Source organism: Pediococcus acidilactici (genome assembly GCF_016127815.1).
Taxonomy (GTDB): Bacteria; Bacillota; Bacilli; order Lactobacillales; family Lactobacillaceae; genus Pediococcus; species Pediococcus acidilactici.
On sequence record NZ_CP066046.1, the window covers coordinates 115,343 to 173,013 of the forward strand.

A 57,671-nucleotide genomic window follows, 5' to 3' on the forward strand; every position below is an offset into this window, starting at 1 on the left:
ATCCGTAAGATCATGCATGAAGGTACCGCTCACTTTCAATGGTCCGTATTTAAAGATTTAGGAAAACGGTTCGTGGTGGAAGGAGGGCTAATTTGCCTGCTTTCGGCGATGATTATCCTGCTTCAGTTAGTGGATTCGTTTACCGTTAAAAATAATCTAGTGGCGGCGGGAATGTTACCTGACGCCGCAAAAGCTCTAAAAGGAGTTTACGACCGCGCCCAGCCATTAGTACAAGTCGGAACGGTAATCGCGACCGCGTTTGCGACCACGTTATTGCCTTCGTTGACCGAAGCTTTGCAAAAACGTGATTCCGGGGGCTTTTATCGCTCGGCAACTTCGCTAATCCGAGTGGCGGTGGCAATTTCATCGGCAGCTAGCGTGGGGATGATTGCTTTAATGCCGTTTATCAACCGGCTGCTCTTCGGTAGTTTCGCTGGTTCGGGCGCTTTGGCAATTTATAATCTCAGCGTAATTTTGGCGGCGTTGATTTTTGTTAATAATAGTGTTTTACAAAGCATGGGGCGCTTAAAGATGACGTTTTGGGCGATTGCGGCCGGTCTTTGCGTCAAGGTGATTTGCAATGGTTGGGCGGTCCGCCACTGGTCAATTACTGGCGCAAGTTGGATAACCGTCCTTAGTTTGGTAATCATTGCTGGCGCGATGAGTTGGGCGTTACCAGTGCGGCTGTTAAAGAGGGTTTACCTAGAAAACCACTTTTTACTAAAATTGTTAATTGGAAACGCGGTGATGTTTGGCGTTGTGCAACTAATCACCGGATTTTTACGAGTGTTGGTTTCAAGTGATAGTCGGGGAGCTGCTTTGCTAATTACGGCAGTGGCAGTGCTAATTGGTGCGTTAACTTGGCTAAGTTTCGTGCTAATTAATCGGGTCTTCACCCTCCGAGAGTGGTTGACGATCCCCTTTGGCAAAAAAATAATAAGAACAATACAGAGGATAGTTAAATGAGACTAGATAAATTTTTAAAAGTTTCGCGAATTATTAAACGGCGGGCGTTGGCAAAGGAAGTTGCTGACCAGGGCCGAATTTTAATCAATGATAAGGTAGCAAAGTCTTCATCAAACGTGGTTCCTAACGATCAAGTTGAAATCCGTTTTGGAAATAAAACGTTGGTGATCCGGGTGGAACAGCTGTTGGATACAACCAAAAAAGACGATGCGGAACGAATGTATACGATTATTTCTGAAAACTATCAACAAGATTTTAGAAAATAATTTAAAACTTGGTAAATATGCGTGGACAGGCTAGGTAAGCGTTGTTATAATCGGAAGTGATTAAGGGGATATAACAATGACAAATAATCAACATCATCAGAAAAAAAATCACAGCAAAATGAGTTACCGGACGGCAACCGGAGCACCGAATCCTTATGCACGGGCACGGAAAAAACGTGCTTTAGTTATCTTAGGAGTTTTTGCGGCGGTTGCGGCGGTCTTTTTGTTCCAAATAGTCCACGCAAAGGTGTCTCAAAATAGCGTGAATGCAAAACTTGCGGTGGAATCGGCACGCTACACAAAAATGAAGGATGAAAATGCCCAGTTAAAAGACAAGGTTAAGCAAATGAATGATGAAAATTATTTGGAAAAGTTAATCCGGGCTAAGTACTTCTACACTAAAAAAGGTGAAACGGTATATAACTTACCTAACGATGCCAAGTAATGGTAAAACCAGATTAAATTAATGAATTTTTGAAATTGAATAGTCGTTTTAAGAAGTGAAAAGCAGGGTTTTGAAAACCAATCCTGTTTTTCACTTTTTTCTGTTAAGCGACCCGTTTTCGAATGTATAATTTCTTAAAAATTTTCAACAACGTCCAATTTTTTTCATGACCGTTGAAAATAAATTTTTCCGGGTCGACAGCTCGCAAGCCACTAGTAAGAAATGGTATAATTAGACATTAAATTTTTTAGGAGGAACATACGGATTTATGTCAATTGAAGTTGGAACTAAGGTAGATGGGAAAGTTTCTGGAATCACTAATTTTGGAGCTTTTGTAGATTTAGGGGAGCATCGGTCTGGCTTAGTTCATATCAGTGAAGTTTCTGATAGTTTTGTTAAGGATATTCACAGCGTACTTAAGGTAGGCGATTCGGTTACGGTGAAGGTACTTTCGATTGCTGATGACGGTAAGATTGCTTTATCCATTCGCAAGGCGGTAGAGCGGCCGGCGCAAGCAGCACCGAAGAAGTCTCATGAATACCATCATTCACGAGACGACCGGCAATTCAATCATCAATCTAATCACCAAGCAAAACAGCATCATTCAAACGCAAACGAATCGTTTGACCAAATGCTATCGGGCTTTTTAAAGGACAGCGAATCCCGTCTTTCCATGCTTAAGAAAAATACGGATGGTAAACGCGGCGGACGCGGTGGACGGCGCAACTAATGATTAGTTTAAGGGCGCTGGGTGAAAAAATTGTTGACCATTATCAATTGAATCAAGCGCCGGTGGTCGTAGCGGTCTCGACAGGAGTGGACTCCACGGTATTAATCAACGCGCTTTTAGCAGCGTCTAATCTCGCTGAAAATCGGCTGGTTATTGCCCACGTTAACCACCAGCTACGTTCCCAAAGCGTGCAAGAAGAGGAATTTTTGCGACAATGGTGTGCAAAACGACGACTGACGTTTGTAAGTACTAAGTGGCCTAGAGAACTGCATCCCGATACGGGAGTGGAGGCTGCTGCTCGGCGGTTTAGGTATGATTTTTTTGCCAAGGTAATGCAACGGTATCACGCAAACACCCTCTTGACGGCTCATAACGCTACCGAACAGGCTGAAAGTTTCCTTATGCAAGTGGTGCGCGGAGGTTGGTTAAGCCAGTTACGCGGCACTCCCGAGGAGCGGTCTTTTGCGACCGGGCGTTTAGTGCGGCCATTTTTAAAAATTAGCAAGCCGACTTTAGTAGCGCTTGCGCAGGAAAATCACCTAACTTGGTTTGAAGATGAAACTAACCAACAGGATGATTATTTGCGTAACCGGGTGCGTAATCAGTTGCTGCCCGCCCTGCAAGCGGAAAATCCGCGCGTGGTGGAGCATATTGGACAATACCAAACCGAGATTACCGAACAAGACCAATTGATCAAAGAAATTAGTCGACAAAAACTAGCGCAGCTCCGGCAGGGGAGTCAATATCAGTTACCAAAGTTCAAAGCGGAGTCGCGGTTATGGCAAAAACAACTGTTAAAACAGTTGGTCAGCGAGTCTTGTCCCGCAGTGGCAATTGGACAAAATAAGCTGGATGAAGTTTTAGAATTTATTAATCAAACTAATTTAGCACAGGGCTCGATTGATTTAGGTAACGATTATGTACTGGAAATCACGTACGATTTATTACAAATAATCAAAAAAAAGACCGTAAAAAGTGAACAAGCTAAAAAGCATATGGTAACATTGAACAAGTGGTTAACTTTAGATGAGGGTACTCAATTTCGAATCAGCGACCGTTCCGTTGCTGGACCGGTTGCCGGAGCAATGGTGTTGAGTGACAATCAGCTTAAGCAACCGCTTTTTGTTCGTCAAGCAACCCCCCAAGATCGGTTACGGTTAAAAAACGGCAAGTATAAGACCGTTCGACGGGAATTAATCGATCAAAAGGTTCCTCGTGAACAGCGAGCGAATTTTTGGGCAGTTGTGGACGGCGACCAAAGGGTTTTGTGGGTACTCGGTTTAAGACAAGCATGGTTAGCCGAACCCTACTTAGCAACGCAAACACAATATATTTTGGAATATAGAACTGGAGGACGTCCCCATGGACAATGATATCGCCAAAGTTTTATACAGTGAGGCAGATATAAAAGAAGCTTGCCAACGTTTAGGTAAGCAATTGACGAAGGATTATGCTGGTAAACGCCCGTTGATTTTAAGCGTATTGACGGGGGCCATGTTTTTCACAACGGACGTGGTCCGCGAATTTGATGGTTATGCACAGATCGATTTTATTGACGTGTCTAGTTATAACGGCGGCACTCAATCAAGCGGAAAAGTTGAATTAATTACCGATATCTCCGAAGATGTTAGTGGCCGTGACGTGCTGATCATTGAAGACATTGTGGATACTGGACGTACTTTACGCTACGTAATGGATTTACTATATTCCCGTAACGCGAAGAGTGTTAAAATTTGCAGCTTCTTGGATAAGCCTGCCGGTCGCGATGTGGAAGCTACGGCAGACTACGTGGGCTTTACGGTTCCAAACGAATTTGTGGTCGGATACGGGCTAGATTACCAAGGTTATTACCGCAATTTACCGTACGTGGGTGTTTTAAAGCCGGAAATTTATAAGTAAAAACATTGGTCAAAGTTAGTCAAATGTGATATTATATCGACAACAGTCAAGATTAAAATTAATGCGTCTTGATGCCTTACAAGGAGGAACTACATGAAAAATAACAGAAATGGGCTGTTTAAAAATAGTCTTTTCTATATCGTAGTTTTTTTGAGTATTATGGGAATTATCGCTGCGGTAGTGGGCAAGGGTGGCAACAACCAAACTTCCACCATTTCGTCAAGCGAGTTTATTTCACAGCTTAAAAAAGACAACGTGAAAAGTTTTGATATTCAGCCATCAAATGGTGTGTATAAGATCACTGGTAAATATCGTTCTGCGCAAGAGGATGATACTGCCACAGGGTTATTCCCCGGAACAGTTTCATCTAGTAAGGTAACCGGGTTCCAAACTTCGGTACTACAGAATGACTCGACCGTCTCCCAAATCACCAAAACTGCATCATCTGATGGAGTAAAGGTAAGTACTAAGGAAGAAGAATCGAGTAGCTTCTGGGTTCAACTCCTCGTAACGGGATTGCCATTAATCTTCTTTATTTTCATTTTCTACATGATGATGGGTCAGGCTGGACAAGGCGGCGCTGGCAAAGGAGTAATGAACTTTGGTAAATCGAAGGTTAAACCCGCAGATAAGAGTGCCAATAAAGTTCGTTTCTCTGACGTAGCTGGAGAAGAAGAAGAAAAGCAAGAATTAGTGGAAGTAGTTGAATTCTTAAAAGATCCGCGGAAGTTCGTGCAATTAGGTGCTCGAATTCCAGCCGGGGTTCTGCTTGAGGGACCTCCCGGGACAGGTAAAACTTTACTAGCCAAAGCGGTAGCCGGTGAAGCCGGGGTTCCGTTCTACTCAATTTCTGGTTCAGACTTCGTAGAAATGTTTGTCGGGGTCGGTGCTAGCCGAGTTCGGGACTTGTTTGACCAAGCCAAGAAGAATGCCCCATCGATCATCTTTATTGATGAAATTGATGCGGTTGGACGGCGTCGGGGCAACGGCACTGGCGGCGGTCATGATGAACGTGAACAAACCTTGAACCAATTACTGGTTGAAATGGACGGATTTACCGGTAACGAAGGGGTAATCGTCATGGCGGCTACTAACCGTTCGGACGTATTGGATCCTGCGTTGCTTCGTCCAGGTCGTTTTGACCGGAAGATCTTGGTTGGTCGGCCAGACGTTAATGGTCGGGAAGCCATCTTACACGTCCATGCAAAAAACAAACCAATTGCTAGCGACGTTGACCTAGCTGAGATTGCTAAACAAACTCCTGGTTTTGTAGGGGCAGATTTGGAAAACTTGCTTAACGAGGCGGCGCTGTTAGCTGCCCGGCGTAATAAGAAGGTTATCGACGCAGCCGACTTAGACGAAGCCGAAGACCGGGTAATTGCTGGACCAGCGAAGAAGAACGCGGTGGTCAGCAAGAAGGAACGGCAAACGGTGGCTTACCACGAAGCAGGACATACCATTGTTGGGTTAGTTCTCAACGATGCCCGGGTCGTGCATAAAGTTACCATCGTTCCGCGGGGTCGTGCAGGTGGTTACGCGATTATGCTACCGCGTGAAGACCAAATGCTGATGTCTAAGAAAGACGCGATGGAACAGATTGCTGGTTTGATGGGTGGTCGTGCTGCTGAAGAAATTATTTTTAATCAACAATCTTCGGGAGCTTCAAATGACTTCGAACAAGCTACGCAAATTGCCCGCTCAATGGTTATGCAGTACGGGATGAGTGATAAGATCGGTCAAGTAGAATTGGCTGCACCTGGACAATCCTACTACGGCGAAAGCGGACCGGCATACTCTGAAAAGACTGCCGCAACCATTGACGAAGAAATTCGGCGCTTTACTACCGAAGGTTACGAACAAGCTCGCAAGATTATCCAAGAGCATCGTGAACAACACAAGATTATTGCGGAAGCTTTGCTTAAGTACGAAACCTTGGATGAAAAGCAAATTCTCAGTTTGTTCAAGACTGGTAAGATGCCGGAAAAGAAATCGGACACTGAATTTCCAAGCGAAAAAGCTGCAACGTTCGAAGAAGCTAAGCGTGAATTAGAACGCAAGGAAGCTGAACGCCACGAACAAGCGGCTAACTCCGTTAAGGAATCCAACGCTAAAGATAATGAAGACACGACCGTTTACTATCCTAATGACGAGGATCATGACGACGGTTCAACAAATTAATAGCCAAAGAATCGTGGGTTGCCCAATGCACTCACGATTTTTTTGCGAAAGGAGCATACTCAATGAGTGATTATTTAATAAAAAGTATTGTTAATGACGGGATGTTTCGGGCTTACGCAGTTAATACCACTAACTTGGTTCAAGAAGCCCAACAACGCCACGATTCGTGGAGCGCAGCTACGGCAGCATTAGGGCGTTCATTAACAGCGACCTTGTTACTGTCTTCATCCGTTTTAAAGGGTGAAGAAAAGCTTACGGTAAAAATTAATGGTGGCGGTCCGGTGGGCACCATCGTGGTGGATGGCAACGCCAAGGGAACGGTTAAGGGTTACCTTCAGCATCCGCACGTATCTTTGCCGCTGAAGGAAGACCACCATATTGACGTGGGCCAAGCAGTTGGTAACCAAGGGGTTATGGCAGTTACTAAGGATATGGGACTTGGCGACCCGTTTACCGGCCAAGTTGGGTTAGTTTCTGGTGAAATTGGCGACGACTTCACTTACTACCTTGCACAATCTGAGCAGATTCCTTCGGCGGTAGGAGTGTCAGTCTTTGTGAACCCGGACGAAACGGTTGGCGTAGCAGGGGGCTTCTTGATTCAAGTAATGCCAGACGCTACGGATGATGCAATTGATCGCTTGCAAGCGCGGTTAAAGGAAATTCCGTTGATTTCAGAAATGCTTCGTAACGGCAAGACCCCGGAAGAAATTTTAAACGACATTTTTAAGGACGATCAGGTTAAAATTTTAGATAAAATGGACGTTAAATTTGAATGCGATTGTTCTAAAGAACGCTTTGCACAATCATTAGCTTCCCTCCCTACGGAAGAGCTTCAAGAAATGATCGATAAAGATCAGGGAGCACAAGCAGTTTGCCGGTTCTGCGGCAACCAGTATCAATTCTCCGAAGCTGATTTGCAAAAAATTATTGATGAAAAGTAATTTGCCAAAATTTGTGTAATGAGGATCCGCGGTTCCTCCACAATCGCAATTTTGTGTGCTATCATATTCTGCATGCATAAAAAGTTTGATGAGGTGAAAAAATGGAATGGAAAATTGGGGATATAACGATCCCAAATCAATTAGTTGTTGCACCGATGGCTGGGGTGACTAACACGGCCTTTCGGGTGATCTGCAAGCAGTTTGGTGCCGGGCTGGTAGTTTGTGAAATGATTTCGGACCGGGGCATCATTTACGGTAACAAAAAAACGTTAAGTATGATGCAAGTTGACCCCAACGAACATCCAATGAGTATCCAGATTTTTGGCGGTACTAAGGAAACTTTGGTGGAAGCCGCTAAATTTGTGGATCAAAACACTGAAGCAGACATTATCGACATCAACATGGGTTGCCCAGTTAACAAAGTGGTTAATACGGATGCAGGGGCGCGTTGGTTGTTAGATCCTAATAAGGTTTACGAAATGGTTTCCTACGTTACCGACGCCGTTAAAAAGCCCGTAACCGTAAAAATGCGGACTGGCTGGGATGATAAACACATTTACGCGGTGGAAAATGCCCTGGCTGCACAACGAGCTGGAGCAGCTGCCTTAGCAATGCACGGTCGGACCCGGAAACAAATGTACACTGGTCATGCCGATTGGGACATCTTAAAAGAAGTTGCCAGTCAATTGCACATTCCGTTTATGGGTAATGGAGACGTAAGGACGCCCCAAGACGCTAAACGGATGTTAGATGAAGTGGGCGCCGACGCGGTAATGATTGGCCGGGCCGTTTTAGGTAATCCATGGGAGCTTCAAAAGGTGGCAGCCTACCTTAACGATGGAACGCTCATTGACGAACCTAGCCCAGCAGAAAAAATTAAGATTGCTAAGGAACATTTGCATGGCTTAGTTGAGTTGAAGGGTGAAAATATCGGACCGCGTGAATTCCGGGGTCAAGCGGCATATTACCTTAAAGGGGTGCCACACTCTGCACGAACCAAGGTAGCCTTAAATGCTGCCGAAACTGAACAAGAAATGATCGATATTTTTGACCGGTTTATTGAAAAGCTAGACTCTCGAATGAGTCGAGTTGCGAAATAAGGTTGCATTTTACCGTTTTAATAAGTAATAATTATATTTGAAAAATTAAAGAGGGGGATCACATAGTGGGCGAGAAGCAACAACCAAGTATGAATGACCAACTACGGGTACGTCGTGAAAAGATGCAAGAATTACGCGACAAGGGAATTGACCCGTTTGGCCATCGTTTTGAAAGAACACATTTAGCCGCACAATTACACGAAAAGTACGGTGACATGTCAAAAGAAGAAATTGAAGAACAGGGCGTTGTCGCAACCGTTGCTGGTCGGATGGTTTCAAAGCGCGGTAAGGGAAAGGTCGGTTTTGCTGACTTAAAGGACCGTTCTGGAAAGATTCAACTTTACGTACGTAAGGATGAATTAGGCGAAGACGTCTACAAAATCTTTAAACGTGCTGATTTAGGTGATTTCCTAGGAGTAACTGGGGACGTAATGAAGACGGACATGGGTGAATTAACTATCAAGGTTACGTCATTGACCTTCTTAAGTAAGGCACTGCGTCCGTTACCAGACAAGTTTCATGGTTTACAAAACGTTGAGCAAATTTACCGGCAACGTTATTTAGATTTGATTGCAAACGATGAAAGCATGGAACGCTTCCGTAAACGGACCAAGATTGTATCGGCAATTCGGCGCTACCTAGACGACCATGGATTCGCTGAAGTTGAAACGCCAGTTCTCCACACTCAAGCAGGTGGAGCAAGCGCACGGCCATTTATTACCCATCACAATGCGTTAGACATTGATTTATACTTACGAATTGCTTTGGAACTCCACTTGAAGCGATTAATTGTTGGTGGAATGGAACGCGTTTATGAAATTGGTCGAGTTTTCCGTAATGAAGGAATCGACACTCGTCATAACCCAGAATTCACCATGCTAGAAACTTACGTAGCTTACTACGACTTCCACGACGTAATGGACGAAACGGAAGGCATTTTAAAGGCGGCAGTTAACGCCGTTTCAGATGACGGCAAGATTACGTACCAAGGTACGGAGCTCGACTTGAACCAAGACTTTGAACGTTTACACATGGTTGATGCGATTAAGAAATATGCTGGAGTTGATTTCTGGCCAGAAATGTCTGTTGAAGAAGCCCGCAAATTGGCTGACGAACATGGCGTAAAATACGAATCATGGTGGACAGTTGGTCACATTATAAACGAATTCTTCGAAGATAAGGTGCAAGATCAATTGAAGCAACCAGTCTTCATCTATGGTCATCCAGTTGAAATCTCGCCGTTAGCAAAGAAGAATGCTGACGACCCACGCTTTACGGATCGTTTTGAATTATATATCTTAGGTAACGAATACGGAAACGCCTTTACCGAATTAAACGACCCAATTGACCAGCGGCAACGTTTTGAGGCTCAAGTTGCAGAACGGGAAGCTGGTAACGAAGAAGCAGAAGGAATTGACGAAGACTACATTGAAGCTTTGGAATACGGTATGCCACCAACTGGCGGTTTAGGAATCGGAATTGACCGCTTAGTAATGTTGCTAACCGATGCTCCTTCAATTCGTGACGTGCTTCTATTCCCAACGATGCGTCCAATTGATTAACAGATAAATAAGCAAAGATCACGCTATTTAGCGTGATCTTTTTTGTTTGCTTATGAAAGTAAAACTATTTTCATGAGTCACCTTAAACAAAAAGTCTGGGCAAAATTTGATAACGAAGGTGGCTGAGTAAAAGATTTTATAAAAGTTGATCAGTTGCAAGCGTTACCGAATCGCACAGTGTGGCCTTTTGGTGTGAAAGTGCCATTTTTTATAATGGTTTTCTTAAAAATGCTATTGACGAAGGATGGTAAAACTTGGTACTATATTTGAGTGCCAATGATACGCTATTTCGAAACGAGAAATAATGAGATATTCATTAAAAAAGTGTTGACAATCATTTTTCTCAATGATATAGTTAAATAGTTGTCAAAAGCGTTATAAACGTTGATACGACAACGCTGGTAGACCTTTGAAAACTGAACAAAATTTTGACAAACGATCGTGTGAGGACTCGCAAATCAAATTGATTTAGTGAGAACAAACATGCGAAGTCAATTCGCAAAAACAAACAATTAATGAGCTTGAAAAAGACTCATCATTTTAATATGAGAGTTTGATCTTGGCTCAGGATGAACGCTGGCGGCGTGCCTAATACATGCAAGTCGAACGAACTTCCGTTAATTGATTATGACGTGCTTGCACCGAATGAGATTTTAACACGAAGTGAGTGGCGGACGGGTGAGTAACACGTGGGTAACCTGCCCAGAAGCAGGGGATAACACCTGGAAACAGATGCTAATACCGTATAACAGAGAAAACCGCCTGGTTTTCTTTTAAAAGATGGCTCTGCTATCACTTCTGGATGGACCCGCGGCGCATTAGCTAGTTGGTGAGGTAACGGCTCACCAAGGCGATGATGCGTAGCCGACCTGAGAGGGTAATCGGCCACATTGGGACTGAGACACGGCCCAGACTCCTACGGGAGGCAGCAGTAGGGAATCTTCCACAATGGACGCAAGTCTGATGGAGCAACGCCGCGTGAGTGAAGAAGGGTTTCGGCTCGTAAAGCTCTGTTGTTAAAGAAGAACGTGGGTGAGAGTAACTGTTCACCCAGTGACGGTATTTAACCAGAAAGCCACGGCTAACTACGTGCCAGCAGCCGCGGTAATACGTAGGTGGCAAGCGTTATCCGGATTTATTGGGCGTAAAGCGAGCGCAGGCGGTCTTTTAAGTCTAATGTGAAAGCCTTCGGCTCAACCGAAGAAGTGCATTGGAAACTGGGAGACTTGAGTGCAGAAGAGGACAGTGGAACTCCATGTGTAGCGGTGAAATGCGTAGATATATGGAAGAACACCAGTGGCGAAGGCGGCTGTCTGGTCTGTAACTGACGCTGAGGCTCGAAAGCATGGGTAGCGAACAGGATTAGATACCCTGGTAGTCCATGCCGTAAACGATGATTACTAAGTGTTGGAGGGTTTCCGCCCTTCAGTGCTGCAGCTAACGCATTAAGTAATCCGCCTGGGGAGTACGACCGCAAGGTTGAAACTCAAAAGAATTGACGGGGGCCCGCACAAGCGGTGGAGCATGTGGTTTAATTCGAAGCTACGCGAAGAACCTTACCAGGTCTTGACATCTTCTGCCAACCTAAGAGATTAGGCGTTCCCTTCGGGGACAGAATGACAGGTGGTGCATGGTTGTCGTCAGCTCGTGTCGTGAGATGTTGGGTTAAGTCCCGCAACGAGCGCAACCCTTATTACTAGTTGCCAGCATTCAGTTGGGCACTCTAGTGAGACTGCCGGTGACAAACCGGAGGAAGGTGGGGACGACGTCAAATCATCATGCCCCTTATGACCTGGGCTACACACGTGCTACAATGGATGGTACAACGAGTCGCGAAACCGCGAGGTTTAGCTAATCTCTTAAAACCATTCTCAGTTCGGACTGTAGGCTGCAACTCGCCTACACGAAGTCGGAATCGCTAGTAATCGCGGATCAGCATGCCGCGGTGAATACGTTCCCGGGCCTTGTACACACCGCCCGTCACACCATGAGAGTTTGTAACACCCAAAGCCGGTGGGGTAACCTTTTAGGAGCTAGCCGTCTAAGGTGGGACAGATGATTAGGGTGAAGTCGTAACAAGGTAGCCGTAGGAGAACCTGCGGCTGGATCACCTCCTTTCTAAGGAATAATACGGAACCGCACACGAGTCAAAGTTTTGTTTAGTTTTGAGAGGTCTACTCTCAAAACACATGCGTATCGGGCCTATAGCTCAGCTGGTTAGAGCGCACGCCTGATAAGCGTGAGGTCGATGGTTCGAGTCCATTTAGGCCCATACATGGGGAATTAGCTCAGCTGGGAGAGCGCCTGCCTTGCACGCAGGAGGTCAGCGGTTCGATCCCGCTATTCTCCATTGAACAACGTTAGTTGTTCTGCTTTTGTTCTTTGAAAACTGAATAATATCTATAATTTTCTAATTTTAATTAATCATAATTAAACCGAGAGAAAACCGCGTAATTTTAAAGGGTTAAACAAGATTAGTTCAAAATAATCGCAATACTCAATTAATCGCTTTACCGTAGGTAAAGTTAGGTTAAGTTAGGAAGGGCGCATGGTGGATGCCTTGGTACTAGGAGCCGATGAAGGACGGGACTAACACCGATATGCCTCGGGGAGCTGTAAGTAAGCTTTGATCCGGGGATTTCCGAATGGGGCAACCCAATAGTTTTAATCGACTATTATCCGCATCTGAATTCATAGGATGTGTGAAGGTAAACGTGGGGAACTGAAACATCTCAGTACCCACAGGAACAGAAAGAAAATTCGATTCCCTGAGTAGCGGCGAGCGAAACGGGAACAGCCCAAACCAAGAAGCTTGCTTCTTGGGGTTGTAGGACTGAACATTTGAGTTACCAAAGAGCTTGATAGCTGAAGGGCCTGGGAAGGCCAGCCAGAGAGGGTGACAGCCCCGTAAGTTAAATCAAACTCCCTCAGTTCAGGATCCTGAGTACGGCGGAGCACGTGAAATTCCGTCGGAATCCGGGAGGACCATCTCCCAAGGCTAAATACTACCTAGTGACCGATAGTGAACCAGTACCGTGAGGGAAAGGTGAAAAGCACCCCGGAAGGGGAGTGAAATAGTTCTTGAAACCATGTGCCTACAAGAAGTCAGAGCCCGTTAATGGGTGATGGCGTGCCTTTTGTAGAATGAACCGGCGAGTTACGTTCGTATGCCAGGTTAAGTTGAAGAGACGGAGCCGAAGCGAAAGCGAGTCTGAAGAGGGCGAATTAGTATGCGGATGTAGACCCGAAACCAAGTGACCTACCCATGTCCAGGTTGAAGGTGCGGTAAAACGCACTGGAGGACCGAACTCGTGTACGTTGAAAAGTGCTGAGATGAGGTGTGGGTAGCGGTGAAATTCCAAACGAACTTGGAGATAGCTGGTTCTCTCCGAAATAGCTTTAGGGCTAGCCTCGGAATTAGGATCGTGGAGGTAGAGCCACTGTTTGGACTAGGGGCCCGTCATGGGTTACCGAATTCAGATAAACTCCGAATGCCATCGATTTATGTCCGGGAGTCAGACGGTGAGTGATAAGATCCATCGTCGAAAGGGGAACAGCCCAGACCACCAGTTAAGGTCCCTAAATATATGTTAAGTGGAAAAGGATGTGGAGTTGCATAGACAACTAGGATGTTGGCTCAGAAGCAGCCACCATTTAAAGAGTGCGTAATAGCTCACTAGTCGAGTGATCCTGCGCCGAAAATGTACCGGGGCTTAAACATATTACCGAGACTGTGGATGCCACCATTAGGTGGCGTGATAGGAGAGCGTTCTAAGGGCGACGAAGGCAGACCGTGAGGACTGTTGGAGCGCTTAGAAGTGAGAATGCCGGTATGAGTAGCGAAAGATAGGTGAGAATCCTATCCACCGTATGACTAAGGTTTCCTGGGGAAGGCTCGTCCTCCCAGGGTTAGTCGGGACCTAAGCCGAGGCCGAGAGGCGTAGGCGATGGATAACAGGTTGAGATTCCTGTACTAGTTAAACTTGTTTGAACAATGGAGGGACGCAGGAGGCTAAGGAATGCACCCGATTGGAAGTGGGTGTCCAAGCCGTAAGTCTGAAGTCGAGTCAAATGCTTGATTTCTTAAGGACAAGCGGTGATGGGGAGTGAAATTTAAGTAACGAAGTTCCTGACGTCACGCTGCCGAGAAAAGCTTCTAGTTAGAGTTTAACTACCCGTACCGCAAACCGACACAGGTAGTCGAGGAGAGTATCCTAAGGTGAGCGAGAGAACTCTCGTTAAGGAACTCGGCAAAATGACCCCGTAACTTCGGGAGAAGGGGTGCTGATCGCAAGATCAGCCGCAGTGAAAAGGCCCAGGCGACTGTTTATCAAAAACACAGGTTTCTGCAAAATCGTAAGATGACGTATAGGGGCTGACGCCTGCCCGGTGCTGGAAGGTTAAGGGATGAGTTAGCGTAAGCGAAGCTTTGAACTGAAGCCCCAGTAAACGGCGGCCGTAACTATAACGGTCCTAAGGTAGCGAAATTCCTTGTCGGGTAAGTTCCGACCCGCACGAAAGGCGTAACGATCTGGGCACTGTCTCAACGAGAGACTCGGTGAAATTATAATACCCGTGAAGATGCGGGTTACCCGCGACAGGACGGAAAGACCCCATGGAGCTTTACTGTAACTTGATATTGAGTGTTTGTACAGCTTGTACAGGATAGGTAGGAGCCGTAGAATCCGGAACGCTAGTTTCGGAGGAGGCGCAAGTGGGATACTACCCTCGTTGTATGAACCCTCTAACCCGCGCCACTAATCGTGGCGGGAGACAGTGTCTGGTGGGCAGTTTGACTGGGGCGGTCGCCTCCTAAAAGGTAACGGAGGCGCCCAAAGGTTCCCTCAGAATGGTTGGAAATCATTCGCAGAGTGTAAAGGCAGAAGGGAGCTTGACTGCGAGACAGACAGGTCGAGCAGGGACGAAAGTCGGGCTTAGTGATCCGGTGGTTCCGTATGGAAGGGCCATCGCTCAACGGATAAAAGCTACCCTGGGGATAACAGGCTTATCTCCCCCAAGAGTTCACATCGACGGGGAGGTTTGGCACCTCGATGTCGGCTCATCGCATCCTGGGGCTGTAGTCGGTCCCAAGGGTTGGGCTGTTCGCCCATTAAAGCGGTACGCGAGCTGGGTTCAGAACGTCGTGAGACAGTTCGGTCCCTATCCGTCGCGGGCGTAGGAAATTTGAGAGGAGCTGTCCTTAGTACGAGAGGACCGGGATGGACACACCGCTGGTGTACCAGTTGTTCCGCCAGGAGCATCGCTGGGTAGCTATGTGTGGATGAGATAAACGCTGAAAGCATCTAAGTGTGAAACTCGCCTCAAGATGAGATTTCCCATTGCCTTCGGGCAAGTAAGACCCCTGAGAGATGATCAGGTAGATAGGCTAGAAGTGGAAGTGTAGCGATACATGGAGCGGACTAGTACTAATCGGTCGAGGACTTAACCAAGTAGAACGTGGCAAGTAACTCGAAAGAAATGTAGATATTATTCAGTTTTGAGAGGACAAAAGTTTTCTCAAGTGATAACGCAAGTTAGCACAGAGTGTGGTGACGATAGTGAGAAGGATATACCTGTTCCCATGTCGAACACAGAAGTCAAGCTTCTTAACGCCAAGAGTAGTTGGGGGATCGCCCCCTGCGAGGGTAGGACGTTGCCATGCGATTATTCCGGCATAGCTCAGTTGGTAGAGCATCTGACTGTTAATCAGGGTGTCGACGGTTCGAGTCCGCCTGCCGGAGTTAGCTTTAAGGATGTTAACCGAGTTGTTAGCATCCTTTTATGCTATAAAGCCAAGCCAATGCCGGCTTAGCTCAGTTGGTAGAGCGGCGGTATCGTAAACCGTAGGTCAGGTGTTCGACTCACCTAGCCGGCATTATGGAATACGCCTTAATGTTAAAGTTAAGGCGTTTTTTCATATATAGTCCCAAGTTTATAGCCTTAAGTATTATTTTGATTAGGCGAGAATTATGGAGGAAATAAAAATTGAATACACAAGAAAAAGATACAGCTTTTCTTGGTCAACCGCGTGGTTTGATGACCCTGTTCTTCACAGAAATGTGGGAACGGTTCAGTTACTACGGGATGCGTGCGATATTAATTTATTACATGTATTACGCAGTTTCACAAGGTGGACTAGGTTTTAGCCAAGCTACTGCTGCTTCAGTTATGGCCATTTATGGGTCGTTAGTTTATTTAGCTAGTGTCGCTGGTGGTTTTATCAGTGATCGTATTTTAGGTAGTCGGAAGACCGTTTTCTATGGCGGGGTTTTAATCATGTTTGGGCACATTGCTCTTTCATTGCCATTCGGTAGCGCGGCATTACTTGTGTCAATTGCGCTAATCGTTATCGGTACAGGGATGTTGAAACCCAACGTTTCTGAAATGGTCGGTTCGCTTTACTCTGTAGAGGATACCAGACGGGACGCAGGTTTTAGTATTTTCGTTTTCGGTATTAATTTGGGCGCGTTGCTGGCTCCGCTAATTGTTTCGTGGGTTGGTTTCCAAATCAGTTTCCACGCAGGCTTCTCGTTGGCTGCAATTGGAATGTTCTTCGGACTGGTGCAATATTATCTTGATGGTAAAAAATACTTAAATAAGGATAGCCTCTATCCTTCAGATCCAATTCAACCAGAAGAAGTTAAGAAGTTTAGCTTACGCGTACTTATCGGCGTGGTAGTGCTCGCCTTAATCTTGTTGGTAATGTTCATTGCCAACGTGCTTACAATCGATAACGTTGTTTTATTAATTAGTATTGTGGCTATTATTACGCCAGTGGTTTACTTTATTTTAATGTTCACTAGCAACAAGGTTTCTAAAGGTGAACGTTCCCGTTTGTGGGCTTATGTACCACTCTTTATCGCCGCAACCTTATTCTGGGCAATTGAAGAACAAGGTTCAGTTGTATTGGCATTATTTGCTGCAGATCGTACCCAATTACATTATGGATGGATTAACATCACGCCAGCTAACTTCCAATCGTTGAACCCGTTGTTCATCATGTTATACACCCCGATCTTTGCTTGGCTATGGACTAAATTAGGTAAAAAACAACCTTCGTCACCGAAGAAGTTTACCTATGGGTTAGTATTTACCGGGATTTCATATCTCTTCATCGCGTTACCAGGCTTGATGTTTGGTACTGATGGAAAAGTTAACGCCCTTTGGCTAGTGGGTAGCTGGGCAATCGTTGAAATTGGGGAAATGTTGATTTCACCAATTGGATTATCCGTAACTACCAAATTAGCTCCCGCAGCGTTTGCTTCACAAATGATGAGTATGTGGTTCTTGGCAGATGCCGCTGGACAAGCGATTAACGCACAGCTGGTTAAACTTTATCCTGGTCACGAAGTTAGCTACTTCATTTGGACCGGAATCATTACGATTATCTTTGCGGTTGCTTTATGGTTACTTTCACCATGGATCAGCAAGAAGATGCAAGGGATTCGTTAATAAAATTTGAATTTACAAGATGAACTAGGTTATGCTTAGTTCATCTTTTTTATTTAGGATAAGTCAAACGAGTAGGGCGAACGTTTTGAGAGTAGCAATGACTAGTGACAATCATTTGGACATTAATAAGGTTGATATTGAGCAAACGTTGGCAACGCAAGCACAATACCTTAAAGACAATCACGTGGGAATTTATTTAATTGCGGGAGACTTATTTAATAAGTTCAACCGTAGTAAGGAATACGTGGAAAAATTACAGCGCCGCTTGCCACGGACCAAGGTGTTCTTTATTGCGGGAAATCATGATATGTTAAATGATATTGATTACGCTGGGTTAGAAAAGCTGCAACACCCGCAGTACTTGCACAACCAATTTTATGACGTTCCGGGAACCAAATGGCGCATCATTGGAAATAACGGCTGGTATGATTATAGTTTTGCGGATAACGTAGATAAAACTCCTGAACAATTTTGGCGGTGGAAAAAAACTTTTTGGGTAGATACTGCGATTGAGCAGCCAATCTCTGACATTGAACGGATGGATCGCGTACTGCAACAAACGGAACGACAACTTCAAGCAGCCCAATCTAAGTCAGTACTTTTTATGACCCATTTTGCAGTGCGCCACGAATACATTCGCTACACTGATGACTACCGCTTTTGGAACATGGCGAACGGGATGATGGGGAGCCGCCGAATGGAAAAGTTATTAGCAAAATACCAGCCAAAAATTATTTTATCCGGACACCTACATTTTCACTATAAACCTCTTGCAACAGCTGGCGGGATATATTATAATAATTCAGTCGGATATCATAAGAGACGAATCAACGAGTGGAATTCGGATAATTTTATTACTGAATGGACTCAGCGATTACTTATAATTGATCTTGAATAAATTTAAAAAAAGTTTCAAAAAAAGCTTGCAAAATTCTTCAAGATTAGTTATTATAATTAAGTCGGATAGATAAGACGACAACTTATATGGAAGGGTAGCGAAGTCTGGCTAAACGCGGCGGACTGTAAATCCGCTCCTTCGGGTTCGGTGGTTCGAATCCACTCCCTTCCACCATATTGGGCTATAGCCAAGTGGTAAGGCAACGGGTTTTGATCCCGTGATGCGCTGGTTCGAACCCAGCTAGCCCAATCAGTTAAACTCCATGTCGATGACGTGGAGTTTTTTTGTGCGTTCATTTATGGCTAAATTGTCTGTAAAAGTGGTTATCTAGTTGATAAGCATTCTTTAATTAGAAGACTAAGTAGTTATCGTAAATTTGATTTTTTTGCGGATCTTAGAAAACGCTTTCACAAAATACCCGTTAGTATTATAATGAAGGTGGAGCAACTAGTCTTTTAATGTAGTAAGGAGGCAATTAAAATGCGTGCAGCGGTAGTTAGGAATCAAAGTGATGGGTACGTTGATATTGTAGAAAAGCAATTACGACCGCTTAGGGATAATGAAGCCTTAGTTGACGTAGAATACTGTGGGGTATGCCATACGGACCTCCACGTGGCAAATGGTGACTTTGGCGAACAACCTGGACGGGTGATTGGTCACGAAGGAATTGGCATTGTTCGCGAAATTGGTGCTGACGTGCACAGCTTAAAGGTGGGAGATCGGGTTTCCATCGCCTGGTTCTTTGAAGGCTGCGGGCATTGCGAATATTGTACTACTGGACGAGAGACTTTCTGTCGGGAAGCTAAAAATGCCGGATACACGGTTGACGGAGCGATGGCTGAACAGGCAATCGTCGTGGCGGATTACGCGGTGAAAGTGCCGGACAATCTGGATCCGGTGGCGGCAAGTTCAATTACTTGTGACGGCGTAACTACTTATAAAGCAATCAAGGAATCTAAAATTCGTCCTGGAGAATGGTTGACGGTGTTTGGCGCTGGTGGATTAGGTAATCTGGCAATTCAGTACGCTAAGAACGTGTTTAACGCTAAATTAGCGGTGGTAGACATTAATGATGATAAATTGGCGCTGGCCCAAAAGCTGGGTGCGGATTTGGTAATCAATTCTAGCAAAGAAGATCCGGCGAAGGTAATTCAGGAACGGTGCGGCGGAGCACAGGCGGCGGTAGTGACCGCGGTAGCTAAGGCAGCCTTTAACGCAGCGGTCGATTGTCTAAAAGCAGGTGGCGTTTTAGTTGCCGTAGCTCTACCCGTAGACACGATGGATTTATCAATTCCGCGAGTTGTATTAGACGGTATTCAAGTAATTGGTTCCTTAGTCGGCACCCGGAATGACTTGGCGGAAGCCTTCCAGTTTGCAGCGGATGGCCAAGTTAAACCTATTGTTCAAACTCGGCGTTTGGATGAAGTGAACGACATCATCGATGAAATGCGGGCTGGACAAATCGAAGGTCGGATGGTTGTGGACATGCATAAATAAGGATGATGGACACGTAACTTTAAATGCGGGAGTGTCCCCCAAATGCCTGATAGACATTAAGCAGTGGTAAGACCAGCTTTTAAGGATCCGTAAGGATGAAAAATCAAGGCTGATTGAAAAAGTCGGCTAGTTTTTGAGGATTAACTGAAATTCGACCATTATGCCTGAATTTGGCATAACGGTCGTTTTTAGGTTGTGCGGAGCATAATGGCTTTGGACTTTATTAAAGCCGGCACCCAAAAATGATTTTTTTTCTCAGTTTCAGGCACATTTTTAACTGCATCATGATACTTTGGCAAGGGCGTTGGATTTGCTCGAGAAGTATTAAACCTTCATAAAATATTACATAATTCCCGGGGATTTAATGATAAAATTAAAATAATTAACAGAAAAGCGGGGGAATACAAATGAAACTTGGATTTATTGGCGTTGGAAACATGGCCAAGGCAATTATTAGCGGATTAGTAAAGAAAGATGTCGCTGGTAAGGATATTTTGGTCCACAGCGCTCACCCACAAAACTACGAAACTTTTGCAAAACAACACGGACTAACCGCAGTATCAGATAATACGGCGGTAGCCCAACAGGCAGACGTAATTATTTTGGCAGTTAAGCCCACGGTGATTAAGCGGGTTGCTGAAGAAATTCAACCGGTACTAACTGAAGAAAAGTTGGTGGTTTCAATTGCTTCTGGCGTTAGTTTAGCGGACTTACAAGCGGTTTTAGGCACTGCTCAACCGATTTTGCGAGTAATGCCAAACGTAAACGTTGAAATTGCGCAAGGAATGACAGCGGTCAAAGCCACGGGCGACCTTAACGCAGCTCCGTACCAAGCGGGAGTTGAGTTGTTTGCTCGGATCGGAAAAACCATGGAAGTTGCCGAAAATGACTTTCCGATTTTCGCGGCACTTGCGGGGAGCGCACCAGCATACGCTTACCTATTTATTGACGCGCTTTCCCGGGCGGGCGTTAAGTACGGATTGACTAAAGCTAACGCCACTAAGATTGCTGCGCAAATGGTACAAGGTAGTGCGCAAATGGTGCTCAATAGTGATGAAGTGCCTTACGCATTGATTGATAAAGTTTCTTCTCCAGGCGGGACAACCGTCGCAGGTTTATTAGCAATGGAAGAAGCCGGATTTAGCCCATCCGTAGTTAAGGGAATCGACGCAACCGTGGCAAAAGAAAACGGTTAAGGTAATCTTGTTTTTTGGTCTATACCGATATATAATGAAGCTAGATTAACTTAGAGGAGGAAAATTCATGAGTACAGTTTTACGACATGCGACAATTTATACGGGCCTCGAAAAGATTGAAGACGGCTACATTCGGTTTGGTAAGACCATCGAAGCAGTTGGGCCAATGAGTGAATATAAGGCACAGGGTGACGACGAAGTTTATTACGCAGGGGGCAAGATTATTGTTCCAGGGTTCATTGACGTACATACCCACGGTGGTTACGGTTTTGATGCGATGGATGGCGATCCAGAACAAATCAACGAAATGGTAAACCAAGCGGTAATCAACGAAGGAGTTACCAGCTTCTTTTGTACCACAATGACTCAATCCAACGAAAACATTGAAAAATCAATGCGCGGAGTGGCCAAGGCTGCGGAAGAAAATCCCGTTATCCAAGGGGTTCATTTGGAAGGTCCCTTCATTTCGGCGAAGTACAAGGGTGCTCAACCAGAAGAGTATATTAAGGACCCGGACGCAGCATTACTTGGCAAGTGGAACGAGCTTTCAGGCGGTCGAGTAAAATTAATTACGATTGCCCCTGAACACGCAGGCTCCGATGCATTTGAAGCATACTGCTTGGATCATGGAATTGTTCCTTCAGTAGGACATTCCAACGCTACCCGTGCACAATTGCTAAATAGCACGGTTACCCACGCAACTCACTTATACAACGCCCAACGTGAATTTAAGCATCGTGAACCAGGGGTTACCGGCCACGTAATGTTGGAAGACAACATCTATGCTGAATTAATTTGCGACGGTTTCCACATCGTTCCTGACATGCTCAAACTGGCTTATGAAGTTAAGGGACCAGAACGCATTGAATTGGTTACTGACTCAATGCGTGCCAAGGGAATTGCCGAAGGAGAAAGTGAACTTGGCGGACAAAAAGTTTACGTAAAGGACAAGCAAGCTCGTCTAGCTGACGGAACGCTAGCAGGTTCAGTACTATCCTTTGATGATGCTTTCCGGAACGCCATGAAGTTCTTTGGTTGCGGAATTGCGGAAGCTGTTCAAATGAGTTCGGTAAACCAAGCTCGTGAATTTGGCTTAGATTCTAAAGGAACCTTAGAAGTTGGCAAGGACGCTGATTTAAACGTCTTTGACGGCGACCTTAACAAGTTAGAAACTTACAGCTACGGCAAGAAGTTTGCTAAGGAAGATTAATAGTTAAAAACAAGTAGGAGTACAATCATGAATTCACCGGTATATATTCAGATTCATAATGAAATCAAAAAGGCAATTGAAGCAGGAAAATGGAAAGTTGGCGAGCGGATTCCCGCCGAACGGGAACTGTCAAACCATTTTAAAGTTAGCCGAATGACTTTACGCCAAGCGATTTCAACTTTGGTTGATGAAGGGATTTTAGAACGTAAGGTGGGTTCGGGGACGTACGTTGCTAGTCAAAAGGTCCAAGAAAAAGTTTCTGGAGTAACCAGCTTTACGGAATTGACGGAAGCCCAGGGTAAGAAACCATCGAGCAAGACAATTTCCTACCATACTAGTGAGCCATCGTTAAGTGAAATTGAAAAATTAAAGTTAGCGGATGGAGATTTAGTACTCCGAATGGAACGGATCCGGTATGCGGATGGGGTACCGATCTGTTACGAAACGGCGACCATCCCAGAAAAGTTAGTTACTAACTTTAGTAAATCCGAAGTAACCAAGTCGTTGTACAACACTTTGGAAGAGCGTGCGGGACTGGTAATTGGTCGTGCTGAGCAAACCGTATCGGCGATGTTAGCTTCCGAAAAGGTTGCCGAATACCTTGACGTTAAGCGGGGTGCGGCGATTTTACGCCTTCATCAGGTTTCATACGCCCAGGATGGTACGCCATTTGAATACGTACGAACGCAATACGTAGGAGAACGGTTTGAATTCTATTTAAATCGGTAAATAATTGGTGAGGAATTGAGAAGAGGGTTACCCTTAATTCCAAAGTCATAAAAACGAGGATTAGGTTCTTTTTAAGAACGCTAACCCTCGTTTTTTTGTGTTCATCGCTATTTGTGGTTGGCCCACCATGCTTTAATCATAAAGATTGGAAGCACGATTTGGCGTTTGATCCGGCGAGGATCGCTGATTAAACGGTATAGCCACTCTAGGTTATGCTTTTGCCAAAATTCGGGAGCACGTTTGACTTCTCCAGCAAAGACGTCAAAACTGCCCCCAATACCCATCCAAATTGCGGGAGAGAGGTGCCGATACTTTTGGATTAACTCCTCTTGTTTGGGGAAGCCGGTGGCTACAAAAACCATTTCCGGCTGGGTTTGCTCAATTTCAGTTTGGATGGGAGCAAAATCGGTAAAATACCCATCATGATGGCCAGCGACTTCCACGTGGGGATATTGGCGGTTAACTTTGGCAATCACTTGAGCAATCACGGCCGGTTTGCTTCCCAAAAAGTAGATTCGCGAATGGTGTGCGTCTCCCCAACGCAAAAGTTCTTCAAAAAGTTCGTAGCCGGTTACGCGTTCGGGCAGCGGATGGGCGGTATGCTGGGTTGCTTTCACGACGCCAATCCCATCGGCCACTAAATAATCGGCTTGGCGAATAATTTCAGCGTAAGCGGGATGTTTTTTAGCGTACATAATAATTTCTGGATTAGCGGTCACCACAAAGCGGTTTTGGTGGGCCGCTAAGTCGGTATGTAATCGTTCTAAGAATTGGGCCTTGGTCGTTTGTAAAAAATTGAATCCCAAGACGTTGGCAGTTGAAAACTTCATATATAAAGGTTCTCCTCACGATAAAATTGCGGTTTGGCGCAAAAATGATAAAATTAAAGCAATTGTATTTTATGTCCACCAGTAAAATTTATACTTTAAAAAATAAAGAGTAGGAGCATAATCATCATGGTACAAGAATATCCAGATGACACATTAACTTTACACACAGACGCTTATCAAATCAACATGATTCAAACTTATTGGCAAAAGGGAATTCACAATCAAAAGGCAATTTTTGAAGTTTTCTTCCGTAAAATGCCTTTTGACAATGGATACGCAGTTTTTGCCGGATTAGAACGGGTGATTGACTATATCGAAAACCTTCACTTTTCGGCGAGTGATATCGAATATCTTCGCGAAGTGGGCGGCTATCCGGATGATTTTCTGGAATTTTTAAAGAATTTTCATTTCCGGGGGACCATTCGCTCGGCAGTGGAAGGCGACCTAGTTTTTAATAACGAACCAATCTTACAAGTCGAAGGACCACTGGCCGATTGTCAACTGGTGGAAACGGCAATTTTAAACGTGGTCAATTACCAAACCTTAATTGCAACCAAGGCGGCGCGGATTAAATCCGTAGTTGGCTCAGACAAGCTTTTAGAATTCGGCACGCGCCGTGCCCAAGAATTTGACGCAGCAATTTGGGGAACCCGGGCGGCTTACATCGGCGGTTTTGACGCAACTAGTAACGTACGGGCTGGGAAGAAGTTTGGGATTCCAATTAGCGGAACCCACGCTCACGCAATGGTGCAATATTACATGAACGACTACGATGCGTTTAAGGCGTACGCAACCACTCATCACGATTGTGTCTTTTTGGTGGACACCTTTGACACACTCAAAAGCGGGGTGCCTAACGCAATTCGGGTGGCTAAAGAAATGGGCGACCGGATCAATTTCCTTGGGGTACGGATCGATAGTGGTGACATGGCTTACCTGTCTAAACGAGTTCGCGAACAGTTGGATGAAGCGGGTTATCCAAACGCTAAAATCTACGCTTCCAACGATTTGGACGAAAAGACCATCCAAAACTTAAAGATGCAGGGAGCTAAAATTGAAGTTTGGGGTGTGGGAACCAAATTAATTACCGCTTATGACCAACCGGCGTTAGGAGCCGTTTATAAGATGGTTTCCATTGAACGGGACGGAAAGATGGTCGACACCATCAAATTGTCTAACAATGCTGAAAAAGTTTCTACACCAGGCAAAAAGCAAGTTTGGCGAATTTCTCGGCGGGCAGATGGTAAATCAGAAGGAGATTACATTACGCTTTGGGATGAAGACCCTCGTGAAAAGGATTCGCTATACATGTTCCACCCCAACTATACGTACATCAATAAGACGGTGACCGATTTTGAAGCTCGACCGTTATTACAAACCATTTTTAAGAACGGCAAGTTAGTTTATGATCGCCCATCCTTAGCGGAAATCAAAGAATTTTCTCGGCAAAGTTTGGATTCCTTGTGGGATGAATACAAACGTGATTTAAATCCACAAGACTATCCGGTGGATCTTTCACAAGAATGTTACGATCACAAGGTATCCATCATTAAGCGGGTCCGGGATTACGTAAATCAGCTTAAATTTTAATCATTGGGGGGCGTAAAAAATGCGCAAAATGCAACAAGAAATTATTGAAGCTCTACGGGTTCAACCAACAATTGACCCAGAAAAAGAAATTCGACGCAGCGTTGATTTTATGAAACGCTACCTAAAAAGTGTTCCTAGTTTACGTTCGCTAGTCCTTGGGATTTCCGGCGGGCAAGATTCTACCTTAGCCGGAGCGTTGGCACAGATGGCAATTCGGGAACTTCGGGAAGAAACTGGCAATGCCGATTACCAATTTATTGCGGTCCGCCTACCTTACGGGGTTCAAGCTGACGAATCGGATGCGATGAAGGCAATTGAATTTATGCAAGCGGACCGGGTGGTACGAATTGACATCAAACCAGCCGCGGATGCCATGGTAGCCGCTATTGAAGCAACCGGAGTTCAGGTATCCGATTTTAACAAGGGAAACATTAAGGCCCGGCAACGAATGATTGCCCAATACGGCATCGCGGGTGAAACCGCGGGAATCGTGGTGGGAACCGACCACGCGGCCGAATCGGTGACCGGATTTTATACAAAATTCGGGGATGGCGGTGCGGACATCGTTCCGCTATGGCGCTTGAACAAGCGGCAGGGTAAGGCAATGCTTAAAGCGTTAAACGCGCCCGTTGAGCTTTACGAAAAGGTGCCCACGGCGGACTTAGAAGATGAACGACCAGCATTACCGGATGAGGTTGCGTTAGGCGTAACTTACCAAGACATTGATGATTATCTAGAAGGCAAGGAAGTTAGCGACGCAGCGGCCGAAAAAATTGAAGGTTGGTACCAACGGACCGCCCATAAACGTGCTTTGCCGTATACCGTTTTTGATAAATAAATTGTTAAGTTCAAGGCTCGTCACTTGTAAAGGAAAATTAATTTCCGGTATAATATGTTTAAACATGAGGGAGTAACTTGCAGCTTAGCTGTGGTAATGTCATCAGCAAGAAAAAATCTGGTATTACCTTAAATTAGTGAGACTCATGTGTGTCGAGAAGTAGTTTTCGACGCACATGGGTCTTTTTTTTAAACTTTAAGATCCCAATTAAATGGAGGAAAGAGAATGAAGGCAAGTAAGTTAAAGGATTGGCAGCGGACCGTTGAAGATACCGCTGCTAAGCAAGATACCCGGTTAGCTGGGCTCACGACTGCCGAAGCACAACGACGGTTGGAAAAATATGGCCATAATGAACTAGCAACTAAGGGTAAAACGACTTTGTTACAAAAGTTTTTGGCCCAGTTTAAAGATTTGATGATCATTGTGCTGCTCGTGGCCGCCTTAATCTCAGTGTTTGTGGGCGAAGGAGTCGACGCCTTGATTATCTTGCTGGTGGTGGTGTTAAACGCAATCTTTGGCGTTTTTCAGGAATCTAAGGCAGAAGAAGCTATTGATGCATTAAAAAGTTTGGCAGCTCCGCAAGCCAAGGTCGAACGGGACGGCCAAATTCAGCAAATCCAGAGTACCGAATTGGTGCCAGGAGACGTGGTCATTTTAGAAGCTGGAGACGTGGTGCCGGCCGATTTACGGCTGGTAGAGTCAGCGTCGATGCAAATTGAAGAGTCGGCGTTAACGGGGGAATCGGTCCCGGTGAATAAACAAACGGCGGCCCTAGATGACGAACAGCTTCCCCTAGGCGACCGCACCAACCTCGCCTTTATGAATAGTAACGTTACTTTTGGTCGCGGAAAGGGAATTGTCATTCATACGGGAATGGCGACCGAAGTAGGGAAAATTGCCCGGTTAATTAACGACGCTGATGAAACCATTACTCCTTTACAACGTAATTTAACCAAGCTAAGTAAAACGTTGACTTGGTTAATTTTGGCCATTGCGGTGGTGGTGTTTGCGGTCGGTATGTTACGGGGCCAAGAAAGCTTAATCGACATGTTGTTAACCGCAATTTCGCTTGCGGTGGCGGCCATCCCGGAAGGTTTACCGGCAATCGTTACGATTACCCTAGCCTTGGGAACCCAGCGGATGGTTAAACGTCACGCAATTATTCGAAAACTCCCGGCGGTGGAAACCTTAGGGAGTACGCAAATCATTGCTTCGGATAAAACGGGAACCCTTACCCAAAATAAAATGACGGTTGAAAAACTTTTTGTGGATAACCAGCTAATGGATGCCGCAGCGGTCACTCCTGATTTTCAATCCAAGTTATTTGACCTGATGATTTTAAACAACGACACGAAAAAAATTGACGAGGAGTTGGTGGGGGATCCTACCGAAACGGCCTTGATTGCGTTTAATGACCAACGGGGATACTCTAGTGCTGCGGTAATTGACCAGTACCAACGGGTCGCTGAAGTACCGTTTGATTCGGAACGAAAGCTAATGTCCACGGTCAATGCGTTACCGGACGGGAAGTATTTGATTACCGTTAAGGGAGCACCAGATGAACTTTTGAAACGAACTACCAAGTACGTAATGCCAGGTGCCGAATTACCAATGGACGAGGCTGAAGAACGCCGGATTCAGGCCGTGAACCATGATTTAGCGTTGCAAGCAATCCGAGTCTTGGGCTTTGCGTACCGGATCGTTGATGCGGTTCCTGAAGAGCTGACTAGTGCGGTAGTGGAAAACGACTTGATTTTTGCGGGATTAGTAGGGATGATTGACCCGGAACGGCCCGAAGTGGCACAAGCCATTCAAGAAGCCCACGACGCGGGTATTCAAACCCTGATGATTACTGGTGACCACCGCGATACTGCGGGAGCAATTGCTAAACGACTAGGGATGATTACCGATGCCGAAGTGGACACGGCGGTGGTGACTGGTGCAGAACTCGATCAGCAAACTGATGAACAACTAGCGGATCACGTAGCAAATTACCGAGTTTACGCCCGGGTGGCTCCTGAACATAAGGTCCGGATTGTCGACGCTTGGCAAAAGAAGGGGAAAGTGGTGGCGATGACCGGGGACGGTGTAAATGACGCCCCCTCCTTAAAACAAGCGGATATTGGAGTGGCAATGGGAATTACCGGAACCGAAGTTTCTAAGGGTGCTAGTGACATGGTGCTGGCCGACGATAACTTTGCTACCATCGTGGACGCGGTTGAAGAAGGACGTAAAGTATTTGCCAACATTCAAAAGGCGATTCAGTACCTCTTATCAGCTAACCTTGGGGAAGTTTTAACCCTTTTCGTGATGACGATGATGGGCTGGCAAATTTTGGCACCGGTGCACATCCTGTGGATAAACTTGGTGACCGACACTTTGCCTGCCATTGCCTTGGGACTTGAACCTGCAGAAAAAAACGTGATGCAACAGCCACCACGTGATAAAAAATCTAGCTTCTTATCGGGAGGCGTCGCGGGTAACGTAATCTACCAGGGAATTTTGGAAGGGGCCATCACCCTATTTGTTTACGCAATGGCGTTAGCTTTCCCTGACCATTCCGGGAGCGCACAGATTCATGCCGATGCCTTAACCATGGCCTTTGCAACGTTAGGTTTAATCCAGCTTTTCCACGCCTTTAATTCGAAGTCGATTCACGGATCAATTTTCCAAGCAACCACTTGGAAAAATAAATTCTTTAATTGGGCGATCCTCATCGCGTTTGCTTTATTAGCAATTACGATTGTGGTGCCGGGCTTTAACGACCTTTTCCACGTTAGCCACCTAAACTTACACCAGTGGTTAATCGTAATTGGAGCATCTTTATCGATGATTGTAATCGTAGAAGTGGTAAAATTAATTCAACGAACTTTAAAGAAATCACGAGGAAATTAAGATGAAGGTAAGTATTCAAGCGTACGCGAACACCATTTCAAGATTGACTGAGAAATTAGAAGAAATTGGTTCTAGCGTGGATCCGTTTTTTCAAGAATTAAAGAAGGCGGGTCAATTAGGTACGGTGGACGAAATGGATCAAAGCCGGTTAAAAGAAATTAAAAAACAATTTCAAGTGGCAACCGACCAGTACCGGGCGCTAGAAAAGATGGTCTGGAATGCTAAGGTGCCAGCTAAATTAATTGGTAAACATCAGTTATTGAAACGTTACCTAAGGGAATATGCTAATCAATGCCAAAAAATGGTTGATGCAGTAGATGACCAAACCAAAAAGCTGGATGAGGTAGCCTTTCAAGAGTCCGAACATGCCCAGGAAGCTGCAATGGGCCAAATGACCAAAGCGTTGACTAAAATTATGAGCAGTTTGATGGGATAGATCATTACTTCTCACGCTGACCATTTAGTTAGTGGAATCGGAGAGGTTTAAAAGGAGGCTGGGAAAAATTTCCTAGCCTCTTATCTTGTACAAAAAGTTTTAACAAAGTGGGGTTTAAATTTGGAAGCAGAGATTTTAGCTTTAGTGGAAAAACAATTGACCGCTTACCGACCGCAACAAATTCGCGCGACGTTGGAGATGCTCGATGAGGGAAATACGGTGCCGTTCATTGCACGCTATCGTAAGGAACGCACCCACAGTCTTGACGAAGTACAAATTCGCGAAATCCAGGCGGCGTACCACCAAACGGAAACGTTAGAAAAGCGGAAGACAGAAGTTTTAAAGCAGATTGAAGAACAAGGCAAATTAACTACTGGATTAAAACAGCAAATCAAGCAGGCAACCACCTTAACTGCGGTGGAAGATTTATATTTGCCGTACAAGCAAAAGCGGCGCACAAAAGCGACGATTGCCAAAGAAGCGGGACTAGAACCGTTAGCGGCGTGGGTTTTAACTTTCCCCCAACAAGGACTACGAGAACGCTTGGCGGCTGCCGTTAATCCCGAAGTGAAGTTAAATACTATCGAAGACGTAGAGTCCGGGGTTCACGAAATTTTGGCCGAAGCCTTTGGCGAACAGGCGGAAATCCGGGCGTGGATTCGTAAATACACCCAGCATAATGGCGCGTTAGTTAGCGAAGTTAAACGGCAGGGCAAGGAACTAGATGAAAACGGCGTTTACGCGATTTACTATGATTTCCAAGCGCCACTTGCTCAGTTAGCAGCTCACCAAGTGTTGGCAATTAACCGGGGAGAAAAGGAAAAGGTCCTCCGGGCTAAGGTTGCGGTGGAAGAAGCGGGCATTGAGCGCTATTTAAACTTTCGTTTGGTACAAAAGCATCGGGGGCCGGCGGTGGCGCTGGTACAAGCAGCCTATCGGGACGCCTATAAACGGTTTATTGGGCCAGCAATTGAACGAGAAATGCGTGCGGAATTGACTTCCATGGCGGAGCAACGCGCAATTAAAGTTTTTGGAGAAAATTTATACCATTTGCTGATGCAAGCACCGCTCAAGGGCAAAGTGGTCCTCGGTTTTGACCCTGCTTACCGTACCGGTTGTAAACTAGCCGTAATTGATGAAAACGGGAAGTTCTTAGATAAACTGGTGATTTATCCGCACCGTCCGGCTCCTCAAGCAAAGCGAGCCGCGGCTGCTAAGCAATTAAAGGACTTCATTGGAAAATACCATGTGGAAATGATTGCGATTGGAAACGGGACCGCTAGCCGGGAATCCGAAGAATTTGTGGCTCAAGTCATCAAAACAATTGCGCGACCAGTTTACTACGTGATCGTCAACGAGGCCGGAGCTTCCGTATACTCAGCTAGTCCGGCTGCTCGGGCAGCGTTTCCTGATTTACAAGTGGAAGAGCGTAGCGCAATTAGCATTGGCCGGCGTTTACAAGATCCGTTAGCAGAGTTGATCAAAATCGATCCCCAAGCGGTGGGAGTCGGCCAATACCAACACGACGTTGCCCAAAAAGATTTGCGGGAACAGTTGGACCACGTGGTGGAAACCGCGGTTAACCAGGTGGGGGTCAATTTAAATACCGCCAGTCCAGAGCTACTGACCCACATTTCGGGGCTAACTAAAACGACGGCGCAAAACATCGTTAAGTTTCGGGAAGTCAACGGAAGCTACCGAACTCGCCAAGCAATTAAATCAGTGCCGCGACTAGGGCCTAAAGCATACGAACAGTCGATTGGATTTTTACGAATTGTGGATGGAGACGATGAGCTTGATAATACGGGAATTCATCCAGAAAGTTACCCGGTGGTTAAAGCCCTAATGAAGGAGCTGGGATTAAACCTGCATGACTTAGGAACCCCCGCTTTTAACCAAACGTTGCAACAGGTTAAGGTCGCACAATTGGCAGCTCAGCTGCAGGTCGGAGAAGAAACGCTTCACGACATTCTCGAAGAATTGCAAAAACCGGGGCGGGATTTGCGGGATGAAATGCCTGCACCATTATTACGCTCCGACGTCTTAACTTTAGAGGACCTCCAACCAGGGATGCAACTGCAAGGCACCGTCCGGAACGTCATCGATTTTGGCGCGTTTGTCGATATCGGCGTTAAACAAGACGGTTTGGTACACATTTCTAAGCTAAAAAAAGGCTTTGTCAAACATCCTAGTGACGTAGTGGCGGTGGGGGACATCGTTACCGTTTGGGTGGAAAGCGTGGATACCAAGCGAAATCGGATCCAGCTCACCATGATTCCGGCTGAGGAACAATGACTGACTTAGAGCTAACTCAGTTAACGCGTCGACTGGCTAAACAATTCTTTAACCAAGCTTATCCTTACGAAGCGCGGTTTAACCGCCGCTTAAGAACGACGGGCGGTCGCTATTTTTTAGGGGACCATCACATTGAAATCAACCCGCTTATGCTAAGCGAGTTTGACGAAGAAACCTTAGTAGGCGTAATTAAACACGAACTAGTCCACTACTGGTTGCACGTGCATCATGAAAAACCAGATCACCGCAACCCGCATTTTAAGGAGTTGCTGCAGCGGACCGGTGGTTTACGCTACGCACCGGTGACGTCTAAGCGCCGGACTACTACATCGGGGCGATTAGTATACCAGTGTAAAAAATGTGATCAGCTTTACCATCGTCAACGCCGCATCAACGTGCGACGCTACGTTTGTGGACGTTGCGGGGGTCGCTTGGGGTTAAAACACTAATAAAAATATTTTTATAAAAAACACTTGCTAGCTAATGGTGGTTTTGCTATTATTATCTAGTAAGGTTTTTTGCGGCCATGGCGGAATTGGCAGACGCGCAGGATTAAGGATCCTGTCCGAATTTACTCGGGTGGAGGTTCGAACCCTCTTGGCCGCATTACTCTTCGGTTAAAGAGCTGTGATTCAACTTAACTTGGATCACAGCTCTTTTTTTGTCAAAAAATGACCAGATTTCCGGGGAGTTAATAATACACTTGATACACTAAGTGATACAGTATAGTGTATCAAAATAGTGTATTAACAAAAATGCTTGAATTCGCTTACGTTAAGCTTAGTGTATTTTGGCACGGTATTTGCTTATATACTCAGTGGAAGCTAAACATACTGTGTTAGCGGTATGTTGGTCCTACTGATTACCATTCGGTGGCGGTAGATCGACAGCTGGCCACAATTTTATTACAAAATTAACTTTTTTGGGGCGTTGTGAAAACGCTTTTGGGATGGTTAAGAAGTTTTGGGATTGAAAAGGCTGTCAAGAATTTATTTTAACTAGTTGCAGGTTTAGAACTTATTTTATTTTTTTCAACTGTAACAAATAGAAAATGGGAGGTATACAGACAAATGGTAGGAATTATCATTGCTAGTCATGGTGAATTCGCCAAAGGCATTTTGCAATCCGGTTCAATGATCTTCGGTGAACAAGAAGACGTTAAGGCCGTAACCTTAATGCCTAGCGAAGGCCCTGACGATCTCAGAGCAAAACTTCAAGAAGCAATTGCTTCTTTTAGTAACCAAGACCAAGTATTATTCTTAGTCGACCTATGGGGAGGCACTCCATTCAATCAAGTTAACAACTTGTTTGAAGAACATAAGGACAAATGGGCAATCGTTGCTGGTTTGAACTTGCCAATGTTAATTGAAGCATATGCTTCTCGTCTATCGATGGAATCAGCACAAGAAATTGCTGCACACATCATTGACACAGCAAAAGAAGGGGTTAAGGTTCGTCCTGAAGAACTTCAACCTAAGGAAGCTCCAAAGGCTGCTGAAGCAGCTGCACCAGTTAATACTGGTAAACCAGGTCACTTTGATTACGTGTTAGCACGAATCGATACTCGTTTACTTCATGGTCAAGTTGCTACTTCATGGACGAAGACTACTAACCCGGATCGGATCATCGTTGTTTCTGATAACGTTGCTAAAGACAAGTTACGTTCATCAATGATTAAACAAGCTGCTCCAGCAGGCGTTAAAGCCCACGTTGTTCCAATCGAACAAATGATTAAGTTGGCTAAGGACGACAAACACTTCGGTGGTACCCGGGCAATGCTTTTGTTTGAAACCCCTCAAGATGCTTTGAAAGCCATCGAAGGCGGTGTTCCAATTAAGACTTTGAACGTTGGTTCAATGGCTCATTCAGCTGGAAAAGTTCAACCAAATACCGTATTGGCGTTTGACCAAAATGATATTGACACTTACAAGAAGTTGGAAGACATGGGCGTTCGAATGGACGTACGGAAGGTTCCTTCTGATTCAAAGGATAATTTAGACGCAATTATGAAGAAGGCTCAAGATGAGCTTAATAAACAAAAAAATAACTAAAAAAACGGAGGATTAATAATCATGGCATTGAATGCAATTCAAATGATTTTAGTCGTTATCGTGTCATTCTTAGCTGGTATGGAAGGTATTTTGGACCAATTCCACTTCCATCAACCAGTAATTGCATGTACGTTAATCGGCTTAGTAACTGGTAATTTAGTACCTTGCCTTATTTTAGGTGGTTCACTACAAATGATCGCTTTAGGTTGGTCTAACGTTGGGGCTGCGGTTGCTCCTGACGCTGCTTTAGCTTCTGTGGCTTCTGCTATTATTTTAGTTTTAGGTGGTCAAGGTAAAGCAGGTGTTTCATCAGCGATTGCCCTTGCAATTCCGCTAGCTGTAGCTGGTCTTTTGCTTACCATCATTGCTCGTACATTGGCAACCTTGATTGTTCACATCATGGACGCGGCTGCTAAGGAAGGTAGCTTTGCTAAATTGGAAATGTGGCACTACATTGCGATCATCATGCAAGGTTTGCGGATTGCAATCCCTGCAGCATTGATCTTGGCAATCGGCGCTGCTCCCGTACGTGGTTTACTTTCTGCTATGCCAGCTTGGCTAACTGATGGTTTGTCAATCGGTGGTGGAATGGTTGTTGCCGTAGGTTACGCGATGGTTATCAACATGATGGCTACTAAAGAAGTTTGGCCATTCTTCGCACTTGGCTTTGTTTTAGCAACTGTTCAAGATTTAACATTGATCGCTTTAGGTACAATCGGTATCTCACTTGCTTTGATTTACTTAACCCTTTCTAAGATGGGCGGTTCAAGCAACGGTGGTAATTCAGGTACTGGTGACCCACTCGGCGACATTATCGATAAATACTAGAAGGAGGCCAACATAAAATGCAAGAAAAAGTTCAATTAACTAAAAAAGATCGTATTCACGTTTGGTTACGTTCCACATTCCTGCAAGGTTCATGGAACTACGAACGGATGCAAAATGGTGGTTGGGCATACACATTGATCCCAGCCCTCAAGAAGTTATACAAGACTAAAGAAGACCGTGCCGCAGCTTTGACTCGTCACTTGGAATTCTTTAACACTCACCCATATTTAGCTGCTCCAATCCTTGGGGTTACAATGTCACTTGAAGAAGAACGTGCTAATGGTGCACCAATTGATGACGTTGCTATCCAAGGTGTTAAAGTTGGTATGATGGGACCCCTCGCTGGGGTTGGTGACCCGGTATTCTGGTTCACCGTTAAGCCAATTTTAGGTGCTTTGGCTGCTTCACTAGCAATGGGTGGCAGTATCTTAGGACCAATCCTTTACTTCGTATTGTGGAACGCAATTCGGATGGGCTTCACTTGGTATACTCAAGAATTCGGCTACAAAGCTGGTTCAAAGATTACTGAAGATATGTCTGGTGGTTTACTCCAAGACGTTACTAAGGGTGCTTCAATCCTCGGTATGTTCATCTTAGGTTCATTGATTAACCGTTGGGTTGTGGTTAAGTTCACACCGGTTGTTTCAACTGTAAAACAAAGTAAGGGTGCTTACATTGACTGGGCAAACTTGCCAAGTGGTGCAAAGGGTATCCAAAAGGCCCTTATCGAACAATCGAATGGTTTGTCACTCACTCGTGAAAAGGTTACTACTTTGCAAGATAACTTGGATCAATTAATTCCAGGTTTAGCAGGATTACTGCTTACATTACTTTGCATGTGGTTGCTTAAGAAGGGTGTTTCACCAATCATCGTTATCTTTGGTCTATTCATTCTTGGTGTTGTACTTCACTTACTACACGTTATGTAATGCAATGATTCCAATAAAGTCTGGGCAATGGCCTGGGCTTTTTTTGTTAAGAGTTTTTGCGGTTAACTCGACCGCGCATTATAATGGAAACAGCAAATATAAAGAATGGAGCAAATTGAATGGTACAATCGATTAACACCAAGGTCGACCAGGTTACGGACGCAACCTCATTTCTTGGGATGGGGGATTACGGCAAAATAATGATTGGCGACCGCGGTTTTGAATTTTTTGATAACCGCAACGTAAAAAACTACATTCAAATTCCGTGGAAGGAAGTTGACAAGGTAATTGCGTCGTTAATGTTTGGGGGAAGATGGATTCCCCGGTTTGCAATTAAAACGAAGCATAGCGGAACTTTCAGCTTTGCGGCAAGGCATCCCCACGAATTGTTGAGAGGAATTCGCAAGTACGTGGATGAGGAAAGAATGGTCCGCTCGCTAGGAGTGGTAGACGTAGTAAAGCGCGGATTAAAAGAAGTGTGGCGAAGGATCCGAAAATAGAGAGCGGAAGCCCCTTGGGCAGCTTGTGAGGATTAACGGAATATAAGGACTAACCGCGGGTTGGGCGGTTGGTCCTTATATTTGGTTAACCGGAAGAAGCTAGGGGCTGGAGCTCATTTTGACATGGCAGCAGTAGGAGAGCAGGATTAATTGAAACCCCCATTAATCGCAGTTTAGGCGATTGATGGGGGATTTGATTAACCGGAAAGAGCTGGGGTTCGGAGCCCGTTTTGACACGGCGGCAGTAGGAGAGCAGGATTAACGGAATATAAGGACTAACCGCGGGTTGGGCGGTTGGTCCTTATATTTGGTTAACCGGAAGAAGCTAGGGGCTGGAGCTCATTTTGACATGGCAGCAGTAGGAGAGCAGGATTAATTGAAACCCCCATTAATCGCGGTTTAGGCGATTGATGGGGGATTTGATTAACCGGAAAGAGCTGGGGTACGGAGCTCATTTCGACACGGCAGCAGTAGGACAGCCTCCAGAACCACTGCACTAAAGCAGAATAACCAAGTTAAGGCACTGCCCGTTTTGCTGACGGTTGGTGCCTTAATTAGTTATTCGGGAATTCAAACCCGTGTGCCCTAGGTAATCCGCCTTGAAAACGCTTTGGCGAAAGTGTGATAAACTGTAGTGTATCAATACAGACAGTGTTTAATACAGTTAACGTGGTGAGGCTAAATGAAACGACAAGAAAGAATATATCAATACGTTTTAGAACATACGGAGCCAGCTTCGGCGGACGAAGCCAACCGGCAAAATGGCTTAACAACTTCAACGATTGCGGACGCGTTAAAAATTGCGCGTAGCAACGTTAGTAAAGAATTAAATGATTTGGTTCGGCAACGAAAATTGTTTAAAATTTCTGGCCGCCCAGTTCGTTATTGTCAACTAGCCCTAAATGAAGATGATCCGTTGGCGCAGGACCCTTCAGAGTACCATATTGAAGATGGGATTAGCGGTATGGAACTGGGGAAAAAGAAGCTGGCAGGGAAGCTCGATAAGCCGACAGCTGCTAAACAGCTTAGTGTGCATAAAGATATCTTTGATCGAATGATTGGTAAGGATCAAAGTATGAAAAACCAAATTGAACAGGCCAAGGCGGCCATGTTGTATCCGCCACGCGGGTTAAATACGTTGATTATCGGACCAACGGGGTCAGGGAAAACGTACTTTGCCAACGCAATGTTTGATTTTGCACAGGCCCGCAACCTACTCAGTAAGGATCAACAATTGGTAACCTTTAACTGTGCGGATTACGCCCATAACCCAGAATTGCTGATGTCCCATTTGTTTGGTTACGTGAAGGGGGCCTTTACTGGCGCAGACGACGAACAAGACGGGTTAATTCAAGAAGCGGATGGTGGAATGCTGTTCCTTGACGAAGTTCATCGCCTTCCCCCAGAAGGGCAGGAAATGATTTTTTACTTCATGGATCACGGGACCTACAGTCGGTTAGGAGAAACTGCTAAGACCCACCATGCCAACGTTCGACTAGTGTGTGCGACAACCGAAGATCCCGAAAGTACCTTGTTGCAAACCTTTGTACGGCGGATTCCAATTACGATCCAGCTTCCGCCATTCAATAAACGGAGCCCGGAGGAACGAATTGAACTATTGCGTTCGTTAGTTACGATTGAGGCCAACCGGACGAACAAGGAAATCACTTTAACCGAAGACGTGGTTCAAGCTTTGCTTGGTAGCGTTACTTACGGAAACGTCGGTCAGTTGAAGTCCAACATCCAGCTGGTGTGTGCGAAAGGGTTCCTTAATAACATTGGTAACGAAGGAAAAATCATGATTACTTCCGATGATTTGCCTAGCAATATCAAGGACGGGTTGTTAAACTTGGCGTCTAACCGGCAGGAACTCGGGGCGATTTCCAAACTTTTGGAACCGTATATGGTGGTTAAACCTGGAGCTAGTTACGCCACCCCGGTTACCCGCAAAGATAGTTACGAACTGCCCTACAATTTGTACGAAATCATTGGGGATAAAGCGATGATGCTTCGCGAAGAGGGGCTCGACCAAGAAAATATCAATAATTTCATCACTACCGACATTAATCTTCATTTAAAATCATTTTATAAAAACGACCTGGACACGGTGAACGCGGAAAGTAAGCTAGCGGAAATCGTGGACAAGGGAATTATTAACTTTACCAAGCAAATTCAGCCCAAGGTGGAAAACCGGCTTAACTACCGGTTCAAAGACAACTTTATTTACGCGATGAGTTTGCACATTAGTTCCTTCATCAAACGAATCCAATCGGGAAAGCCGATGCGGTTAATGGGCAACGACTTAGTGGCAATGGTTAAGGATTATCCAGAAGAGCTCGAAGTCGCTAAATCGATCAAAGAGTCGCTAGAACAACGTTACGGGTTGCCAATCCCAGAATCGGAAAGCTACTACCTGGCCGTGCTCCTAATTTCACTTAAAACGGTGCCCACTAGTACCGGTAAGGTTGGAATCGTGGTGGCCGCGCACGGTAGTAACACGGCTAGTTCAATGGCACAAGTGGTATCACAATTGTTGTCGGATAATTCGATCCAAGCCTTTGACATGCCATTAGATATGAATCCGCAGGTAGCTTATAAGGGAATTGTCGACCGGGTTCGCGCGGCAGATCAGGGGGAAGGGGTGCTGCTTCTTGTAGATATGGGCTCTCTAAGCACTTTTGGTCCTAAGATTACCGAAGAAACTCAAATTCCGGTCAAGGTGATTGACATGGTAACCACCGCAATGGTTTTGGAAGCTACCCGAAAGGCGTCCTTCATTGATAGTAATTTAGATGAAATTTACGCCGAACTTCGCGAATTTCACGGCTACTCCCGGGTGGCAATTACTGACGAAGGCCAGTCTATGGAAGACGACCAGGCGGTAGCAATGCTTTCGGGAAAACCAAAGGCGGTAATTGCGGTTTGTTCAACGGGTGAGGGCACCGCCCAAAAAATCAAGGGAATTCTTGACCAGTTGCTATTGCAAAATTTAATTGAAGATATTAAGGTGTTCCCAATTTCAATCGTAAACATGCACCAAGCAATTGAGGAAATTAACCAAAAATACACCATCGTTGCCACAACCGGGGTAATGGATCCGGAAGTGGGAGTTCCCTTCATGCCTTTACAATCCTTATTGCAGGGGGGCGGCGAAAAGTTCGTTCGTCAACTGGCAGAACGAAGCGAGCTTTCCTGGGTCTTTGATGAAAAGGACGCTAAACTGACCCGGAGCGTTTGTCGACAATACTTGTCGAAGTACTTTGTGTTTTTGAATGCTGACAAATTTGCCGATATTCTATGGAATTACGTTGATTACCTTGCGCAAAGCCGGCAGGTCGAATTTAGCGAGTCCTTCCGGATTAATTTGATAATGCACGTAGCGGGCGCGGTAGAACGTCAACTAACGAATAATCCCATGCAAGTCAACGCAGCTGAACTTGCGGAAGTTCAAGAACAGCCTTGGTTTAAGGCGGTTCAGGAAGCTGATGACCAATTCCTTCAACGGATTCAAATTAAAATGACCCTAGGTGAAGAATTTTATATTTACAAATTGTTAGAAACCTGGCAGGAAAAAAATGATACAATCCTAAATGAGATGGAGAAGAATCAATAGTTTTTGGAGGAAATTAGAATATGACAATGGAAATATTGCTCGCACGGGTAGACAGTCGGCTTTTGCATGGGCAAGTTGCCACCGCGTGGGCTAAGAAAGTGAAGCCTAACCGGATTTTGGTGGTTTCTGACAGTGTGGCAGAAGATACATTGCGTAAAACACTGATTACCCAGGCTGCTCCTCCGGGAGTGTTTGTGAACGTGATTACGGTCGACAAGATGATCAAAATTTATCACGATCCCCAATTTGATTCGTTTAAAGTGTTGCTGCTAACGGAAACAATTCAAGACATGTTGAAATTAGTCGAGGGCGGCATTGACATCAGTAATTTAGGAGTTGACGTGGGTAGCCTTGCCTACGCGGTAGACATGACCATGTTGACGGATGCTATCGCAGTCGGTAAGGAAGAGGTCGCGGCGATTAGAGCATTGGCCGCCCACGGGTTAACGGTGTACGCCCAAAAAATTCCGAACGATAGCCGCAAGGATTTGATTAAAATGTTGGATAAAAATGGTTTGTAAATTGGAAATGAATTATGGCTAAAAAATAGCGTGGGACAAAAGTTTCTAAATAAAAAACGGTTCTTGAGGTGAAATTTCCTCATGAACCGTTTTTATTTTGGCGTTTTGACTTCAATAGCGCCAAAACGTGGGACAAAAGTCAGTTTGTTCCGCGCTTCTTTTATTGCATGGTGGATAACCATTAGTAAGCCGCAGAGATTACAGCTCTTCGAGAACTTGGTTATCCTTAATTTGTGGTTCTGGCTTAGTTTGCCGATTTTTTATTTCTTGGGCAATCTGTAAAAGAACGTCCTTTTGAAAAGCGACTGCATCCAGATTGACGGTTCCCTGGGTGGTGGTAAGCACTAAACGCGCCTTGAAACCTGCCCCGCCAAGGATGATGCCGATGATGATTGCCAAAATTCCCAAGGCAACTCCGTCGTTCATCGTACTTAAAATCCCTAACACAATTAAAACGATCCCTAGTAGCAAGGGGAAGATTTGGTTTTTGCTTTTGACCTCGGTAGCCTTAATATCGGCTAGGTTAACGTCTTTAGCAACCATCCCATATGGAAAAATCCAAATTAATAACCGCGGGATCCGGCTCCGCACGGATTGATTATCGACTTCCACGCGGCCCTTCATCCAAAAGATTAACCAACTAATTGAAAAATTAAACATTCAGCATACCTCCATTAAAATACGGTGCTTGTTAACTTTAAGGATAAATATTAATCCAACAAAAGGCAAGTAGTCGATTTCTTAAGAGAAAAATAAGAATTAACCTTTAAGAAGCTTTTGGCGAATAAATCGATTAAAGTGGTTAGATGGACTAGTGAGATGGTTTTCACAACCAATCGTTTACTGATAAAATAAAATGATAAATAAAAGTAAGGAAGAGTTGGCGAAATGAGTTTAGAAATTTTAGCGACCGCCCATTACGTTCCAAAACGGGTGGTGGATAATGATGAATTAGCACAAATTATGGATACGAGCGACGAATGGATTCAATCTCATACGGGTATTAAAACTCGCCACTATGCGTTAGGTGCCGAGAACACGTCGGACCTAGCGGCGAAGGTGGGCCGACAGCTGTTGAAAAAAAGTGGTTTAGCGGCGGATCAAATTGATTTAATCATTTTATCAACGATTACGCCGGACTCCTTAACTCCGGCGACCGCAGCTTTAGTACAGGATAAAATCGGTGCCCATAATGCCTTTGCTTTTGACATTTCAGCCGCTTGTGCGGGATTTGTGTTTGGGCTAAGCACCGCCGAGAAGTTTCTTCGGGCTGGGCGTTACCAAAATGCCATGGTGATTAGTGCGGAAACTAACTCCAAGATGATGGACTTCCAAGATCGTACCTCGGCCGTCTTTTTTGGTGACGGAGCCGGAGGAGCTATCTTAAGTCAATCGACGAAGGCCGACGACTTTTTTGTGGATGAAGAATTGGCTACGTTAGCTGAAAAAAATGAGTACATTCACAGTGGACGGATTCCAGCTATTACCGATGTAAAAGCAAGTAATTATCCGCAAATCGACGCATTTTACCAAAGCGGACGGGACGTGTTTAGTTTTGCGACGGGGGCGGTTCCTCCGCAAATGCAAACAATTTTGCAACGTAACGACCTGCATGACACCATCGATTACGTAATTTGTCACCAGGCTAATTTACGAATTATTGAAAAAATTGCGGAAGAAACGCAAATTCCGTTTGAAAAATTTGTTACCAACGTCCAGGATTACGGCAACACGTCTTCTGCCGGAATTCCGATGGCGCTGGATCAGTTGCAAAGTCGGGATCCCAGTGCTAAAACAGTCTTGTTGACTGGTTTTGGCGCCGGTTTAGATTATGGTAGTTTAATTATTAAATTGTAGGTAGAAAAAATGAAAATTGACAAAGTCTATGATATTTTAAATCGCCTAAAAGATTACCCGTACCAAGAAATCAGCATTGAAATGGAAGGCTTAAAGCTGCACGTCAAAAAGGCGGATGCCGTTCCGACAGCTCCTCCAACCCCGGCGCAAGTTACGGATCCGCAACCAGCGGGGATGGTAGTGAAAAGTCCCATGGTGGGCATTGTGCACTTTAACCAGGAACTTACCCCGGGACAACTGGTGGAAAAGGGTCAGGTGATCGCACAAATTGAAAGTATGAAATTATTTAACGACATCAAGGCCCCCCAAGCGGGGACGGTACAACGACTTTTAGTCGAGGATGGCGAAGGAGTTGCTTACGACCAACCCCTCGTGGAATTGGTGGGGAAATAAAATGTTTAAAAAGGTTTTGGTTGCTAACCGCGGCGAAATTGCCGTCCGAATTATTGCAGCTTGTCGCCAGCTAGCAATTTCAACGGTCGTGGTGTATTCAACCGCTGATGAGCAGGCCCAATTCGTTCAAATGGCCGACGAAGCAATTTGCGTGGGGCCGGCGAGTGCACAGGAATCCTACTTGAATCGGGAAGCAATTTTAATGGCGGCCCAGATTACCGGTAGTGATGCAATTCATCCGGGGTATGGTTTTTTATCGGAAGATCCGCTATTTGCGACCATGGTTGCCGAGTGTGGGTTGACCTGGATTGGGCCCAGTCCCGACCAAATTCAACGCTACGCGGATAAAGAACGTTCTCGTGAACTAGCGCAAAAACGAGGGGTGCTCACCATCCCTGGTAGCGGGCTGATTACTGACGACCGACAAATTAAACCCGCAGCTGAAGAGCTAGGCTTCCCCGTTTTATTAAAGGCTAGTTTTGGGGGCGGAGGCAAAGGGATCCGGGTTGCTCACGATGAACAGGAATTATCCCAAATCATTGCGGTAGTTCGCCAAGAATCTGGTGCGTCCTTTGGAAGTTCACCATTGTATCTGGAACGGGACCTCCAAAATGCTCGCCATATTGAAGTTCAGGTGCTGGGGCTTAACGAACAAATCATTATTTTAGGCGACCGGAATTGTAGTATTCAGTTGCACCGCCAAAAAGTAGTGGAAGAAAGTCCTGCTAACTTGACGATTGAACAACGCGAGCGGCTGTATCAAGCGGTTCACCGTTTGTTGGATCAAAGTGGCTATGAAAGCTTGGGCACCGTGGAATTTTTGCAAGTGGGGGAAGAATTTTATTTTTTGGAAATGAACACCCGCTTACAGGTTGAACACGGGGTGACCGAAGAAACAACCGGAATTGACATTGTGCAGACCCAAATTGTAGTAGCGGCCGGCCAACCAGAGCTGGTAAAGGTGGGGGACGCCCAAGTTCATGCAATTGAGGCGCGGATTAATGCCACCGCTCCAGGGCAACTTGTTGAATTGGAATGGCCCGCTACTCGAATTGAAACTGGGTATGCTGCGGGCAACCAAATTGCACCGTATTACGATGCGTTGGTAGGAAAAATTATCGTTACAGCTTCTACACGAGCACAAGCGGTACAAAAATTACGACAAGCTTTAAAACAAACTAAAATTACCGGAGTGCCAACGAACTTGGCCGCGGTAGAGCAATTAGTCGCAAGTCCCGCGTTTATTCAAGGAACTTATGACATTCGAACTTATCAAAATCTTTTGGATGGGTGTTAGTGATGCAAAAGCAAAATCGTTGGTCAAAATGCTCAAAATGTGGCAAACACGTACATGAATTACAATGGGGAACGTTTCGGCGTTGCCCTTTTTGTCGTTGTCCACAACGTTTAACGGTGGAAGAACGAATTGCGATTACTTTTGACGAAGGTAAGTTTAACCAGCTTACCGTGCCGGTGGAAACGCAAAATCAATTAAATTTTCCCAATTACGACCAAAAGTTAGCCAAGAGTAGGCAACAAAGCGGACACGGCGAAGCAGTCACCATTGGCTGGGGGACCATCGCGGGAAATCCGGTAGCTGCGGGAATTATGGATAACCGATTTATGATGGGAACTTTGAGCACGGTAACTGGGACGGCGTTGCGGCAAATTATGCGTTGGGCGCGGCACCAAGGTTACCCGTTGATTTTGTTTACAGCTTCGGGTGGCGCGCGGATGCAAGAAGGAATTTATGCGCTGCTTCAAATGAATACGATTTTAGCTGAACAACGCCGGTTGCGGGAAGCTGGTGGATTAAGCATTAACGTGTTAACCGACCCGACGATGGGCGGGGTGTCAGCTAGTTTTGCCTTCAAAAGTGATTACGTAATTGCGGAAGATCATGCGCAGATTGGCTTTTCAGGAAAACGGGTAATTCAGCAAGCCACTGGAGAAGACTTGCCCGCTGGTTTTCAAACGGCCGAATACTTATTGCAGCATGGGCAATTAGATTCCGTAGTGCAGCGAGAAGAGTTGCGCGGTTACTTGCAACGGTTACTAAGATTACATGGGTACGGTGGTTAACATGGATAAGGAATTAAGCGTGCGGTTAAATAAGGTTCGTTCCGCGCAACGGATTACGGGCCGGCAAATTATTCAACAGCTATTTACGGAAATTGTGGAAATGCATGGTGACCGGGTGAATAGCGATGATCCGGCGGTATGGGCGGGAATCGGCCTTTTTGAAGAACAACCGGTGACTTTTTTAAGCGTGGATCGGGGGCAGGACCTTACCGAGCGGTTAGCGAAAAATGGTGGCGCAGTCCGGGCGGGCGGTTATCGCAAGGCGTTACGGAACGTGGAGTTAGCCCAACGGTTTGACCGCCCCGTGGTCAGTTTCCTAAACATGCCGGGCGCCGATGCTAGCGTTGACTCCGAAAATGAAGGTCAAAGCTTAATGATTGCCAACCTGATGGAAACCATGGGTGCGCTCCGGGTTCCTAACTTAGCGGTCATCGTTGGCGAAGGCCATAGCGGAGGAGCGCTAGCCTTTGCCAACGCTAACCAATTATGGATGTTAGAAAATGGTCTGTTTTCCGTCGCGGCTCCGGAGGCCATGGCGGCAATATTACGTGATGACCGTGCATTGGCTCGCGTGCCAATGACTGCTAGCCAATTACAACAAATTGGAATTGCGGACCAAGTTTTCAAGGAAGGTCCCCAATTAACTGAAAATTTAAGGAAAGCTTTGCGGCAATGGCTTGCAACGAGCCGGAAAATGGATGAAAATGAATTAGTGATGCAACGTGAGCAAAAATTTCAGCAAGTTTTACGGGATTGGTTTGCCGATTAATTGCTGAAATAGGGGAGAAAGTAATGGCTAAATTAGTTTTGATTCGACATGGTGAAAGTACGGCTAACCGGGATAACGTTTATACGGGATGGTCTGACGTCCCGTTGACGGAACGCGGCATCCAACAGGCCCATGAAGCGGGGAAATTGTTGGCAAAGGCGGGAATTAATTTTACCGCGGTGCACACCTCGATGTTGCAACGGGCGATCGTCACGGCCAATATTGTGGTTGACGAACTTGGTCAAAGTTGGTTACCAATTACCAAAACGTGGCGGTTAAACGAACGACATTACGGTGCGCTGCGAGGACAGAATAAGGATGTGACTCGCCAAATTTATGGTAAACATCAGGTAGCCTTATGGCGGCGAAGTTTTGATGCAGTTCCTCCTTTACTAAACCAGGCCGACCACGACCGACGCTATCGGATGTACGGGATCCTTCACGAACCGTTAGGAGAAAGTTTGCATATGGCGTATGACCGGTTACTACCTTACTGGGTTGACCAGATTGCGCCACGGCTGATTCAAGGAGAAAATCAGTTGGTGGTTGCCCACGGCAGTTCTTTACGAGCCCTAATCAAGTATCTTGAACAGATTTCGGACCAGGGAATTGACGGGGTCGAAGTGGAAAATGGCGAGCCAATCGTTTATGAAATGGATCACCGTTTAAACATTGTGGAAAAAACTAAAATGTAAATTTTTAATACTAAAAAAGCTGAGACAAGGACGTTGATCCTAATCTCAGCTTTTTTTAGATGGTGGTAGAACGACGTTTCACTGTAACGTAGTCGAAATGAGCTCCAGCCACCAAGTTTTTCCGGTTAACCAAATTTAGGGTTTAATCGCCTAACCCGCAATTAAATCCTAAATTCTGTTAGTTCTCATAAGCTACCCAGGGGCTTTGTTCTCTAATCCTTGTACGCCAACGATCCCATCGGATCCCATGGCTTCAACACCGTTGGGTCTTCTGCTTGGGCCTTACGTTGGGCTTCCGTTAAGTATTGTTTTTCAACAACAACTTGGTAGCAGTATTCGTCCATCCACGCGTCTGACATTACCAAGTAGCCCTTTTCGCCGACTTTCTTTCCCCAACTATTTTCGACTTTCCACTTCGTTGGTTGACCATCGACGAGGTCGACCCCGGTTAATACCATTGCGTGGGTCATCAAACTTTCCTTGTAATCTAGGCGTTCAGCCTTGGTCATGGAAAGGTCAATATCAAATAGTTCATCTTCCGCAAAGGCGTCAAGGTCGAGCAGTCCCTTTTCACGAGCTTCCGAATGTTGGTTAACGTCGCAACCAAACCAAACTGATTTACCAGCTTTTAATTGGTTAATCGCTGCTTGCTTGAAGTCCTTCATGGTAAGGTTCAAGTGTTTAACAGGCCGACCATTGACCACGTTACCTAACATTTCAATTGTGTACGTCTTGTTAAATGGCTTATCCGCAGTTGGTGCATTAATGATTGAAACGTAGTCATCAAGGTTCCAACCCACGTACTTGTCATAAAATTCTTTAGGAGTAATTCCAGCTTCCCGATGGTAAACTTGATCGCTATCCCGGAATTCCCAATCAAATTTAACTGGCGGTTCACCAAAGCTGTAAGCAGCCATCCGGTAAACTTCGCTAAGCATTTTTTCCTTCCGACTTTGGATTTCATCTTCACTAGCTTGGTCCCGGACCATCTTACGGAGGGTGATCGCATCTTTACGAAGTTTTTCGTTTAATAGGGTGTCGAATTCACGAGATTTAGAACTATTGTACGTTTCTGGGTAAACGGATTGTGGTACCACGCCATATTTTTCAATTAGGGCGCACAACATATCCCATTGGCCACCGTCACCTTGGGGCTCGTTAAGTAGGAAGGCCACTTTGCGGTCGTCTGGTTCAAGATCGGCGGTTTTAATGATGTTTTCGTAGAACCAGTTTGATTTTTCAAACTTATCCCAGAAGAAGGTGTAATTTTGGGAAAGTTCGAAGTTTCCTGGCACCTTAAACTGATTTTTCATGTCATGACGCATGGTGTTTAAAGCGGCAAACATCCAGCAGCGCCCGCTTTGTTTTTGGTTGGCCACGTCACCGGTGTCCAAATCAATGGAGAAAACTGGGGTACTTTGGATATCGGCAGCTAAGTTACGACTGGCGTTCAAGATTCCATTCTTCGTAACCGTCCGTTCCAGTACCTTAGCTTCTTTGCGGTCGTGATATTCTTGATTAAATTGGTTAATCAATTCGTTAGAAATTTCTTTACTCAAATAAATCAGCTCCAATTCTTTTAAAAAACTTTGCTTATTAAATAATTAAGGACGTGCTTGAAGAACTTCGGGACCGTCTTGCCGACCCACGATAACCGTGTTGACCATATCTAAGAAGAGGCCTTGTTCGACAATTCCAACCTGTTTGATTAGGTAATCTGCTAAAGCATGCGGATCGTCAATTTCGTGTAAATGCAAGTCGATTACGTAATTTTTAGAGTCGGTTAAAACGTGATTACCGTTTTCATCCATGCGAAACTCAGGGTTGAATCCCTTGGCTTCTAATTTCTTGAAGACTTGCTTGCTACCATAAGGAATTACTTCAAGCGGGAGTGGGAAAGCGCCCAACTTGTCGACCATTTTAGATTCATCAACAATCCACATGTTCTTGCTGGAATTGGTCGCCACAATTTTTTCGAAGAGGTGGGCAGCTCCGCCACCCTTAATGCCTTGGAAATCGCTACTGATTTCGTCGGCACCGTCAATGGTCAAGTCGATGTGGTCAACCTCGTCAACCGACTTAACGGTAATTCCTAAATCGCGAGCTTGTTTAGCAGTGCGGTCGGAAGTCGGAACCCCCACGATGTTTAAATTTTCTTCCTTGACGCGCTTACCCAAGGCGTCAACCATAAATTTAACCGTCGAGCCGGTTCCTAAGCCAACGGTCATGCCGTCTTCAATAAATTTAACGGCTTCGTTACCTACCAGTTTTTTTAGTTCATTTTGATCCATAATTATCTACTCACTTTCGGTTGGTTAGATTTTTAACTTTTTCAGCAGTGATTTGCTCGTGCATATTCATGCCGGCAAGTTCGGGATGGTTTTGAAAGTACTTGAGGGCAAACGGGCAAAGCGGATAAATCTTTTGTTCCCGTTCCTTAGCAAATTCCACAAAATCAGCCATGATTTTGCCACCGATTCCGCGGCCACGAAACTGGGGATTCACCAGAACTTCTTCACAGATCAAGGTTGCATGATCTGGCATTGGGGAATATAAAATTTGTCCGACCTGGTCGTTAGCGTCGTTTGTCCAAAATAGGCGATTTTCATCAAGGTTACGCTTCATTTTCCAAGCCTCCTTACCCTATTAATTGTCGTAAAGAAAGCGGATAAAGTCAATTGATTACCGAGATTTACGTTTACAAATTTTTGGATACAACGGATAATGAAATAAACATCATTGATTGGGAGGAACGATATGAAACGAGGATTTGAGATTGTAAGCAGTTACGAAGGACAAGGATTGCATTTGCCACAACGGCAGACTAAGGCAGCCGCGGGGTATGATTTTGAAGCAGCCCGTGATTTTACGTTGCCAAGTATTTGGAAGATGGACTTCATTAAAGTTTTGTGGGCAGTTCGCCACCAAGAAGAAGTTTCTCCCGCGCAGCAACAATTGGCCCAAGCGGCTTTAAAACCTTACTTAGTGCCAACGGGAATTAAGGCTTACATGGCAGATGATGAATATTTAATGTTAGCTAACCGTTCCAGCAACCCGCTAAAACGAGGATTAATTTTACCTAATGGGGTGGGAATTGTTGACGCTGATTACTACAATAATTCCGGTAATGAAGGAGAAATTTTCTTCCAATTAATTAACTATGGAATTACGGACATCACCATTAAGAAGGGTGAACGGATTGGTCAAGGAATTTTCATGAACTACCTGACTGCGGATGGTGAAACGGGTAACCTCCAAACGCGGACGGGGGGCTTTGGTTCAACCAAACGATAATTAAAAATCAATAAAGGTCAAACAAATCACTAATAAATCTAGGTGATCCATGCTATTCTATAAGGTGATCACACGGATTGAGAGGACGGGAGAATGGCAAAAGTTAAGACCCAGTTTGTATGCAATAATTGCGGATACGCCTCCCCTAAATTTTTAGGACGCTGTCCCAATTGTGGTAAGTGGAACACTTTAGTTGAAGAACGGATGAGCGATCCAAAGGCTGAACGAAAAAGTCGGGTGAGCTTTGACGGCAAACATACGCAACCACAGCTGATTTCGGACGTCGCGATGCACGAAGAACCCCGGGTAAAAACCGGGATGGAAGAACTTAACCGCGTGCTTGGTGGCGGGGTGGTTGACGGCTCCCTAGTCTTAATTGGTGGGGATCCTGGAATCGGAAAATCAACCCTGTTGTTACAGCTATCAGGACAGTTGGCAGAGACGCAACGCAAGGTACTTTACGTTTCTGGTGAAGAAAGTGCTTCCCAGATTAAGATGCGTGCCGAACGATTGAAAGTCAATAGTGAACGCTTCTATTTGTATCCAGAGACCGATATGTCTAGCGTGCGGGCGGTGATTGAGGAGTTACACCCCGAATACGTGATCATTGATTCGGTTCAGACCATGCAGGAACCGGATATTGAATCGGCGGTGGGGAGCGTTTCTCAAATTCGAGAAATTACCGCAGAATTAATGCAAATCGCGAAAACCAATAACATTACCATCTTCATCGTTGGTCACGTGACCAAGGGCGGCGCAATTGCGGGGCCGAAGATTTTGGAACACATGGTGGATACGGTGCTTTACTTTGAAGGTGATCTGCACCACACTTACCGGATCCTGCGAGCGGTGAAGAACCGGTTTGGTTCCACGAACGAATTAGGAATCTTTGAGATGCGCGAAGAAGGGTTACGCGAGGTGGCTAACCCGTCAGAAATTTTCTTAGAAGAGCGGCTAAAAGATGCTTCAGGATCGGCAATTGTAGTTTCAATGGAAGGAACTCGGCCGATTTTAGTTGAAATACAAGCCTTGATCACGCCCACCATCTTCGGCAATGCGCAGCGCACGGCGAGCGGGTTGGACCGCAACCGGGTTTCGCTGATCATGGCGGTGCTCGAAAAACGGGCAAAGCTTACTTTGCAAAACCAAGACGCCTATTTAAAGGCGGCGGGTGGCGTTAAGCTTGACGAACCCGCAATTGACTTAGCGTTGGCGATTAGTATTGTTTCAAGTTTTAAAAATCAGGGAACCCGGCCGACCGATAGTTTTGTTGGTGAAATCGGCTTAACTGGTGAAATTCGGCGGGTTAACCGAATTGAACAACGGGTCGCTGAAGCACAAAAGCTTGGTTTTAAGCGGATTTTGATTCCGAAGAATAATTTGAAGGGGTGGCAGCCCCCCGAAGGAATTGAAGTTGTAGGGGTAGCTACGATTGCCGACGCGATTCGGCGGGCATTTAATTAACGGTGCCGGTAACTAGAGCAAAGGCATTAAAAAGATAATTGATTGTTTGACGTACGAGTGTAGTTGGAAAGGTAACTTTTCGACTTGAATTTATTTAACACGAGGGGGAAAGAGAATGAAAGACATCAAGAAACGGATCGTCCAAGCGGTCTTCGCTTTGGCCGGTGGGGCGCTAGGAATGGCGTACCTACCGTTGATCTGGTTGATCTTCAAGATCAACACGATTGTTTTATTAAATAACCGGGTGACTAACTTTTTAATTGGGGCGGTTATTTTTTGGATTCTTTCCATTTTCTTGACGAGTTACGTCTTGAAAATGATGAAACGAATCGAAAAGGCGTTAATTGATACGTCGCCGCTATATTTAATTACCGGAAGCATTGGAACGGTATTGGGGCTAGTAATTGCAATTTTAATTTCGACCTTATTCTATCGGTCCCACGTTTTCTTTGTGAATACGGTAATTCCGCTGATTTTAATGTTAATGCTGGGTTATTTGGGTTACCGATTAGGAACGACCCGGTTTAACGAGTGGAAGAAGTTGTTCCAGACCCGGAAGCGCGATGGAAATAACCAAGTGCTTGACCGCCGGGCTGGTGAAAATTACCACCACTACAAAATTTTGGACACCAACATTTTGATTGATGGCCGGATTTACGATTTGGTGAAGACTGGATTGCTAGAAGGTACCCTGCTGGTTCCTAACTTCGTATTGTATGAATTACAGTACATTGCCGATTCTGCAGACAGTATTAAACGGGTGCGCGGCCGGCGCGGGCTGGATTTCTTAAACAAGTTACAGAGCGAAAAAATCATGCCCATTGAGATGTACGAAGGCGATTACGAAGAGATTGAAGAAGTCGACAGTAAGCTGATTCAGCTGGCCAAGGACAAGGACGCGGTAATCGTTACTAACGACTACAACTTAAACAAGGTGAGTCAATTCCAAAACGTTCAGGTACTCAACATTAATGAATTGGCTAACGCCTTGAAGCCGCGGGTAATTCCGGGTGAATCAATGAGCGTCCACGTGGTTAAGAATGGTACGGAACGGCAACAAGGGGTTGCTTACCTAGATGATGGAACAATGGTCGTGGTCGAAGACGGGAAGTTCTACATTGGAAAGACGATCGAAGTTATCGTTACGAGTGCAATTCAAACTGATGCGGGACGGATGATTTTCGCTAAGCCGATGCATTCTACGAAGGAAATCACCCACGATAAGCCAGACGAAAAGGAAGGCAAAAAGCCAGAATCTAAGTAAAGAATTGTTCAGGCTTAAAGATTCAGGAGTCCGGAAGAAAAGTTTTTCCGTGGCTCACTTTATTTCTGTAGTAGATAAATGTAGAATAGAGACATTGTGACATAATTTTGGGAGAGGTGTTAATTTTGGCAAAGCAAGAAATACGCGTGCGATATGCGCCAAGTCCAACGGGACATTTGCATATCGGAAACGCCCGGACAGCTTTATTTAATTATTTATTTGCTCGTCACTACAAGGGAAAGTTTATCTTAAGAATTGAAGATACCGACCAAAGTCGGAATATCGCCGATGGTGAACAAAGCCAAATCGATAACTTGAAGTGGTTAGGCATGGATTGGGATGAAGGTCCCGACAAACCCGGCGATTACGGTCCTTACCGGCAATCTGAACGAAAAGAGATTTACCAACCCCTGATCGACCAGTTGGTAGCGGAAGGCAAAGCTTACGAGTCATACATGACGGAAGAAGAGTTAGCTGCTCAACGCGAAGAACAACGGGCAAACGGTGAAATGCCGCATTACGTTGACGAATACGCTGGATTATCACCTGAAGAAAAAGCCCAAAAGATTGCTGACGCAAAAGCTGCGGGAATTCAACCCGTAATTCGGTTTAAGGTACCCGAACACAAGAAGTACGAATGGGACGACATTGTTAAAGGCCACGTTGCCTTTGATTCTGAAACCATCGGGGGCGACTTTGTTATCCAAAAACGGGATGGCATGCCGACCTATAACTTCGCGGTAGTAGTTGACGACCACATGATGAAGATCAGCCACGTTTTCCGTGGGGACGATCACGTTGCCAACACACCAAAACAATTGATGATTTACGAAGCTTTGGGCTGGGAAGCACCAAAATTCGGTCACATGAGCTTGATCATCAATAGTGAGACTGGTAAGAAGCTCAGTAAGCGGGATGAAACAATCCTTCAATTTATTGAACAATACCGGAGCTTAGGTTACCTACCAGAAGCAATGCTAAACTTCATCGTATTACTCGGTTGGTCTCCAGTGGGCGAAAGCGAAATCTTTACCCAACGCGAATTCATCAAGATGTACGATGAAAAACGGTTAAGCAAGTCTCCAGCGGCGTTTGACGCGAAGAAGTTAGAATGGATTAACAACCAATACGTGAAGGCTGCTGATGAGGATCGCATTATGCATTCCGCATTGCACCAATTGATCAAGGCGGGCAAGATTGAAACTGATCCTGCTCCAATGAAGATTGAATGGGCTCGTAAGTTAATTAACTTGTTCAAGCGGCAAATGAGTTACACCGCGCAAATTGTTGATTTTGCTGAACTATTCTTTAACGGTCCGGAAGACATTGACGAAGAAGCTAAGGCAGAAATGGCTAAGGACGATGCTTTACCAGTGCTTAAGGCTTTGGAAAAGAAGTTTGCTGACTTAGAAGTCTTTGATACGGTAAACATCTTGGCGGCTATTAAGGCGGTTCAAAAGGAAACCGGCGTTAAGGGTCGTAAATTGTGGATGCCGATTCGGATTGCAATTACTCACGAAATGCACGGACCAGAATTGCCAGAAAGCTTGGAATTATTGGGCCACGAATTATCGATGAAGCATTTGCGGACAATGATTGAAGAATTAAGCTAAATAAAAATAATTAGTTCATTTAATGAATGATTAAAAAGGGGCTGGAAAAGTAATTTCCTGAGGGAGAATGCTTTTTGGGCCTCTTTTCTTCTTTGCGTTAGCTTTTGTTTTCAATTATCATTAGGAGAGATAAAAATCCCCTGAGGGAGTGAAAAAATGATTAAACTATATAACACGATGACTCGTTCAAAGGAAGTTTTTAAACCTTTAGTTGATCAGCAGGTCTCCATGTACGTATGTGGACCAACCGTGTACAACTACATTCACATTGGAAATGCCCGCAGCGTAATTGCGTTTGATACCATTCGCCGTTACCTAGAATACCGCGGTTATCAAGTTCGATTTGTGTCTAACTTTACCGACGTCGACGATAAAATGATTAAGGCAGCCCAAGCCGAAAACATCACGGTTCCGGAACTAGCGGAACGCTACATTGCGGCTTTTAAGGAAGACGTTCAGGCATTGAACGTGGAACCAGCGACCGTAAATCCGCGGGCAACTGAAAACATTACGGACATCATTGCCTTTGTGGCGGACCTCATTGAAAAAGATTACGCCTACGTTGTGGAGGGCAACGTGTATTACCGGGCCCGTCGTTTTAAAAATTACGGCGCACTTTCCCACCAAAATATCGATGAGCTAGAACAGGGTGCCAGCCAACATATTAACGACGAAGAAACGGCGCAAAAAGAAGATCCGATCGACTTTGCGTTGTGGAAGGCTGCTAAACCTGGTGAAATTGCTTGGGAAGCTCCATGGGGGAAGGGCCGTCCCGGTTGGCATATTGAATGCTCGGTCATGTCAACTAAGTATTTAGGCGACACCTTTGATATCCACGGGGGCGGCGAAGATTTACAATTCCCGCACCACGAAAATGAAATTGCTCAAAGTGAAGCCCGGACCGGCGTGCAATTTGCCCGGTACTGGATGCATAACGGATTTGTGACCGTGGGCGACGATAACGAAAAGATGAGTAAGTCCCTCGGCAACTTTGTCACGGTGCACGACTTAATTAAGCAAGTTAACCCACAAGTTTTGCGGTTCTTAATGTCGACCACCCAATATCGCAAGCCAATTCAATATACTGAAACCAGCCTGCAAGACGCGAAAAACAACTTGGAAAAGTTGCAAAACGCCTACGTTAATTTAAATTATCGCCTCCAAACCGCTGATGGAGCTGCTGATCCAGCAGTTGACCAACAAGCCGCAGCGTTGCAAGCTGACTTTGTGGCGGCCATGGACGACGATTTTAACGCCCAAAACGGGATTACGGTAGTTTACGAATTTGCCCGCTTAATTAACGTTTATAGCGAACAAGCAACGGTAAGTCATGAACAAAGTGCCCGCTTAGCAAAACAATTTGCGGAAATGGCAGCAATTTTTGGTATTGAATTAGCAACCGCAACGGAAGCCCCAGCTGACGAAAAAATTGAAGCGCTCGTTAAGCAGCGTGACGCAGCCCGGGCTGCGCGCGATTTTGAAACTAGCGACCGTTTGCGGGATCAATTAAAAGAAATGGGGATTATTCTAGAAGATACCCCTCAAGGAACGCGTTGGAGAAAAAAAGATGAGTAAAGAGATTAATTATCAAGCAATTAACGGAATCGCCCTTGCTTATTTAGGGGATGCGGAATATGAAGTTTACATTAGAAGACATTTGATTGAAGAGGGCATGACCAAACCGAACCGGTTACACCACGTGGCAACCCGCTACGTGTCAGCAAAGGCCCAAGCGGCGTTAATTGACGCAATGCAAGAAAATGATTTTCTCACGGAAGCGGAATGGGAAGCCTTTAAAAAGGGCCGTAACGCTAAAAGCCACACTTCGGCTAAAAACACTTCCGTTTTAACGTATCGGATTTCGACTGGATTTGAAGCAATCGTTGGTTATTTATCCTTAACCAACCAAACTGAACGCCTAGACGAATTTGCACAGTGGTGCATTGATAAAGTAGAGGAAGGAAAATTACGTATTGAATAACGAAAACAAACAACAACCGGACTTCGTAATCGGCCGGCATCCGGCGATGGCTAGCTTAAAAAGCGGTCATTCGATCAATAAGGTTTTCATTCAAGAAGGCTTAAAATCGGAAAGTATCGGCCAAATTATTGCAAAGGCTAAGAAGCAGGGGCTGGTGATTCAACGGGTTTCTAAATCTAAATTGGATACGCTAGCTAACGGGCAAAATCATCAAGGAGTAGTTTTGGCGGTAGCATCCTTTGAATATGCTTCCTTAGAGCAAGTTTTTGAATTAGCAGAGTCTCGTAACGAAGCGCCGTTTGTGGTGATTTTAGATGGAATCGAAGATCCGCATAACCTCGGTTCGATTTTACGGACGGCAGATGCTGCCGGAGTTCATGGGGTAATTATCCCGAAACGGCGGGCGGTAGGTTTGACCAGCACGGTTGCCAAAACTTCGGCCGGGGCCATCGAACGGGTGCCCGTAGTACAAGTTAATAACTTAGTGAACACTTTGAAGGAATTAAAGGATCGTGGTTTATGGATCTTTGGCACTGATATGGCAGGCACCGACTATCGGCGTTGGGATGCTACTGGCCCAGTTGGCTTAATCATCGGTAACGAAGGTAAGGGAATGGCGCGACTTACCAAAGAAAATGTTGACGAGATGTTAACCATTCCTATGGTGGGTGACATTCAAAGTTTAAACGCGAGCGTTGCCGCTGGTTTATTGATTTATCAAGGATACAGTTCCCGTCATCCGTTATAAAACTAATTAACGAATAATTGACTGAAAAGTCGGTTATTCGTTTTTTTAATCCAAAAAACCCGGTTGGTTGTTCAAAAAAGGCTTGGTAGCATAACTTTTCGTAAAAGTAAGCGATTACAAAAAAGGAGAGGTTATAGTGCAACAAGTTGATTTAGACGAAGCCAAAATTATTGCGGAGGTCAAGGCAGATGACACGCACAATTTTGAACGATTGTTTAACAAGTACCACCCGATTATCAAAAAGATGCGCCAAAAGTACACCATCCGAAGTTTCGATTGGGATGATTGGATGCAAGAAGGTCGGATCGTCTTTTTTAACTCGGTGGTTAATTACGATGCGGATTTAAAAATTACGTTAGGAGCTTTTTTCAAAAATAATTTCCGCAACCGCATTTTTAGCATTTTACGTTTTGAAATGGCATATAAACGAAAGGCGGGCTTTGCCGCGCAGTCGTTAGAAGAGTTGGAAGAAGAAGCCGAGGTCTTGGGACAACAGGTTTCCCGGATTACTCCACAGAACCAGTTGATGGTTAAAGAAACGTATGCGGAGTATGAAACGTTGTTGTCGCCATTTGAAAAGGAAGTTTCGGTCTTGCTTTTTCAAGGGCTACGGCCGGATCAGATTGCAGAACGGCTGGGATACGACGTTGCTAAAATTCAAAACGCGTTACTTAGGTGTAAACAAAAGTTAAGCCGCCAATTATACGAACACCGCTAATTGACATTCAGAAAAGAGCATGCTAAAGTTGAGTGACGATAAGGAGGGGTTTTATGTCCCAGAAAAAGATTGCTTTAGCATGTACGGTTTGCGGATCGCGAAATTACACAATTGTTGCGAATCCACAACGTACGGAACGTTTAGAAGTTAAAAAATATTGCAAACGTTGCAATAAGCACACCCTTCACAGTGAAACCAGATAGGAGGCGGGACATATGTTTCGGTTTTTAAAAAGCATTGGACAAGAAATGAAGGAAGTTGACTGGCCTAATTTTCGGCAGTTAAGACATGATTCGGCAACGGTAGTTTCCACGTCATTGTTCTTTGTGGCCTTCTTGGCACTGGTAGACTGGTTGATTCAATTATTCTTAAAGTTGTTTATCTAAATGGCTTTATGG

Annotated in this window: 49 protein-coding genes, 7 tRNA genes and 3 rRNA genes (1 of these 59 cut by a window edge); 54 read left to right on the top strand and 5 right to left on the bottom strand. The window is 45.2% G+C overall.

The window, feature by feature from the left end; genetic code table 11:
• From I6H64_RS00525 to I6H64_RS00645, 25 genes are all read left to right on the top strand, one after another.
• Nucleotides 1–966 carry the 3' portion of a putative polysaccharide biosynthesis protein gene (locus I6H64_RS00525; RefSeq protein ID WP_008841780.1) on the top strand. It extends 618 nt beyond the left edge of the window, so 966 of the gene's 1,584 nt are visible here — the last part of the coding sequence; the start codon falls outside the window, past its left edge; it ends in the stop codon at nt 964–966.
• Nucleotides 963–1,232, top strand: coding sequence for an RNA-binding S4 domain-containing protein (locus I6H64_RS00530; protein ID WP_002829750.1), 270 nt, complete (start codon nt 963–965; stop codon nt 1,230–1,232). The genes I6H64_RS00525 and I6H64_RS00530 overlap by 4 nt, the downstream gene beginning before the upstream one ends.
• 76 nt (nt 1,233–1,308) lie before the next feature.
• A complete protein-coding gene (locus tag I6H64_RS00535) occupies nt 1,309–1,677 on the top strand; it encodes an FtsB family cell division protein (protein WP_002832407.1) in 369 nt (122 codons plus the stop codon).
• A 268-nt stretch (nt 1,678–1,945) separates the two neighbouring features.
• Complete coding sequence (locus I6H64_RS00540) at nt 1,946–2,407, top strand: S1 domain-containing RNA-binding protein (RefSeq protein ID WP_002829752.1); 462 nt, start codon at nt 1,946–1,948, stop codon at nt 2,405–2,407.
• Nucleotides 2,407–3,780, top strand: coding sequence for a tRNA lysidine(34) synthetase TilS (gene tilS / locus I6H64_RS00545; RefSeq protein WP_008841782.1), 1,374 nt, complete (start codon nt 2,407–2,409; stop codon nt 3,778–3,780). Before I6H64_RS00540 ends, tilS begins: the two co-directional genes overlap by 1 nt.
• Nucleotides 3,770–4,306: a hypoxanthine phosphoribosyltransferase gene (gene hpt / locus I6H64_RS00550; RefSeq protein WP_002832405.1), complete on the top strand. Its 537-nt coding sequence runs from the start codon at nt 3,770–3,772 to the stop codon at nt 4,304–4,306. Before tilS ends, hpt begins: the two co-directional genes overlap by 11 nt.
• Before the next feature lie 93 nt (nt 4,307–4,399).
• Nucleotides 4,400–6,484, top strand: coding sequence for an ATP-dependent zinc metalloprotease FtsH (gene ftsH, locus I6H64_RS00555; protein WP_002829754.1), 2,085 nt, complete (start codon nt 4,400–4,402; stop codon nt 6,482–6,484).
• Nucleotides 6,485–6,546: 62 nt separating this feature from the next.
• Complete coding sequence (hslO, locus tag I6H64_RS00560; RefSeq protein ID WP_002832404.1) at nt 6,547–7,425, top strand: Hsp33 family molecular chaperone HslO; 879 nt, start codon at nt 6,547–6,549, stop codon at nt 7,423–7,425.
• 101 nt (nt 7,426–7,526) lie between these two features.
• Complete coding sequence (dusB, locus tag I6H64_RS00565; RefSeq protein ID WP_056985171.1) at nt 7,527–8,525, top strand: tRNA dihydrouridine synthase DusB; 999 nt, start codon at nt 7,527–7,529, stop codon at nt 8,523–8,525.
• Nucleotides 8,526–8,590: 65 nt separating this feature from the next.
• Nucleotides 8,591–10,087: a lysine--tRNA ligase gene (gene lysS, locus I6H64_RS00570; protein WP_002829757.1), complete on the top strand. Its 1,497-nt coding sequence runs from the start codon at nt 8,591–8,593 to the stop codon at nt 10,085–10,087.
• A gap of 541 nt (nt 10,088–10,628) precedes the next feature.
• Nucleotides 10,629–12,205: ribosomal RNA gene (locus tag I6H64_RS00575) — 16S ribosomal RNA — on the top strand.
• 80 nt (nt 12,206–12,285) lie between these two features.
• Nucleotides 12,286–12,359, top strand: a tRNA-Ile gene (locus I6H64_RS00580).
• A 5-nt stretch (nt 12,360–12,364) separates the two neighbouring features.
• A tRNA-Ala gene (locus I6H64_RS00585) sits at nt 12,365–12,437 on the top strand.
• A 178-nt stretch (nt 12,438–12,615) separates the two neighbouring features.
• A 23S ribosomal RNA gene (locus I6H64_RS00590) occupies nt 12,616–15,537 on the top strand.
• 95 nt (nt 15,538–15,632) lie between these two features.
• Nucleotides 15,633–15,749: ribosomal RNA gene (rrf, locus tag I6H64_RS00595) — 5S ribosomal RNA — on the top strand.
• The 16S, 23S and 5S rRNA genes sit together here with 4 tRNA genes alongside, the layout of an rRNA operon.
• Nucleotides 15,750–15,755: 6 nt before the next feature.
• A tRNA-Asn gene (locus I6H64_RS00600) sits at nt 15,756–15,828 on the top strand.
• A gap of 61 nt (nt 15,829–15,889) precedes the next feature.
• Nucleotides 15,890–15,962: transfer RNA gene (locus tag I6H64_RS00605), tRNA-Thr, on the top strand.
• Nucleotides 15,963–16,072: 110 nt separating this feature from the next.
• Entirely contained in the window at nt 16,073–17,539 is a 1,467-nt protein-coding gene (locus tag I6H64_RS00610) for a peptide MFS transporter (RefSeq protein WP_002832402.1), read from the top strand.
• A 97-nt stretch (nt 17,540–17,636) separates the two neighbouring features.
• Nucleotides 17,637–18,437: a metallophosphoesterase gene (locus I6H64_RS00615; protein ID WP_008842416.1), complete on the top strand. Its 801-nt coding sequence runs from the start codon at nt 17,637–17,639 to the stop codon at nt 18,435–18,437.
• Between the two features lie 88 nt (nt 18,438–18,525).
• A tRNA-Tyr gene (locus I6H64_RS00620) sits at nt 18,526–18,611 on the top strand.
• Between the two features lie 3 nt (nt 18,612–18,614).
• Nucleotides 18,615–18,686 (top strand) — tRNA-Gln (locus tag I6H64_RS00625).
• A 231-nt stretch (nt 18,687–18,917) separates the two neighbouring features.
• Nucleotides 18,918–19,934, top strand: a complete 1,017-nt coding sequence (gene adhP / locus I6H64_RS00630; RefSeq protein WP_056985071.1) for an alcohol dehydrogenase AdhP — start codon at nt 18,918–18,920, stop codon at nt 19,932–19,934.
• 407 nt (nt 19,935–20,341) lie between these two features.
• Nucleotides 20,342–21,130 carry a pyrroline-5-carboxylate reductase gene (proC, locus tag I6H64_RS00635; RefSeq protein ID WP_056985073.1) on the top strand — a complete coding sequence of 263 codons (789 nt, stop codon included), beginning with the start codon at nt 20,342–20,344 and terminating at the stop codon, nt 21,128–21,130.
• Between the two features lie 67 nt (nt 21,131–21,197).
• Nucleotides 21,198–22,340 carry an N-acetylglucosamine-6-phosphate deacetylase gene (nagA, locus tag I6H64_RS00640; RefSeq protein WP_005915972.1) on the top strand — a complete coding sequence of 381 codons (1,143 nt, stop codon included), beginning with the start codon at nt 21,198–21,200 and terminating at the stop codon, nt 22,338–22,340.
• A gap of 27 nt (nt 22,341–22,367) precedes the next feature.
• Nucleotides 22,368–23,069, top strand: coding sequence for a GntR family transcriptional regulator (locus I6H64_RS00645; protein ID WP_002832395.1), 702 nt, complete (start codon nt 22,368–22,370; stop codon nt 23,067–23,069).
• A gap of 107 nt (nt 23,070–23,176) precedes the next feature.
• Here the strand turns inward: I6H64_RS00645 and I6H64_RS00650 are convergent, their stop codons facing one another.
• Nucleotides 23,177–23,899 carry a WecB/TagA/CpsF family glycosyltransferase gene (locus tag I6H64_RS00650; RefSeq protein WP_008842420.1) on the bottom strand — a complete coding sequence of 241 codons (723 nt, stop codon included), beginning with the start codon at nt 23,897–23,899 and terminating at the stop codon, nt 23,177–23,179.
• A 126-nt stretch (nt 23,900–24,025) separates the two neighbouring features.
• Here I6H64_RS00650 and I6H64_RS00655 point away from each other — a divergent pair, with 126 nt between their 5' ends.
• The 13 genes from I6H64_RS00655 to I6H64_RS00715 all read left to right on the top strand — a co-directional run bounded on the left by I6H64_RS00655 (nt 24,026) and on the right by I6H64_RS00715 (nt 40,395).
• A complete protein-coding gene (locus tag I6H64_RS00655; protein ID WP_056985075.1) occupies nt 24,026–25,489 on the top strand; it encodes a nicotinate phosphoribosyltransferase in 1,464 nt (487 codons plus the stop codon).
• Between the two features lie 19 nt (nt 25,490–25,508).
• Entirely contained in the window at nt 25,509–26,327 is an 819-nt protein-coding gene (gene nadE / locus I6H64_RS00660) for an ammonia-dependent NAD(+) synthetase (protein ID WP_002832392.1), read from the top strand.
• Between the two features lie 225 nt (nt 26,328–26,552).
• Complete coding sequence (locus I6H64_RS00665) at nt 26,553–29,222, top strand: cation-translocating P-type ATPase (RefSeq protein ID WP_008842381.1); 2,670 nt, start codon at nt 26,553–26,555, stop codon at nt 29,220–29,222.
• Nucleotide 29,223: 1 nt separating this feature from the next.
• The gene (locus tag I6H64_RS00670; RefSeq protein ID WP_002832390.1) at nt 29,224–29,658 is read left to right on the top strand and encodes a hypothetical protein; all 435 of its coding nucleotides are present in this window, start codon (nt 29,224–29,226) and stop codon (nt 29,656–29,658) included.
• A 120-nt stretch (nt 29,659–29,778) separates the two neighbouring features.
• Nucleotides 29,779–31,953, top strand: coding sequence for a Tex family protein (locus I6H64_RS00675; protein WP_008842382.1), 2,175 nt, complete (start codon nt 29,779–29,781; stop codon nt 31,951–31,953).
• A complete protein-coding gene (locus I6H64_RS00680) occupies nt 31,950–32,402 on the top strand; it encodes a SprT family protein (protein WP_008842383.1) in 453 nt (150 codons plus the stop codon). Before I6H64_RS00675 ends, I6H64_RS00680 begins: the two co-directional genes overlap by 4 nt.
• A 71-nt stretch (nt 32,403–32,473) precedes the next feature.
• A tRNA-Leu gene (locus I6H64_RS00685) sits at nt 32,474–32,559 on the top strand.
• A 464-nt stretch (nt 32,560–33,023) separates the two neighbouring features.
• On the top strand, nt 33,024–34,004 hold the full coding sequence (locus I6H64_RS00690; protein WP_008842384.1) for a mannose/fructose/sorbose PTS transporter subunit IIA: 981 nt from the start codon (nt 33,024–33,026) through the stop codon (nt 34,002–34,004).
• 21 nt (nt 34,005–34,025) lie between these two features.
• Complete coding sequence (locus I6H64_RS00695) at nt 34,026–34,832, top strand: PTS mannose/fructose/sorbose transporter subunit IIC (protein ID WP_008842385.1); 807 nt, start codon at nt 34,026–34,028, stop codon at nt 34,830–34,832.
• Between the two features lie 17 nt (nt 34,833–34,849).
• Nucleotides 34,850–35,761, top strand: a complete 912-nt coding sequence (locus I6H64_RS00700) for a PTS system mannose/fructose/sorbose family transporter subunit IID (RefSeq protein ID WP_005921577.1) — start codon at nt 34,850–34,852, stop codon at nt 35,759–35,761.
• A gap of 119 nt (nt 35,762–35,880) precedes the next feature.
• Nucleotides 35,881–36,261, top strand: a complete 381-nt coding sequence (locus tag I6H64_RS00705) for a DUF956 family protein (protein ID WP_005921580.1) — start codon at nt 35,881–35,883, stop codon at nt 36,259–36,261.
• Between the two features lie 682 nt (nt 36,262–36,943).
• Complete coding sequence (locus I6H64_RS00710) at nt 36,944–39,874, top strand: sigma-54-dependent transcriptional regulator (RefSeq protein WP_005921581.1); 2,931 nt, start codon at nt 36,944–36,946, stop codon at nt 39,872–39,874.
• Nucleotides 39,875–39,894: 20 nt separating this feature from the next.
• Nucleotides 39,895–40,395 (top strand): PTS sugar transporter subunit IIB, encoded by a 501-nt coding sequence (locus I6H64_RS00715; RefSeq protein ID WP_004166142.1) that lies wholly within the window; start codon nt 39,895–39,897, stop codon nt 40,393–40,395.
• A 198-nt stretch (nt 40,396–40,593) separates the two neighbouring features.
• Here the strand turns inward: I6H64_RS00715 and I6H64_RS00720 are convergent, their stop codons facing one another.
• Nucleotides 40,594–41,055: a hypothetical protein gene (locus I6H64_RS00720; RefSeq protein WP_002832376.1), complete on the bottom strand. Its 462-nt coding sequence runs from the start codon at nt 41,053–41,055 to the stop codon at nt 40,594–40,596.
• A 228-nt stretch (nt 41,056–41,283) separates the two neighbouring features.
• Here I6H64_RS00720 and I6H64_RS00725 point away from each other — a divergent pair, with 228 nt between their 5' ends.
• The 6 genes from I6H64_RS00725 to I6H64_RS00750 are packed head-to-tail and all read left to right on the top strand — an operon-like array spanning nt 41,284 to nt 46,191.
• Complete coding sequence (locus tag I6H64_RS00725; RefSeq protein WP_005921583.1) at nt 41,284–42,252, top strand: beta-ketoacyl-ACP synthase III; 969 nt, start codon at nt 41,284–41,286, stop codon at nt 42,250–42,252.
• Nucleotides 42,253–42,261: 9 nt separating this feature from the next.
• Complete coding sequence (locus I6H64_RS00730; RefSeq protein ID WP_056985077.1) at nt 42,262–42,645, top strand: acetyl-CoA carboxylase biotin carboxyl carrier protein; 384 nt, start codon at nt 42,262–42,264, stop codon at nt 42,643–42,645.
• Between the two features lies 1 nt (nt 42,646).
• Nucleotides 42,647–43,942 (top strand): acetyl-CoA carboxylase biotin carboxylase subunit, encoded by a 1,296-nt coding sequence (locus tag I6H64_RS00735; RefSeq protein ID WP_008842286.1) that lies wholly within the window; start codon nt 42,647–42,649, stop codon nt 43,940–43,942.
• Between the two features lie 2 nt (nt 43,943–43,944).
• Nucleotides 43,945–44,727, top strand: a complete 783-nt coding sequence (locus I6H64_RS00740) for an acetyl-CoA carboxylase carboxyltransferase subunit beta (protein ID WP_036685841.1) — start codon at nt 43,945–43,947, stop codon at nt 44,725–44,727.
• 1 nt (nt 44,728) lies between these two features.
• Nucleotides 44,729–45,496 carry a carboxyltransferase subunit alpha gene (gene accA, locus I6H64_RS00745; RefSeq protein WP_036685845.1) on the top strand — a complete coding sequence of 256 codons (768 nt, stop codon included), beginning with the start codon at nt 44,729–44,731 and terminating at the stop codon, nt 45,494–45,496.
• Between the two features lie 23 nt (nt 45,497–45,519).
• Nucleotides 45,520–46,191, top strand: a complete 672-nt coding sequence (locus I6H64_RS00750) for a 2,3-bisphosphoglycerate-dependent phosphoglycerate mutase (RefSeq protein ID WP_024862952.1) — start codon at nt 45,520–45,522, stop codon at nt 46,189–46,191.
• 212 nt (nt 46,192–46,403) lie between these two features.
• Here I6H64_RS00750 and I6H64_RS00755 read toward each other — a convergent pair whose 3' ends face one another.
• Genes I6H64_RS00755 through I6H64_RS00765 form a run of 3 tightly spaced genes read right to left on the bottom strand, consistent with a single transcriptional unit; the run spans nt 46,404 to nt 48,816 of the window.
• Complete coding sequence (locus I6H64_RS00755; RefSeq protein WP_002832366.1) at nt 46,404–47,750, bottom strand: C1 family peptidase; 1,347 nt, start codon at nt 47,748–47,750, stop codon at nt 46,404–46,406.
• A 45-nt stretch (nt 47,751–47,795) separates the two neighbouring features.
• Nucleotides 47,796–48,482, bottom strand: coding sequence for a ribose-5-phosphate isomerase RpiA (gene rpiA / locus I6H64_RS00760; protein ID WP_008842290.1), 687 nt, complete (start codon nt 48,480–48,482; stop codon nt 47,796–47,798).
• A gap of 10 nt (nt 48,483–48,492) precedes the next feature.
• Entirely contained in the window at nt 48,493–48,816 is a 324-nt protein-coding gene (locus I6H64_RS00765; RefSeq protein WP_008842291.1) for a GNAT family N-acetyltransferase, read from the bottom strand.
• Between the two features lie 132 nt (nt 48,817–48,948).
• On the opposite strand from I6H64_RS00765, the gene I6H64_RS00770 reads away from it, so the two are divergent.
• The 10 genes from I6H64_RS00770 to secE all read left to right on the top strand — a co-directional run bounded on the left by I6H64_RS00770 (nt 48,949) and on the right by secE (nt 57,659).
• The gene (locus I6H64_RS00770) at nt 48,949–49,485 is read left to right on the top strand and encodes a dCTP deaminase/dUTPase family protein (RefSeq protein WP_005921602.1); all 537 of its coding nucleotides are present in this window, start codon (nt 48,949–48,951) and stop codon (nt 49,483–49,485) included.
• A gap of 93 nt (nt 49,486–49,578) precedes the next feature.
• Nucleotides 49,579–50,949 carry a DNA repair protein RadA gene (gene radA, locus I6H64_RS00775; protein WP_002832361.1) on the top strand — a complete coding sequence of 457 codons (1,371 nt, stop codon included), beginning with the start codon at nt 49,579–49,581 and terminating at the stop codon, nt 50,947–50,949.
• Between the two features lie 115 nt (nt 50,950–51,064).
• Nucleotides 51,065–52,213, top strand: coding sequence for a PIN/TRAM domain-containing protein (locus tag I6H64_RS00780; protein ID WP_002832360.1), 1,149 nt, complete (start codon nt 51,065–51,067; stop codon nt 52,211–52,213).
• Nucleotides 52,214–52,338: 125 nt separating this feature from the next.
• Nucleotides 52,339–53,826, top strand: a complete 1,488-nt coding sequence (gene gltX / locus I6H64_RS00785) for a glutamate--tRNA ligase (RefSeq protein WP_036685848.1) — start codon at nt 52,339–52,341, stop codon at nt 53,824–53,826.
• A 156-nt stretch (nt 53,827–53,982) separates the two neighbouring features.
• A complete protein-coding gene (gene cysS, locus I6H64_RS00790; RefSeq protein ID WP_036685851.1) occupies nt 53,983–55,401 on the top strand; it encodes a cysteine--tRNA ligase in 1,419 nt (472 codons plus the stop codon).
• The gene (locus tag I6H64_RS00795; RefSeq protein WP_004165556.1) at nt 55,394–55,807 is read left to right on the top strand and encodes a Mini-ribonuclease 3; all 414 of its coding nucleotides are present in this window, start codon (nt 55,394–55,396) and stop codon (nt 55,805–55,807) included. The genes cysS and I6H64_RS00795 overlap by 8 nt, the downstream gene beginning before the upstream one ends.
• Complete coding sequence (rlmB, locus tag I6H64_RS00800) at nt 55,800–56,555, top strand: 23S rRNA (guanosine(2251)-2'-O)-methyltransferase RlmB (RefSeq protein WP_002832356.1); 756 nt, start codon at nt 55,800–55,802, stop codon at nt 56,553–56,555. The genes I6H64_RS00795 and rlmB overlap by 8 nt, the downstream gene beginning before the upstream one ends.
• 136 nt (nt 56,556–56,691) lie before the next feature.
• On the top strand, nt 56,692–57,273 hold the full coding sequence (locus I6H64_RS00805; protein WP_008842297.1) for an RNA polymerase sigma factor: 582 nt from the start codon (nt 56,692–56,694) through the stop codon (nt 57,271–57,273).
• Nucleotides 57,274–57,326: 53 nt separating this feature from the next.
• The gene (gene rpmG, locus I6H64_RS00810) at nt 57,327–57,476 is read left to right on the top strand and encodes a 50S ribosomal protein L33 (protein WP_002832352.1); all 150 of its coding nucleotides are present in this window, start codon (nt 57,327–57,329) and stop codon (nt 57,474–57,476) included.
• A gap of 12 nt (nt 57,477–57,488) precedes the next feature.
• The gene (gene secE, locus I6H64_RS00815; RefSeq protein ID WP_002832350.1) at nt 57,489–57,659 is read left to right on the top strand and encodes a preprotein translocase subunit SecE; all 171 of its coding nucleotides are present in this window, start codon (nt 57,489–57,491) and stop codon (nt 57,657–57,659) included.
• The last annotated feature ends 12 nt before the right edge of the window (nt 57,660–57,671 follow it).

What these genes read in the sequence shown, in the direction of transcription:
- I6H64_RS00530 (WP_002829750.1), top strand. Translation starts at nt 963, where the DNA reads ATGAGACTAGATAAATTTTTAAAAGTTTCGCGAATTATTAAACGGCGG.
- I6H64_RS00535 (WP_002832407.1), top strand. Translation starts at nt 1,309, where the DNA reads ATGACAAATAATCAACATCATCAGAAAAAAAATCACAGCAAAATGAGT.
- I6H64_RS00540 (WP_002829752.1), top strand. Translation starts at nt 1,946, where the DNA reads ATGTCAATTGAAGTTGGAACTAAGGTAGATGGGAAAGTTTCTGGAATC.
- tilS (WP_008841782.1), top strand. Translation starts at nt 2,407, where the DNA reads ATGATTAGTTTAAGGGCGCTGGGTGAAAAAATTGTTGACCATTATCAA.
- hpt (WP_002832405.1), top strand. Translation starts at nt 3,770, where the DNA reads ATGGACAATGATATCGCCAAAGTTTTATACAGTGAGGCAGATATAAAA.
- ftsH (WP_002829754.1), top strand. Translation starts at nt 4,400, where the DNA reads ATGAAAAATAACAGAAATGGGCTGTTTAAAAATAGTCTTTTCTATATC.
- hslO (WP_002832404.1), top strand. Translation starts at nt 6,547, where the DNA reads ATGAGTGATTATTTAATAAAAAGTATTGTTAATGACGGGATGTTTCGG.
- dusB (WP_056985171.1), top strand. Translation starts at nt 7,527, where the DNA reads ATGGAATGGAAAATTGGGGATATAACGATCCCAAATCAATTAGTTGTT.
- I6H64_RS00615 (WP_008842416.1), top strand. Translation starts at nt 17,637, where the DNA reads ATGACTAGTGACAATCATTTGGACATTAATAAGGTTGATATTGAGCAA.
- adhP (WP_056985071.1), top strand. Translation starts at nt 18,918, where the DNA reads ATGCGTGCAGCGGTAGTTAGGAATCAAAGTGATGGGTACGTTGATATT.
- proC (WP_056985073.1), top strand. Translation starts at nt 20,342, where the DNA reads ATGAAACTTGGATTTATTGGCGTTGGAAACATGGCCAAGGCAATTATT.
- nagA (WP_005915972.1), top strand. Translation starts at nt 21,198, where the DNA reads ATGAGTACAGTTTTACGACATGCGACAATTTATACGGGCCTCGAAAAG.
- I6H64_RS00645 (WP_002832395.1), top strand. Translation starts at nt 22,368, where the DNA reads ATGAATTCACCGGTATATATTCAGATTCATAATGAAATCAAAAAGGCA.
- I6H64_RS00650 (WP_008842420.1), bottom strand. Translation starts at nt 23,899, where the DNA reads ATGAAGTTTTCAACTGCCAACGTCTTGGGATTCAATTTTTTACAAACG.
- I6H64_RS00655 (WP_056985075.1), top strand. Translation starts at nt 24,026, where the DNA reads ATGGTACAAGAATATCCAGATGACACATTAACTTTACACACAGACGCT.
- nadE (WP_002832392.1), top strand. Translation starts at nt 25,509, where the DNA reads ATGCGCAAAATGCAACAAGAAATTATTGAAGCTCTACGGGTTCAACCA.
- I6H64_RS00665 (WP_008842381.1), top strand. Translation starts at nt 26,553, where the DNA reads ATGAAGGCAAGTAAGTTAAAGGATTGGCAGCGGACCGTTGAAGATACC.
- I6H64_RS00670 (WP_002832390.1), top strand. Translation starts at nt 29,224, where the DNA reads ATGAAGGTAAGTATTCAAGCGTACGCGAACACCATTTCAAGATTGACT.
- I6H64_RS00680 (WP_008842383.1), top strand. Translation starts at nt 31,950, where the DNA reads ATGACTGACTTAGAGCTAACTCAGTTAACGCGTCGACTGGCTAAACAA.
- I6H64_RS00690 (WP_008842384.1), top strand. Translation starts at nt 33,024, where the DNA reads ATGGTAGGAATTATCATTGCTAGTCATGGTGAATTCGCCAAAGGCATT.
- I6H64_RS00695 (WP_008842385.1), top strand. Translation starts at nt 34,026, where the DNA reads ATGGCATTGAATGCAATTCAAATGATTTTAGTCGTTATCGTGTCATTC.
- I6H64_RS00700 (WP_005921577.1), top strand. Translation starts at nt 34,850, where the DNA reads ATGCAAGAAAAAGTTCAATTAACTAAAAAAGATCGTATTCACGTTTGG.
- I6H64_RS00705 (WP_005921580.1), top strand. Translation starts at nt 35,881, where the DNA reads ATGGTACAATCGATTAACACCAAGGTCGACCAGGTTACGGACGCAACC.
- I6H64_RS00710 (WP_005921581.1), top strand. Translation starts at nt 36,944, where the DNA reads ATGAAACGACAAGAAAGAATATATCAATACGTTTTAGAACATACGGAG.
- I6H64_RS00715 (WP_004166142.1), top strand. Translation starts at nt 39,895, where the DNA reads ATGACAATGGAAATATTGCTCGCACGGGTAGACAGTCGGCTTTTGCAT.
- I6H64_RS00720 (WP_002832376.1), bottom strand. Translation starts at nt 41,055, where the DNA reads ATGTTTAATTTTTCAATTAGTTGGTTAATCTTTTGGATGAAGGGCCGC.
- I6H64_RS00725 (WP_005921583.1), top strand. Translation starts at nt 41,284, where the DNA reads ATGAGTTTAGAAATTTTAGCGACCGCCCATTACGTTCCAAAACGGGTG.
- I6H64_RS00730 (WP_056985077.1), top strand. Translation starts at nt 42,262, where the DNA reads ATGAAAATTGACAAAGTCTATGATATTTTAAATCGCCTAAAAGATTAC.
- I6H64_RS00735 (WP_008842286.1), top strand. Translation starts at nt 42,647, where the DNA reads ATGTTTAAAAAGGTTTTGGTTGCTAACCGCGGCGAAATTGCCGTCCGA.
- I6H64_RS00740 (WP_036685841.1), top strand. Translation starts at nt 43,945, where the DNA reads ATGCAAAAGCAAAATCGTTGGTCAAAATGCTCAAAATGTGGCAAACAC.
- accA (WP_036685845.1), top strand. Translation starts at nt 44,729, where the DNA reads ATGGATAAGGAATTAAGCGTGCGGTTAAATAAGGTTCGTTCCGCGCAA.
- I6H64_RS00750 (WP_024862952.1), top strand. Translation starts at nt 45,520, where the DNA reads ATGGCTAAATTAGTTTTGATTCGACATGGTGAAAGTACGGCTAACCGG.
- rpiA (WP_008842290.1), bottom strand. Translation starts at nt 48,482, where the DNA reads ATGGATCAAAATGAACTAAAAAAACTGGTAGGTAACGAAGCCGTTAAA.
- I6H64_RS00765 (WP_008842291.1), bottom strand. Translation starts at nt 48,816, where the DNA reads ATGAAGCGTAACCTTGATGAAAATCGCCTATTTTGGACAAACGACGCT.
- I6H64_RS00770 (WP_005921602.1), top strand. Translation starts at nt 48,949, where the DNA reads ATGAAACGAGGATTTGAGATTGTAAGCAGTTACGAAGGACAAGGATTG.
- radA (WP_002832361.1), top strand. Translation starts at nt 49,579, where the DNA reads ATGGCAAAAGTTAAGACCCAGTTTGTATGCAATAATTGCGGATACGCC.
- I6H64_RS00780 (WP_002832360.1), top strand. Translation starts at nt 51,065, where the DNA reads ATGAAAGACATCAAGAAACGGATCGTCCAAGCGGTCTTCGCTTTGGCC.
- cysS (WP_036685851.1), top strand. Translation starts at nt 53,983, where the DNA reads ATGATTAAACTATATAACACGATGACTCGTTCAAAGGAAGTTTTTAAA.
- I6H64_RS00795 (WP_004165556.1), top strand. Translation starts at nt 55,394, where the DNA reads ATGAGTAAAGAGATTAATTATCAAGCAATTAACGGAATCGCCCTTGCT.
- rpmG (WP_002832352.1), top strand. Translation starts at nt 57,327, where the DNA reads ATGTCCCAGAAAAAGATTGCTTTAGCATGTACGGTTTGCGGATCGCGA.
- secE (WP_002832350.1), top strand. Translation starts at nt 57,489, where the DNA reads ATGTTTCGGTTTTTAAAAAGCATTGGACAAGAAATGAAGGAAGTTGAC.